At 67.2% G+C, this 56,801-nt stretch carries 49 protein-coding genes, 2 pseudogenes and 1 riboswitch (1 of these 52 running past the window's edge); of the genes and pseudogenes, 25 read left to right on the top strand and 26 right to left on the bottom strand.

The genetic code is table 11. The annotated features are described in order from the left end of the window. Both ASD21_RS09705 and ASD21_RS09700 read right to left on the bottom strand, forming a co-directional pair. Positions 1-1,027 carry the 5' portion of an RsmB/NOP family class I SAM-dependent RNA methyltransferase gene (locus ASD21_RS09705; RefSeq protein WP_056440091.1) on the bottom strand. It extends 254 nt beyond the left edge of the window, so 1,027 of the gene's 1,281 nt are visible here — the first part of the coding sequence; the start codon lies at positions 1,025-1,027; the stop codon falls past the left edge of the window. Positions 1,028-1,069: 42 nt separating this feature from the next. After that, positions 1,070-1,480, bottom strand: coding sequence for a hypothetical protein (locus ASD21_RS09700; protein ID WP_156390685.1), 411 nt, complete (start codon positions 1,478-1,480; stop codon positions 1,070-1,072). Positions 1,481-1,603: 123 nt separating this feature from the next. On the opposite strand from ASD21_RS09700, the gene ASD21_RS09695 reads away from it, so the two are divergent. Continuing rightward, entirely contained in the window at positions 1,604-1,807 is a 204-nt protein-coding gene (locus ASD21_RS09695) for a DUF1674 domain-containing protein (RefSeq protein WP_156398337.1), read from the top strand. Between the two features lie 183 nt (positions 1,808-1,990). On the opposite strand, the gene pyrF is transcribed toward ASD21_RS09695, so the two are convergent. Further along, a complete protein-coding gene (gene pyrF / locus ASD21_RS09690; protein ID WP_056440088.1) occupies positions 1,991-2,680 on the bottom strand; it encodes an orotidine-5'-phosphate decarboxylase in 690 nt (229 codons plus the stop codon). 86 nt (positions 2,681-2,766) lie between these two features. Between pyrF and ASD21_RS09685 the strand changes: the two genes are divergently transcribed. Further along, positions 2,767-3,462 (top strand): MarC family protein, encoded by a 696-nt coding sequence (locus tag ASD21_RS09685; RefSeq protein WP_056440087.1) that lies wholly within the window; start codon positions 2,767-2,769, stop codon positions 3,460-3,462. A 144-nt stretch (positions 3,463-3,606) separates the two neighbouring features. Here ASD21_RS09685 and ASD21_RS09680 read toward each other — a convergent pair whose 3' ends face one another. After that, entirely contained in the window at positions 3,607-4,407 is an 801-nt protein-coding gene (locus ASD21_RS09680) for an SDR family NAD(P)-dependent oxidoreductase (protein WP_056440085.1), read from the bottom strand. A 70-nt stretch (positions 4,408-4,477) separates the two neighbouring features. Between ASD21_RS09680 and ASD21_RS25230 the strand changes: the two are divergent. Beyond that, positions 4,478-4,615, top strand: a pseudogene (locus ASD21_RS25230) (hypothetical protein); the annotation flags it as partial. Between the two features lie 125 nt (positions 4,616-4,740). On the opposite strand, the gene ASD21_RS09675 reads toward ASD21_RS25230, so the two are convergent. Then, complete coding sequence (locus ASD21_RS09675) at positions 4,741-5,346, bottom strand: flavodoxin family protein (protein ID WP_056440083.1); 606 nt, start codon at positions 5,344-5,346, stop codon at positions 4,741-4,743. A gap of 247 nt (positions 5,347-5,593) precedes the next feature. Here ASD21_RS09675 and ASD21_RS09670 point away from each other — a divergent pair, with 247 nt between their 5' ends. Further along, positions 5,594-5,902, top strand: coding sequence for a hypothetical protein (locus ASD21_RS09670; RefSeq protein ID WP_056440081.1), 309 nt, complete (start codon positions 5,594-5,596; stop codon positions 5,900-5,902). On the opposite strand, the gene ASD21_RS09665 is transcribed toward ASD21_RS09670, so the two are convergent. Continuing rightward, on the bottom strand, positions 5,899-6,336 hold the full coding sequence (locus ASD21_RS09665; RefSeq protein WP_056440079.1) for an Rrf2 family transcriptional regulator: 438 nt from the start codon (positions 6,334-6,336) through the stop codon (positions 5,899-5,901). The genes ASD21_RS09670 and ASD21_RS09665 overlap by 4 nt on opposite strands. 169 nt (positions 6,337-6,505) lie before the next feature. Here ASD21_RS09665 and ASD21_RS09660 point away from each other — a divergent pair, with 169 nt between their 5' ends. From ASD21_RS09660 to ASD21_RS09620, 9 genes are all read left to right on the top strand, one after another. Beyond that, on the top strand, positions 6,506-8,464 hold the full coding sequence (locus ASD21_RS09660) for a potassium transporter Kup (RefSeq protein WP_056440077.1): 1,959 nt from the start codon (positions 6,506-6,508) through the stop codon (positions 8,462-8,464). A 1-nt stretch (position 8,465) separates the two neighbouring features. Beyond that, positions 8,466-8,789 (top strand): hypothetical protein, encoded by a 324-nt coding sequence (locus ASD21_RS09655; protein ID WP_056440075.1) that lies wholly within the window; start codon positions 8,466-8,468, stop codon positions 8,787-8,789. Further along, positions 8,789-9,148 (top strand): hypothetical protein, encoded by a 360-nt coding sequence (locus tag ASD21_RS09650; protein WP_056440073.1) that lies wholly within the window; start codon positions 8,789-8,791, stop codon positions 9,146-9,148. Before ASD21_RS09655 ends, ASD21_RS09650 begins: the two co-directional genes overlap by 1 nt. 110 nt (positions 9,149-9,258) lie before the next feature. Further along, the gene (locus ASD21_RS09645; RefSeq protein WP_056440071.1) at positions 9,259-10,488 is read left to right on the top strand and encodes an argininosuccinate synthase; all 1,230 of its coding nucleotides are present in this window, start codon (positions 9,259-9,261) and stop codon (positions 10,486-10,488) included. A 174-nt stretch (positions 10,489-10,662) separates the two neighbouring features. After that, positions 10,663-10,743: riboswitch (ZMP/ZTP riboswitch) on the top strand. A gap of 32 nt (positions 10,744-10,775) precedes the next feature. Then, positions 10,776-12,365 carry a bifunctional phosphoribosylaminoimidazolecarboxamide formyltransferase/IMP cyclohydrolase gene (purH, locus tag ASD21_RS09640; protein ID WP_056440069.1) on the top strand — a complete coding sequence of 530 codons (1,590 nt, stop codon included), beginning with the start codon at positions 10,776-10,778 and terminating at the stop codon, positions 12,363-12,365. 158 nt (positions 12,366-12,523) lie between these two features. After that, entirely contained in the window at positions 12,524-14,020 is a 1,497-nt protein-coding gene (locus ASD21_RS09635; protein WP_056440067.1) for a phosphomannomutase/phosphoglucomutase, read from the top strand. A 103-nt stretch (positions 14,021-14,123) separates the two neighbouring features. Next, on the top strand, positions 14,124-14,897 hold the full coding sequence (locus ASD21_RS09630) for a dienelactone hydrolase family protein (protein ID WP_056440065.1): 774 nt from the start codon (positions 14,124-14,126) through the stop codon (positions 14,895-14,897). An 87-nt stretch (positions 14,898-14,984) separates the two neighbouring features. Beyond that, positions 14,985-15,458, top strand: a complete 474-nt coding sequence (locus ASD21_RS09625) for a hypothetical protein (protein ID WP_056440063.1) — start codon at positions 14,985-14,987, stop codon at positions 15,456-15,458. Beyond that, on the top strand, positions 15,455-15,799 hold the full coding sequence (locus ASD21_RS09620) for a hypothetical protein (protein ID WP_056440061.1): 345 nt from the start codon (positions 15,455-15,457) through the stop codon (positions 15,797-15,799). The genes ASD21_RS09625 and ASD21_RS09620 overlap by 4 nt, the downstream gene beginning before the upstream one ends. On the opposite strand, the gene ASD21_RS09615 is transcribed toward ASD21_RS09620, so the two are convergent. From ASD21_RS09615 to ASD21_RS09565, 12 genes are all read right to left on the bottom strand, one after another. Beyond that, positions 15,800-17,020 carry a DUF418 domain-containing protein gene (locus ASD21_RS09615; protein WP_056440059.1) on the bottom strand — a complete coding sequence of 407 codons (1,221 nt, stop codon included), beginning with the start codon at positions 17,018-17,020 and terminating at the stop codon, positions 15,800-15,802. A gap of 63 nt (positions 17,021-17,083) precedes the next feature. Next, positions 17,084-18,412, bottom strand: a complete 1,329-nt coding sequence (locus tag ASD21_RS09610) for an MFS transporter (RefSeq protein WP_056440057.1) — start codon at positions 18,410-18,412, stop codon at positions 17,084-17,086. An 82-nt stretch (positions 18,413-18,494) separates the two neighbouring features. Next, entirely contained in the window at positions 18,495-23,333 is a 4,839-nt protein-coding gene (locus tag ASD21_RS09605; RefSeq protein WP_056440055.1) for an NAD-glutamate dehydrogenase, read from the bottom strand. A 270-nt stretch (positions 23,334-23,603) separates the two neighbouring features. After that, positions 23,604-24,749 (bottom strand): AI-2E family transporter, encoded by a 1,146-nt coding sequence (locus ASD21_RS09600; protein ID WP_056440053.1) that lies wholly within the window; start codon positions 24,747-24,749, stop codon positions 23,604-23,606. A gap of 211 nt (positions 24,750-24,960) precedes the next feature. Next, positions 24,961-27,324 carry a sensor domain-containing diguanylate cyclase gene (locus tag ASD21_RS09595; RefSeq protein WP_235524878.1) on the bottom strand — a complete coding sequence of 788 codons (2,364 nt, stop codon included), beginning with the start codon at positions 27,322-27,324 and terminating at the stop codon, positions 24,961-24,963. A 134-nt stretch (positions 27,325-27,458) separates the two neighbouring features. After that, positions 27,459-28,082: a hypothetical protein gene (locus ASD21_RS23900; protein WP_156398336.1), complete on the bottom strand. Its 624-nt coding sequence runs from the start codon at positions 28,080-28,082 to the stop codon at positions 27,459-27,461. Next, on the bottom strand, positions 28,075-29,475 hold the full coding sequence (locus ASD21_RS09590) for an O-antigen ligase family protein (protein ID WP_082554706.1): 1,401 nt from the start codon (positions 29,473-29,475) through the stop codon (positions 28,075-28,077). The genes ASD21_RS23900 and ASD21_RS09590 overlap by 8 nt, the downstream gene beginning before the upstream one ends. Continuing rightward, positions 29,465-31,687 carry a GumC family protein gene (locus ASD21_RS09585; protein WP_056440049.1) on the bottom strand — a complete coding sequence of 741 codons (2,223 nt, stop codon included), beginning with the start codon at positions 31,685-31,687 and terminating at the stop codon, positions 29,465-29,467. The genes ASD21_RS09590 and ASD21_RS09585 overlap by 11 nt, the downstream gene beginning before the upstream one ends. 72 nt (positions 31,688-31,759) lie before the next feature. Then, complete coding sequence (locus tag ASD21_RS09580; protein ID WP_156390688.1) at positions 31,760-33,031, bottom strand: outer membrane beta-barrel protein; 1,272 nt, start codon at positions 33,029-33,031, stop codon at positions 31,760-31,762. A 56-nt stretch (positions 33,032-33,087) separates the two neighbouring features. Further along, positions 33,088-33,567, bottom strand: a complete 480-nt coding sequence (locus ASD21_RS09575) for a hypothetical protein (RefSeq protein ID WP_056440046.1) — start codon at positions 33,565-33,567, stop codon at positions 33,088-33,090. A 203-nt stretch (positions 33,568-33,770) separates the two neighbouring features. Beyond that, positions 33,771-34,364: a polysaccharide biosynthesis/export family protein gene (locus ASD21_RS09570; protein ID WP_056441095.1), complete on the bottom strand. Its 594-nt coding sequence runs from the start codon at positions 34,362-34,364 to the stop codon at positions 33,771-33,773. A gap of 5 nt (positions 34,365-34,369) precedes the next feature. After that, entirely contained in the window at positions 34,370-35,149 is a 780-nt protein-coding gene (locus ASD21_RS09565) for a metallophosphoesterase family protein (RefSeq protein WP_056440044.1), read from the bottom strand. A gap of 300 nt (positions 35,150-35,449) precedes the next feature. On the opposite strand from ASD21_RS09565, the gene ASD21_RS09560 reads away from it, so the two are divergent. The 9 genes from ASD21_RS09560 to ASD21_RS09520 all read left to right on the top strand — a co-directional run bounded on the left by ASD21_RS09560 (position 35,450) and on the right by ASD21_RS09520 (position 45,354). Then, complete coding sequence (locus tag ASD21_RS09560; protein WP_056440042.1) at positions 35,450-36,403, top strand: transglutaminase-like cysteine peptidase; 954 nt, start codon at positions 35,450-35,452, stop codon at positions 36,401-36,403. 311 nt (positions 36,404-36,714) lie between these two features. Next, on the top strand, positions 36,715-37,791 hold the full coding sequence (gene gmd, locus ASD21_RS09555; protein WP_056440040.1) for a GDP-mannose 4,6-dehydratase: 1,077 nt from the start codon (positions 36,715-36,717) through the stop codon (positions 37,789-37,791). Next, positions 37,781-38,740, top strand: a complete 960-nt coding sequence (gene fcl / locus ASD21_RS09550; protein WP_056440038.1) for a GDP-L-fucose synthase — start codon at positions 37,781-37,783, stop codon at positions 38,738-38,740. The genes gmd and fcl overlap by 11 nt, the downstream gene beginning before the upstream one ends. Continuing rightward, positions 38,730-39,503: a WecB/TagA/CpsF family glycosyltransferase gene (locus tag ASD21_RS09545; RefSeq protein WP_056440036.1), complete on the top strand. Its 774-nt coding sequence runs from the start codon at positions 38,730-38,732 to the stop codon at positions 39,501-39,503. Before fcl ends, ASD21_RS09545 begins: the two co-directional genes overlap by 11 nt. 49 nt (positions 39,504-39,552) lie before the next feature. Further along, positions 39,553-40,494: a glycosyltransferase family 2 protein gene (locus ASD21_RS09540; RefSeq protein WP_082554704.1), complete on the top strand. Its 942-nt coding sequence runs from the start codon at positions 39,553-39,555 to the stop codon at positions 40,492-40,494. Beyond that, the gene (locus tag ASD21_RS09535; RefSeq protein WP_056440033.1) at positions 40,494-41,606 is read left to right on the top strand and encodes a glycosyltransferase family 4 protein; all 1,113 of its coding nucleotides are present in this window, start codon (positions 40,494-40,496) and stop codon (positions 41,604-41,606) included. The genes ASD21_RS09540 and ASD21_RS09535 overlap by 1 nt, the downstream gene beginning before the upstream one ends. Next, positions 41,581-43,059 carry an O-antigen ligase family protein gene (locus ASD21_RS09530; protein ID WP_162250229.1) on the top strand — a complete coding sequence of 493 codons (1,479 nt, stop codon included), beginning with the start codon at positions 41,581-41,583 and terminating at the stop codon, positions 43,057-43,059. Before ASD21_RS09535 ends, ASD21_RS09530 begins: the two co-directional genes overlap by 26 nt. Beyond that, positions 43,046-43,903 (top strand): glycosyltransferase family 2 protein, encoded by an 858-nt coding sequence (locus tag ASD21_RS09525; RefSeq protein WP_156390691.1) that lies wholly within the window; start codon positions 43,046-43,048, stop codon positions 43,901-43,903. Before ASD21_RS09530 ends, ASD21_RS09525 begins: the two co-directional genes overlap by 14 nt. After that, positions 43,900-45,354, top strand: coding sequence for an MOP flippase family protein (locus ASD21_RS09520; RefSeq protein WP_056440027.1), 1,455 nt, complete (start codon positions 43,900-43,902; stop codon positions 45,352-45,354). The genes ASD21_RS09525 and ASD21_RS09520 overlap by 4 nt, the downstream gene beginning before the upstream one ends. Here ASD21_RS09520 and ASD21_RS09515 read toward each other — a convergent pair. The 3 genes from ASD21_RS09515 to ASD21_RS09505 all read right to left on the bottom strand — a co-directional run bounded on the left by ASD21_RS09515 (position 45,351) and on the right by ASD21_RS09505 (position 48,373). Next, positions 45,351-47,252 (bottom strand): hypothetical protein, encoded by a 1,902-nt coding sequence (locus ASD21_RS09515; protein ID WP_156390692.1) that lies wholly within the window; start codon positions 47,250-47,252, stop codon positions 45,351-45,353. The genes ASD21_RS09520 and ASD21_RS09515 overlap by 4 nt on opposite strands. A 97-nt stretch (positions 47,253-47,349) precedes the next feature. Then, a complete protein-coding gene (locus ASD21_RS09510) occupies positions 47,350-47,694 on the bottom strand; it encodes a hypothetical protein (protein WP_056440023.1) in 345 nt (114 codons plus the stop codon). A gap of 109 nt (positions 47,695-47,803) precedes the next feature. Then, a complete protein-coding gene (locus ASD21_RS09505; protein ID WP_442856969.1) occupies positions 47,804-48,373 on the bottom strand; it encodes an exopolysaccharide biosynthesis polyprenyl glycosylphosphotransferase in 570 nt (189 codons plus the stop codon). Between the two features lie 557 nt (positions 48,374-48,930). Between ASD21_RS09505 and ASD21_RS09500 the strand changes: the two are divergent. Beyond that, positions 48,931-50,144, top strand: a pseudogene (locus ASD21_RS09500) (UDP-glucose dehydrogenase family protein). After that, a complete protein-coding gene (locus ASD21_RS09495) occupies positions 50,141-51,118 on the top strand; it encodes an NAD-dependent epimerase/dehydratase family protein (protein ID WP_056440021.1) in 978 nt (325 codons plus the stop codon). Before ASD21_RS09500 ends, ASD21_RS09495 begins: the two are co-directional and overlap by 4 nt. On the opposite strand, the gene ASD21_RS09490 is transcribed toward ASD21_RS09495, so the two are convergent. The 5 genes from ASD21_RS09490 to ASD21_RS09470 form a co-directional block, all read right to left on the bottom strand. Further along, positions 51,115-52,011, bottom strand: a complete 897-nt coding sequence (locus ASD21_RS09490) for a DMT family transporter (protein ID WP_268761000.1) — start codon at positions 52,009-52,011, stop codon at positions 51,115-51,117. The genes ASD21_RS09495 and ASD21_RS09490 overlap by 4 nt on opposite strands. A gap of 49 nt (positions 52,012-52,060) precedes the next feature. Then, on the bottom strand, positions 52,061-52,948 hold the full coding sequence (locus ASD21_RS09485) for an SDR family NAD(P)-dependent oxidoreductase (protein ID WP_056440019.1): 888 nt from the start codon (positions 52,946-52,948) through the stop codon (positions 52,061-52,063). A 111-nt stretch (positions 52,949-53,059) separates the two neighbouring features. Beyond that, complete coding sequence (locus ASD21_RS09480; protein WP_056440017.1) at positions 53,060-53,257, bottom strand: hypothetical protein; 198 nt, start codon at positions 53,255-53,257, stop codon at positions 53,060-53,062. Next, positions 53,254-54,171, bottom strand: coding sequence for a WecB/TagA/CpsF family glycosyltransferase (locus tag ASD21_RS09475; protein WP_056440015.1), 918 nt, complete (start codon positions 54,169-54,171; stop codon positions 53,254-53,256). The genes ASD21_RS09480 and ASD21_RS09475 overlap by 4 nt, the downstream gene beginning before the upstream one ends. A gap of 207 nt (positions 54,172-54,378) precedes the next feature. Next, a complete protein-coding gene (locus ASD21_RS09470; RefSeq protein ID WP_056440013.1) occupies positions 54,379-55,377 on the bottom strand; it encodes an NADPH:quinone oxidoreductase family protein in 999 nt (332 codons plus the stop codon). Positions 55,378-55,446: 69 nt separating this feature from the next. Between ASD21_RS09470 and ASD21_RS09465 the strand changes: the two genes are divergently transcribed. Further along, positions 55,447-56,325, top strand: coding sequence for an isoaspartyl peptidase/L-asparaginase family protein (locus ASD21_RS09465; RefSeq protein WP_056440011.1), 879 nt, complete (start codon positions 55,447-55,449; stop codon positions 56,323-56,325). Positions 56,326-56,801: the final 476 nt, after the last annotated feature.

Here is a 56,801-nt window from a genome sequence, read left to right as displayed (position 1 = left end):
CGAGCAGCTTGCCCTGCACGCCGGCCAGGCTGGCCACGTCGCCGGGGCGGGCGGCCCACAGCACGTCGGGATGGCGGCGGAAGGTGCCGGTGGCCGAACAGGGGGCGTCCAGCAGCACCGCGTCGAAGGTGCGGGCGTCGTCCCACGCGCCGGCGTCGGCGGCGATCACCTCGGCCTGCATGTTCATGCGGGCCAGGTTCTCGGTGACGCGGCCCAGGCGGGCGGGCGAGCGGTCGACGGCGACCACCTGGGCCCCGGCCGCGACCATCTGCATGGTCTTGCCGCCGGGCGCGGCGCAGAGGTCCAGGGCGGTTTCGCCGGGCTTTAGGTTCAACAGGCGGGCGGGGATGGCGGCGGCGGCGTCCTGGATCCACCAGACGCCGTCCTCGAACGCCGGCCAGGCCGAGACGTCGCCGCGCCGTTCGGTGCGCAGGGTTCCGCCGGGCAGGATCTCGCCCTCCAGCTCGGCCGCCAGGGCGGTCGCATCGAAGTCGGGCTTCAGCGACAGGTCGGTGGCCGGCTCGAAGCCGATCTGGGCGGCGACCGCGTCGGCGGTGTCCTTGCCATAAGCGCTGACCCAGCGGGCGTAGAGCCACGGCGGGGCCAGATGTTCGGCGGCGTCCGACAGCCCGCCCTCGCGCAGCAGGCCGCGCAGCACGGCGTTGACCAGGCCCTTGAACGGGCGGCTGGCCTTGTTGGCGCCGGCCAGTTCGACGCTGGTGGCCACGGCGGCGAAGGCCGGAACCTCCAGGAAGAAGGCCTGGGTCGCGCCCAGGCGCAGCAGGTTGCGCACCCGCGGCGGCGGCTCCTTGGCCAGCTTGCCGGCCAGGGCGCGGTCGATGGGGCCGAGGTGGCGCAGGGCGGCCATGGCCAGGGCGCGCGCGAAGGCGCGCTCCCGCGGTTCGAGAAAGCGGAAAGCGTTGGCCGAAGCGGCCTCGTCGAGGCCCCCGCGACGCGACAGGGCCGCGTCGATGAGGGCAAGGGCGCCTTCCCGCGCGGGGAGGCCGTCGTTGAGTTCCTGAGTCACCCGCTCGCCGTGCCCCGAGGCGACGGCGAGCGCAAGCGGAAATCAGGCGGCGACGGAGCCCGAAGTCGCTTGGGGACCGGTCCGGGCGGTGCGCAGCACCGCGATCCCGAACACCACCATGCCGGTCACCAGCATGACTTCGCCGAGCGCCATGAACGGCACGACGCGCATGTCGCCCTTCACCAGCAGCACGGCCAGCAGCGGGCCGACCAGCAGGATGCCGATGTTCGACAGGGCGAAGTTCACCCAGGCCAGGCGCGGCGGACGGCGGTCGCCGGCCAGCGCGTAAAAGCCGCCCATGATCGCCAGGCTGACCCAGCCCAGCAGATTCACGTGAGCGTGCACGGGCATCAGGGTATGGTCCTGAGAGATGCCCATGACCATGCCCAGCACCATGCCGCAGATCCCATAGACGATGGCGCTGAGAAAAAACGCGTACGACACTCGAGGCATGACGTCCCCCCTTGAATGTGGTTCTCCTCGCGGGCGAGCCGCGAAGGCGGGACGTCTTATAGACAAAACCACGTTCGACAATCGTCGTTTTATGAAATCTTGTTAACCTTGGCAGGTGAGCGAATGAGCCAGGACCCAGCCCTTCCGCCCGGCGCGGCCCCCGACAAACCGCTGAGCCCGGCCGCCCGCCGCGCGCTGGAGGAGGCCGCCGCCCGCCGCGCGGCCGAACAGGCCGCCGCGCTTCCGACCGAGGAAGGCGGCCGCGACGGCCCCGAACCGACCCGCTTCGGCGACTGGGAGCGCAAGGGCGTGGCGGTGGATTTTTAGCCCACCCAAGGCTGAACATTTCCAAGGACCGTCATCCTCGGACTTGTTCCGAGGACCCCCCGGTCCGCCGCGCTGTGAGTCGAGGTCCGCCGCTGGCTCACCGCCTCACCGTCGACCTTCTTCTTGGCTGAAGCAGGGGTCCTCGGAACAAGTCCGAGGATGACGGTTGTTAAATGGCGAGCGCTAGTGCCCCGCCATCTCCGCCGCCACCTTCAGCGCCGCTTCGCGCGGGTCGTTGGCCGCCGTGATCGGGCGGCCGCAGACCAGGTGGCTGGCGCCGGCTTTCAGGGCGTCGGCCGGGGTGGCGGCGCGGGCCTGGTCGTTCTTGGCCGACCAAAAGGGACGCACGCCCGGCGTCACCACCAGGAAATCGGGCCCGGCGATCTCGCGGGCGAGCGACGCCTCCTGCGGCGAGGAGACGATGCCGTCGACCCCGCACTCCACCGCCTGGCGGATCCGCCGGGCGACCAGGTCACGGGCTGAAAAAGCATAGCCAAGTTCGATCAGGTCGGCGTCGGTCAGGCTGGTCAGCACGGTGACGGCCAGGATCTTCAGGTCCGAGCCGGCCTTGGCCTTGACGGCGGCCCGCATCACCTGCGGCTCGGCGTGGACGGTCAGCAGGTCGCAGCCGGCCCCGGCCAACACCCGGGCCGAGCGCTCCACGGTCGCGCCGATGTCGTGCAGCTTCCAGTCCAGGAAGATCTGTTTGCCCTCGCCCTTCAACTCGCGGGCCAGGGCCATGCCGTCGGTGGCCAGCAGCTCCAGCCCGATCTTGTAGAACGACACCGCGTCGCCCAGCGTCTCGACCATCTGACGGGCTTCGCCGACGCTGGGCAGGTCGAGCGGCAGGATCAGGCGCGGATCGGCGGTCATGGGAACGTCCCCGGGGGTTGGCGCGCACGGTCGCATCACCCTAAGAAGGATGCGGACCCGCGCGAATTGAAGGCTAAGCACGTCGAATGAGCCAGGCAGAACTCGCCGTCAACTTCTTCGTCGCCCTGTTCGCCCTGATCGACCCGATCGGCAACGTGCCGCTGTTCGCCGCCGCCACCCTGGGCGCGGCCGCCGCCGGCCGGAGGATGGTGGCGGTCTATATCGGCCTGTTCGTCGCGGCGTTCCTGATCTTCTTCTATTTCACCGGCGTTTCCCTGCTGGAGTTCTTCGGCATCTCGATGCCGGCCTTCCGCATCGCCGGCGGCATCATCCTGTTCATCCTGGGCCTGGACATGGTGCGCGACGACTTCACCACCATGTTCGCCGACGCGGCCGAGGGTATCGAGGGCCAGTCGGCGCGGGTCTACGCCAAGCAGCGGTTCGAGCGGCTGATCGTGCCGTTCGCCATGCCGCTGCTAATCGGTCCCGGCGCGATCTCGACGGTGATCATCTACGCCAGCGAGGCCAAGAGCTTCGGCCTGGCCGGCATGGCCCTGGGCTGCGGGGTGATCGCGGCCGTGGCGGTGGTGCTGGTGGCGACCTTCTGGGCCTCGCCGATCATCAGCAAGGTGCTGGGCCGGATCGGCATGAGCATCGTGGTGCGGGTGCTGGGCCTGATCCTCTGCGCCCTGGCGGTGCAATTCGTGCTGATCGGCGTGGGCGACGCCACGCGCGGCCTGATCCGGGCCGACGCCAAGGCGCCGTACGCCGAGCATCGGTAGCTAGACATCCTTCCCTCCCCCTTGCGGGGAGGGTGGCCCCGAAGGGGTCGGGTGGGGTTTGATGAGTCAAAGCGGCGGTGAAGCCCCACCCACCAGCTTCGCTGGTCCCCCCTTCCCCATGAAGGGGAGGGAAAAGCGCCAACCCTAGACCTTCCTGAACCGCGCCCCCTGGCTGGCCATCAGGGCCAAGGCCCAGTCGTCGGGGACCAGCTTGGCCAGCACCGCGATGGCCTTGTTGGGCGAGCCCGGCACGCAGACGGCGCGGTTGGCCTCGGCGGCCTCGTAGCCGGCGGCGGCCACCTCGTCGGCCCCCAGCCACAGCCAGGTCGGCAGGCTCTGGCTGACCTGGGCGCGGGTGCCGTTGACGTCGTGGAATTCCGAATAGGTGAAGCCGGGGCACAGGGCCGAGACGTGGACACCGGCGCCCTGGGTCTCCAGGTGCAGGCTCTGGGAGAATTTCACCAGGAAGCTCTTGGTCGCCGCGTAGAGCGTGTGGCCCGCCGCGCCGGGGGCCAGGCCGGCCAGGGAGGCGACGTTGACGATGCGGCCGAAGCCGCGCTCGATCATGCCCGGCAGCACCTTGTGGGTCAGGCCGCAGACCGAGACCAGCAGCACCTGCAGGAAGGCGCTCTGGTCGGCCCAGGTCGTCTGGGCGTAGGCGCCGGGCAGACCGTAGCCGGCGTTGTTGACCAGAGCGTCGACCACCCGGCCCTCGGCCTCGATGGCGGCCAGCAGGTTGTCGACGGCCTCGGGCTGGGCCAGGTCGGCGGCGATCGGATAGGCCTCGACCCCGAACCGCAGGCGGATCTCGGCGGCCAGGGCCTCCAGACGGTCCAGCCGGCGCGCGGTCAGGGCCACGTCATAGCCGTGGCTGGCGTAGATGCGGGCGAAGGCGGCCCCGATGCCGGCGGAGGCGCCGGTGATCAGGGCGAGACGGCGAGCCATGCGGCGTGTGTCCAGGAACTGCGTAACGTCACCAAGACGAAGCATGACCGGCGATTTGGTTCAAGCGCATGCGCAGAACGCCCCCTCCGTCACGATGCGCATTCGCATCGCGCCACCTCCCCCGCGATGCGGGTGAGGTGGATCTGCGCCCTTCTCCTCCCCCGTGCAACGGGGGAGGTGGCGCGTCGCGAAGCGGCGTGACGGAGGGGACGTCACGCTTGCCCGAAAAAAAGGAGGAGGGGGCGCTCGGGCTCAAGCGCCCCCTCGGCGGCGCCGGAGCGCCGCGAGCCCGTCCTTCGGGCTGGGGGATCAGGAAGGACGGGCGGGACCTCGTTAGGCCGCCTGGCTCAGCGCCGGCTGGGCGCCGCGCGTCCAGCGGACGGCGGCCTGCGCGATGCGGACGCCGAACAGGCGGGCGGTCTCGCGGTCGCCGGCCGGCGGGGTGATCTCGGGCGAGGCGTTGTCCGACTGGGCGGCCAGGCCGATGAACGAGCCGACCCGGTTGATCGTGTCGGGCCCGCGTTCGGCGGCGGTCACGTTCGGCGGGGCCAGACCCAGGTTCACCCAGTTCATGCCGTGCTGGGCGGCCAGGATGGTCAGGCTCTCGAGCGCGTGGCCCTTGTCGCCCGAAAAGCTGTGCGAATTGGTGAAGCCCGCGGCCAGCTTGTCCTTCCAGGCGCCGGTGAAGAAGGCGCCGGCGGTGGCGTCGGCGAACACTTTGAACACGCCCGAGACGTCGCCCATGTAGGTCGGGGCGCCGAACACCACGGCGTCGGCGTCGGAGATCTGCTCGATCAGCGGCGCGAAGTCCTGGGCGGCGTTGTCGATCTTCAGCAGCACCGGGGTCTGGCCGGCGTCGCGGACGCCTTCCGCGATCTTGTCGGCCAGGACGGCGGTGTGGCCGTAGCCCGAGTGATAAACGATGGCGACCTTGGTCATTGTGGTGAGCCCTGAAACTGGTTGTCGGTTTCGCAACTGAAACCGTGTCGATTACGTATGCACGGTTCGGCAGGTTTCCAGGGGATCGGCAACACTTGGTGGTGCAGTTATTCTGCAAACCGATTCAGCGGCGATGGGATCGGTTTCGGGCAAACGGCGGGTTCTACGGTCCAACCGGGCACGTAAGGGCAGGCTCGACAAGCGCGATCGGCATGGTCAAGCTCGCCCCAGTTATCTGGGAGTTCGCATGCAATTTCTGAGATCCGCCTCGTTTGGCGGTCTGTTCACGGTGACCTTCACGGTCGCCGCGACGAGTCAGGTCGCCTTCTCGCTGCTGGGCCTGCTGATGGTCGGGACTTCGCCCGCGATGTTCAAGATGAACGGGGCGCCGGCGACCAATCCGGCCCAGGCCCTGGGCGTGCTGGTCTTCCTGCTTGCCATGCTGCTGATCATGAACGCCGGCATGTCGGCGATCGGCGCCGGAATCTGGGTGCTGGTGCGCCGGGCGCTGCCGGGCATGAAGCCGGTCCCCGCCGCGGACACGGACGTCTTCTAAGCCGCGACCTCGACCGATGCGCCGTTCAGCAGGTCGGCCACCGAGATCTGCGACAGCCGGTCGGCCACGGCGGTGTCGGCGGCGATCATCGCCCCGCGCACGGCGTCGGGGATCTTCTCGCCGACCGGGCATCCCTTGACGCCCTTGGGGGCCACGCCCAGGTGGGCGCAGCCGTTCACCGCCCGGAGCACGACGTCCAGGGTGATGGTTTCGGGGGACTGAAGCAGCCAGGCGCCGCCGTTGGCGCCGGCGCGCGCGCCGATCAGCCCCGCCTTGCCCAGCATGGCGGTCACGCGACGCACCACCACCGGGTTGGTCGGGACCGACGCGGCGAGCTCGGCGCTGGCCACGGCGCGGTCGGCCGAAAAGGCGTTCTTGTGCGCCAGATAGGCCAGGGCGTGCGCGGCGACGGGGAATTTCTGACTGTCGGACATTTCTGTGGCAGGACCCTAAGGACGTCGCTCGTGCGTTCAACCAAAAACTATCGTTGTTATCCCGCTTCAGGTCGCGATTGAACCGGAGCAGGATTGGGTGTATCGCGCCCCGCTTGATCGATATGGGGCTCCGCACCGCGTTTTGCGAGGGCGACCCCGGAGGGATTGAATGGCTTCCGAAGCCTCTGGCGCTCCCGCTTCCGACAGCGCCGCCCCGTGTGACGTCCCTCCGCAAGCCGGCCATGACCTGAAGGGGCATAGCTTCCTCGCGCTCGCCGTCGGCGCCATCGGTGTCGTGTTCGGCGATATCGGGACCAGTCCGCTCTACGCCATGCGCGAGGCCCTGGCCCATTCGCGCAGCACCACCGCCACCGAGCACGCCGTGCTGGGGGTGGTGTCGCTGGTGCTGTGGACCCTGACCCTGTTCGTCACGATCAAGTACGTGATCTTCTTCATGCGGGCCGACAACAAGGGCGAGGGCGGCACCCTGGCCCTGATGGCGCTCGCGCAAAAAGCGCTCGGCAAGGCCGGCAGCAAGCGCTCGACGGCGGTGTTTTTCCTGGGCGTGATCGGGGCGGCGCTGTTCTATGGCGACGGCATCATCACCCCGGCCATCTCGGTGCTGTCGGCGGTCGAGGGCATGAAGGACGCGCCGCACGTCGGCCACGCCCTGACGCCCTACATCCTGCCGATCTCGGCCGGGATCCTGGTGGCGCTGTTCCTGGTCCAGGCCAAGGGCACGCACCGGATGGCCGCCCTGTTCGGGCCGGTGATGAGCGCCTGGTTCCTGATCCTGGGCGCGCTGGGCCTGTTCCACCTGGTCGACGACCTGTCGATCCTGCGGGCCTTCAATCCCTGGTACGGCGTGCGCTTCCTGCTGGAGAACGGCTTCCTGGGCTTCGTGATCCTGGGCAGCGTGTTCCTGGCGGTGACCGGCGCCGAGGCGCTGTACGCCGACATGGGCCATTTCGGCAAAGCCCCGATCCGCGCCGCCTGGCTGTGGCTGGCCTTCCCGTGCCTGGCCCTGAACTATCTGGGCCAGGGCTCGCTGGTGCTGGACAACCCGGCCGCGCGGCACAATCCGTTCTGGGACATGGTGCCGACCTTCGCCTACTGGCCGGTGCTGCTGATGGCCACGGTGGCCACGGTCATCGCCAGCCAGGCGGTGATCACCGGCGCGTTCTCGATGACCCAGCAGGCGGTGCAGCTGGGCCTGCTGCCGCGCCTGGACATCAAGCGCACGTCCGAGACCCAGGCCGGCCAGATCTATGTGCCGGCGGTCAACACCTTCCTGCTGGTCGGCGTGCTGATCCTGCTGGTGATGTTCCAGAGCTCGCACAAGCTGGCCAGCGCCTACGGCATCGCCGTGACCGGCGCGATGTTCGTCGACACCCTGCTGGCCTATGTGGTGCTGCGCCTGGTGTGGAAGTGGAACCTCTGGCAGACGGCCGCCCTGCTGATCCCGCTGTCGATGATCGACCTGGTGTTCATCGCCTCCAACGCCCTGAAGATCCCGGACGGCGCCTGGCTGCCCCTGGTGTTCGGCGCGGTGCTGGTGCTGATCATGTGGACCTGGACGCGCGGCGCCCAGATCCTGACCGACAAGACCCGCCGCGACAGCGTGCCCCTGGTCGACCTGATGGAGATCCTGCGGGCCCGCGCCCCGCACCGCGCCCCCGGCACGGCGATCTTCCTGACCTCCGACCCGGACATGACTCCGGTCGCCCTGATGCACAACCTCAAGCACAACAAGGTGCTGCACGAGCGCAACGTGGTGCTGACCGTCCGCACGGCCGAGACCCCCCGCGTGGCCGACGAGGACCGCATCCGCACCCAGGCGGTCAACGCCGACTTCAAGAAGGTCGAGATCTTCTACGGCTTCATGGAAAGCCCCAACGTGCCCAAGGCCCTGGCCTTGCTGCGCAAGCAGCAGGGGCTGAAGTTCGACATCATGGCCACCAGCTTCTTCCTGGGCCGCCGCTCGATCGTGCCGTCGGCCAACAGCGGCATGCCGCTGTGGCAGGACCGGATCTTCATCTTCCTGATGAAGAACGCCACCAACCCGACCGACTTCTTCAAGATCCCGCCCGGCCGCGTGGTCGAGCTGGGCGCGCAGGTGACGGTCTAGGATGAACGGGGAACTCGCCGTCCTTGCCTGGATCGTCACGGTGATGGTCTGCCTGGGAACGGGCGCCCTGGTCTGGCGACGCACGCGGCCCCTCGGTCATAGTCTGGTCCTGGGAGGGCGGGAGCGACGGGCCTTGTCGCAATGGCTCGTTTGGGCGCCGTCGAGCGTGCTGCTCGTCACGGGCGGCGTTGTCGCCTTTCGCATCTTCGGCGCCCACCAGATGGCGCTCAAGGACCTGAGCCTCGACGCCGTGATGCTCTGGCTCGGCATCTGCGTCTTCATGCAGGTCCAGACGCTGTTCGCGATGCGCAAGGAACGCGACTGATGAACTTCCTCGCGGTCATCGGCGACGTGCTGTGGCTGCTGGCCCTGTCGATCATGGGCGGCGCCTCGCGCATGGCCTGGGGCAAGGTCAAGGACGTGCTGGTGCCGGTCCTGTGGTCGCCGTCGGGCAGGACCGTGTGGCGGGCGCCGCGGGCCGTGGCCCTGGCCTCGCTGCCGACCTTCGCCTTCCTGCTCAGCCTGTGGCTGCTGGTCGAGAGCCGTCGGCCGCTGGAGCTGAACGTCGGGATCATCCTGCTGTGCGTGCGCGCCATCCTGGCGGCGATCTTCGCGGTGGTGCATCTGAGCCAGGTCCGCCGCGCCCTCAACCAGCTGGCCGCCGAAGGTCAGATCAAGCTTTAGGCGCGCGGCGCGTTTCAATCGTCGCGAAACCGCGCTAAACGCCCCGCGACCCGGTGTTTCTCCGAAGGAGAGACACCTGCGACTTTGTGTTTCCTCGGAAGGACCCCCTCATGGCTGGCAAGCCCGTGAAGAAGGTCGTGCTCGCCTATTCGGGCGGCCTCGACACCTCGATCATCCTCAAGTGGCTGCAGACCGAATACGGGGCGGAGGTCGTGACCTTCACCGCCGACCTGGGCCAGGGCGAGGAAATCGAGCCGGCGCGGGCCAAGGCCCTGGCCGCCGGCGTCAAGCCGGAGAACATCTTCATCGAGGACGTGCGCGAGGAGTTCGTGCGCGACTTCGTGTTCCCGATGTTCCGGGCCAACACCGTCTATGAAGGCCAGTACCTGCTGGGCACCTCGATCGCCCGCCCGCTGATCGCCAAGAAGCAGATCGAGATCGCCCGCAAGACCGGCGCCGACGCCGTCAGCCACGGCGCGACCGGCAAGGGCAACGACCAGGTCCGCTTCGAGCTGGGCTATTACGGCCTCGAGCCCGACATCACCGTGATCGCCCCGTGGCGCGAATGGGACTTCAAGTCCCGCGAGGCCCTGCTGGACTTCGCCGAGAAGCACCAGATCCAGATCACCAAGGACAAGCGCGGCGAGGCGCCGTTCAGCGTCGACGCCAACCTGCTGCACTCGAGCTCGGAAGGCAAAGTCCTCGAGGATCCGGCCGTCGAGGCCCCCGAGTTCGTCCACATGCGCACGATCGCGCCGGAAGATGCGCCGGACAAGGCGACCGTGATCACCATCGACTTCGAGAAGGGCGACCCGGTCGCCATCGACGGCGTCAAGCTGTCGCCGGCCGCCCTGCTGACCAAGCTGAACGAACTGGGCCGCGACAACGGCGTCGGGCGCCTGGACCTGGTCGAGAACCGCTTCGTCGGCATGAAGTCGCGCGGCGTCTACGAGACCCCGGGCGGCACGATCCTGCTGGCCGCCCACCGCGGCATCGAGTCGATCACGCTGGATCGCGGCGCCATGCACCTGAAGGACGAGCTGATGCCGAAATATGCGTCGCTCGTTTACAACGGCTTCTGGTTCTCGCCCGAGCGCGAGATGCTGCAGGCCGCCATCGACTACAGCCAGGCCAAGGTGGCCGGCCAGGTGCGGGTCAAGCTCTACAAGGGCAACGTTTCGGTCATCGGCCGCACCAGCCCCTACAGCCTCTACGACCAGGACCTGGTCACCTTCGAGGAAGGCAAGGTCGCCTACGACCACCGCGACGCCGGCGGCTTCATCAAGCTCAACGCCCTGCGCCTGCGCGTCCTGGCCAAGCGCGACAAACGCGACGCCTAGGGCTCACGCCCCTCCGACAAGACAAGGCCCCGCCGTCGCCGGCGGGGCTTTTTTGTTGGGTCCGCCGTCGCCCTTCCAAGATCTTGAGGACGCCCGCGGGTGGGAGCCTCCATCCGCCCGGACGCGGGGAGGGCCTGACCGCATTGACTCCCCGGCCTGCCCCCGTATTTTCCGCCTCGTTCGCGTGACTGGCGCTAGTGATGGGCAACCATCGGGGAGCGCGGACCTCATATGCCGCGCGCCTGGGCTCCGTTTTCTTGTCCAATCAGACGCCAAGGAGTCCGCCCGTGCCCGCCGCCCCCGACTATCCGTCCGCCCCCGATCTCGTCGCCCCCAAGCGGGCCCTGCTATCGGTCTCCGACAAAGCCGGCCTGGTCGAGGCGGCCCAGGTCCTGCACGCGGCCGGCGTCGAGCTGGTCTCGACCGGCGGCACCAAGGCGGCGATCGCGGCGGCCGGGATTCCGGTCAAGGACGTCTCGGACCTGACCCAGTTCCCCGAGATGATGGACGGCCGGGTCAAGACCCTGCACCCGATCGTGCACGGCGGCCTGCTGGGCGTTCGCGACGCGCCGGAACACGCCAAGGCCATGGCCGACCACGGCATCGGCGGCATCGATATCCTGTATGTGAACCTCTATCCGTTCGAGGCCACGGTCGCGAAGGGCGGGTCCTACGCCGAGTGCGTCGAGAACATCGACATCGGCGGCCCGGCCATGATCCGCTCGGCGGCCAAGAACCATGGCTATGTCGCCGTCTGCACCGACCCGTCGGACCTGGCCGAAGTGCTGGAGGCCCTAAAGGCCGGCGGGACGACCCTGCCCCTGCGCCAGACCCTGGCGGCCCGCGCCTATGCCCGCACGGCGGCCTATGACGCGGCGATCTCCACCTGGTTCGCCGCCCAGCTGGGCCAGGACTTCCCGGCCCGCAAGGCCATCGCCGGCGAGCTGCGCCAGGTGATGCGCTACGGCGAGAACCCGCACCAGAAGGCGGCCTTCTACACCTTCCCGAGCCCCCGTCCGGGCGTGGCCACCGCCAAGCAGTTGCAGGGCAAGGAGCTCAGCTACAACAACATCAACGACACCGACGCGGCCTTCGAGCTGATCGCCGAGTTCGATCCGGCGGCCGGCCCGGCGGTGGCGATCATCAAGCACGCCAACCCCTGCGGCGTGGCGGTCGGGGCCAGCCAGCGCGAAGCCTATGAACGGGCCCTGGCCTGCGATCCCACCTCGGCCTTCGGCGGCATCGTGGCGGTCAACACCCGCCTGACCCGCGAGGCCGCGTTGCAGATGGTCGAGATCTTCACCGAGGTGGTGATCGCCCCGGACGCCGACGACGACGCGGTCGCGGTGTTCGCCGCCAAGAAGAACCTGCGCCTGCTGGTGACCGGCGGCCTGCCCGACCCGCTCTCGACGGGCGACACCTTCAAATCGGTGGCCGGCGGCTTCCTGGTTCAGTCCCGCGACAACGCGCGCATCAGGGCCTCGGACCTGAAGATCGTCACCCGGCGTCAGCCCACGGACGAGGAAGTGCGCGACATGCTGTTCGCCTTCACCGTCGGCAAGCACGTCAAGTCCAACGCCATCGTCTACGCCCGCGCCGGCCAGACCCTGGGCGTCGGGGCCGGCCAGATGAACCGCAAGGACAGCGCCCGCATCGCGGCCCTTCGGGCCGCCGATTTTGGCTTGGACCTCCGGGGATGCGCCTGCGCCTCGGAAGCCTTCTTCCCGTTCGCCGACGGCCTGATCCAGGCCGCCGAGGCCGGGGCGACGGCGATCATCCAGCCGGGCGGCTCGATGCGCGATCCGGAGGTGATCGAGGCCGCCGACAAGCTGGGCCTGACGATGGCCTTCACCGGCGTGCGCGTGTTCCGGCACTAGTCTCGAACGACGTGGCCTGTCGCGGCGAGGACGCGACAGGCGCCGGCTGCTCAATTCCTGTCGATCCGCCAATTCGCGGAGCGATGTCATACGAATGCGCTAGTCGGCGAGCGATCTCGTAGCTAGAGCTTGCGCGCAAGTCCTTGAAGTGAGCCCAGATGTTCTCCAAACCTCGCGCCGATCTCGTTCCCAATACCGCCGCCTATGAAAACGAACCCTTGGTCAAGGCCACGGGATTTCGGGAATACGACGCGCGCTGGCTGTTCGGGCCGGAGATCAACCTGCTGGGCGTGCAGGCCCTGGGCCTGGGCCTGGGCACCTACATCCACGAACTGGGCCAGTCGAGGATCGTGGTCGGCCACGATTTCCGCTCCTATTCCAGCTCGATCAAGAACGCCCTGATCCTGGGCCTGATCAGCGCCGGCTGCGAGGTTCACGACATCGGCCTGGCCCTGTCGCCCACGGCCTATTTCGCTCAGTTCGACCTGGACATCCCCTGCGTGGCCATGGTCACCGCCAGCCACAACGAGAACGGCTGGACCGGCGTGAAGATGGGCGCCCAGAGGCCGCTGACCTTCGGTCCCGACGAGATGGGCCGCCTGAAGACGATCGTGCTGGACGGCGCGTTCGTCGAGCGTGACGGCGGCAAGCTGATCCGGGTCGCGGGCGAGGCCGAGCGCTACATCGCCGACGTCGCCAAGCGCGCCCAGATCACCCGGCCGCTGAAGGTGATCGCCGCCTGCGGCAACGGCACGGCCGGCGCCTTCGCGGTCGAGGGCCTGCGGCGCATGGGCGTCTCCGAGGTCATCGGCATGGACACCGATCTCGACTACACCTTCCCGAAATACAATCCGAACCCGGAAGACGCCGAAATGCTGCACGCGATGGCCCACGCCGTCCGCGAGCACGGGGCCGACCTGGCGTTCGGCTTCGACGGCGACGGCGACCGCTGCGGCGTGGTCGACGACGAGGGGGAGGAGATCTTCGCCGACAAGATCGGCCTGATGCTGGCCCGCGACCTGGCCCCGCTGAACCCGGGCGCGACCTTCGTGGTCGACGTCAAGTCGACCGGTCTCTACGCCACCGATCCGATCCTGGCCGCCCATGGCTGCAAGGTGATCTACTGGAAGACCGGTCACAGCTACATCAAGCGCAAGAGCGCCGAGCTGGGCGCCCTGGCGGGCTTCGAGAAGAGCGGCCACTTCTTCATGAACGGCGACCTGGGCTACGGCTACGACTGCGGCCTGACCGCCGCCGCCGCCGTCCTGGCCATGTTGGACCGCAATCCAGGGATGAAGCTGTCGGACATGCGCAAGGCCCTGCCCGTGGCCTTCACGTCGCTGACCATGAGCCCGCATTGCGGCGACGAGGTGAAGTACGGCGTCGTCGCCGACGTGGTGAAGGAATACCAGGACCTGTTCGCCGCCGGCGGTTCGATCCTGGGCCGCAGGATCACCGAGGTGATCACCGTCAACGGCGTGCGGGTGCATCTGGAGGACGGCTCCTGGGTGCTGGTCCGCGCCTCGTCCAACAAGCCCGAGATCGTGGTCGTCGTCGAAAGCACCCAGTCGGCCGACGACATGCGCGCGCTGTTCCGCCAGGAAGTGAAGCCGCGCCTGGGCGATCGGGTCGGCAAGTACAACCAGGAAATCTGAAGCTTCGGATCGAGCGCACCGGACGGCGATCGAATTGAGTTTCCCCCGCCGATCGACCATGGTGGCCGTCCTGGGATTTCGCGCGGGGGCGCTGTAGGACCACATGCTTAGCGCCGGCGTGAAGGCAGCGGATTGGGGAGCCAAGGTCGCCAACGCCTCGAAGGTCTTCAAGCCTTCGGGACCCGGCCCCTTTCCCGTGGCGCTGATCCTGCACGGTTGCGGCGGCAAGACGCCGTTCCTGGAAACCTACGCCCAGGTGGCGGTCGAGGCCGGCTGGGCGGCGGTGGTGGTCGACAGCTTCAAGCCGCGCGGCATGTCGACGCTGGACGGCAAGCTGTTCGTCTGCACCGGCACGACGCTGCAGGGCCTCAAGCGCTCGGGCGACGTGTTCGCCATGTTGGCCTGGCTGGAGAGCCAGCCCTGGGCCGATTCCGAGCGCGTGTTCCTGGCCGGCTGGAGCCATGGCGGCTGGTCGATCATGGACGGCTACGCGATCGGCGTGAACGCCGCCCGCGCCACCGGGATCGCCGACGCCGATCCGCTGAAGCTGCGCGCGCGCGTCAAGGGCGTCCTGCTGGTCTATCCGTACGCGGCCTATCCGTCGCTGACCTCCAGCCGGGGCTGGGGTTCATACGGGCCCAAGGTGTTCTCGGTGGTCGGCGGGAAGGACCAGGTGGTCGGCTGGAAATATCCGAAGACCGCGCTGGACCGTCTGCAGCGCGACGGTCTGGCGGTGGACACCCTCTTCCACGCGGACGCCACCCACGCGTTCGACGACGAACGCGCCAACGACCCGCGCGCCAAGTATCGCCCCGACCTTTTCAGCCAGACCCAGGGCTATTTCGCCAAGGCCCTCGGGGTCGCGCGGACGCTCTAACCTCGTCCATCGGCGCGCCGTTCCGGCCGAGATTGTGCGCCCGGCGATTGTATGCCAGGCTTCCGCTACCTAATGGGGAGGCCTTCCATGAAGCTGGCGCCGATAGCGCGAACCGCGCTCGTCCTGACGTTCTTGCTGCCGGCCCTGGCCCCCGTCGCCTGCGCGCCCGTGGCCCCGCCGCCCAACCCCGCCGCCCAGGTCAACGCCGCCGGCCTGAAAGCCCAGACCCTGTCCCTGCTGGACGTGTCCGGCGATCCCTACGCCAGTCACGCCGCCGAGGTCGCGGCCCTGACGGCCCGGATCGACGCGGCGGCCAGCGCGGCGGCCGCCGACCCGCTCAACACCTTCTCGGCCCGGCAATGGGCCGTGCTGCGCGACCCGAACCGCGCCCTCTACGGCGGGACGATCGCCCTATGGCAAAGTCAGGGTTCTCTGGGCCCGGCGTTCCGCGACCAGAAGAAGATCCAGATCGGGCGGGCCTTCGACTACATCCTCTGCCTGGAGGCCAACAAGGGCCAGGCCACATCCTGCGGCCAAGTCGAGGAAGGCGGCGCGTCATGAGCCAGTTCGACGACTTTCTGGCGGCCGCCAAGGCCAACCTCTCCGTGCTCGGCAAGGACAGCTTCGAAGGCTATTCCGCCGACGTGAAGGCCATGGCCCAGGCCGCCCTCGACAAGGCCAAGGCCAACCTGCAGCTCTGGACGGGCCAGCTGGCGGCCGGCCAGCTGAGCGAGGCCGAGTTCAAGAACCTGGTGCAGGGCGAGACCGACCTGACCGAGATCGCCGGCTACACGGCCGCCGGCATCAGCCAGGCGGACGCTCAGCGCCTGCGCGACGCCGTGACCGTGACGGTGATCAACACCGCGCTCGACACCTTCCTCAAATCCAGGCCGCCCACCTGATCAGGTGGCGGCCGCCGCCGTCTCGGGCGCGCGGCGCAGCGGCATGGGCCCCCGATAGGCCAGCCGCCAAAGCCACTCCAGCGGACCCATGGTGAAGCGCGCCATCCACCAGCGCGACCACAGGATCTGCAGCAGCCAGATCACCGCCGTCGCCGCGGCCAGGAACGGCCGGTCGACCTTGCCATAAAGGCCTGGCCCACGGCCGCCGTACAGCAGCGCGGTCATCAGGATCGACTGGGTCAGATAGTTGGTGAAAGCCATCTGACCGACCGGGGCCAGGACGGCCGGGATCGCCTTCCAGACCCTGGCCCGCGTCGCCATCACCATCAGGCCGACATAGCCCAGGCTGACGACGGGCGCGGTGGCGCTCTGCAGCCAGCGGGCCAGGGCGCGCGGCGCCCAGGGATGGCTGGGCAGCACCATGTAGGCCGTCTCGGCCAGGCAGACGATCGCCAGGGCGCCGAGGCCCGCCCCGATCAGGCCCTGATAGACCCCGGTCGAGGCTCTGCCGCTCAGGACGCCCAGCTTGTAGAGACCCATGCCCATCAGCATCAGCGACAGCACCAGCAGCGGCCAGGTCTGGGGCCACTGGGTGAAGGCGCTGAATACGAAATCCCAGAAGTCCCTGGCGTTCTGGCTCAGCGACTGGGCGAAGGTCCCGGCGTACTGGGCGCTGTCGGCCTGGACCCCGGCCAGGAACTTGGCCATCTGCGCCGGCGGCGGATCGCCCCCGCCCTGGGCGGCGTGCTGGAGCAGGTTCCAGGCGGCCCAGGCGGACAGCCCCAGATGCAGGCCGATCCCCGTCTGCAGCAGGCGCTTGGCCGGCCATGAGCGGGCCCACATCGCCAGCAGGCCGACCACCGCATAGGTGTTCATGACATCGCCCTGCCAGATCGCCAGGCCGTGGAGCAGGCCGATGGGCAGCAGGCTGGCCAAGCGCAGGATCAGGGTCCTCTGGCGGCCCTTGTCACCACCCTCGCCGCCGACCATCAGGATCGAGGCGCCGAACAGCATGGCGAACATCGAATAGAACTTCTGCTGGAAGAACACCTGGGTGACCCACCAGACGGCCACCGAGGCCGGCGCCATGCCCAGCGGCCACAGGGTCAGGCTGGTGGCCACCGAATGCGGCTCGGCCGCGATCGGAATGTTGCACAGCAGGATGCCCAGCACCGCCAGACCCCGCAGCGAGTCCAGCAGAACGATACGATCCTTGACCATGCACGCCCCCGACACCAATCGGCGGCGATCCTGTACCGTCTTGGCGCGACCGACAACCCTGGGTTAGGCGGCGGCTTCGGGTTCCGGTCCCTGGCGCGGCACGCGGGCCAGGATGACGGCGCCGGTGGCCAGGAACAGGGCCGAGACGGCGACGGCGATGCGCTGGTCGCCGACCCACCGTGTGCCCACCGCGATAACCAGCGGGGCCATGAAGGCCGTGGCCTTGCCCGACAGGGCGTAGAGCCCGAACCACCGTCCGCTCTCGCCGGCCGGGGCCAGTTGCGCCATCCAGGCGCGCAGGGACGCCTGGGCCGGCCCGAAGGTCAGGCCGACGAACAGCGAAAAGCCCAGGAACACCCGCTCGGGCAGGCTGGTGAACAGGCCGCCGCCGGCCACCGGCGGGGCGACCTTGAGCACGAAGGCCAGGCTGTCGCGGCCGACCAGCCCGACCCCGAACGCCCCGAACAGCACCACGCCGGCGGCGATCAGCACCGTGGTTTTCGAGCCCAGCTTCTGATCGACCCGGCCGCCGATGAACGTGCCGATCCCGGCGGCGATCGACAGGGCGATGGCGTAGAGGCCCAGCTGGGTGGTGGTCCAGCCGAACATCCCGGCCGCCAGCACGCCGCCGAACGCGATGAAGCTGGAGATGCCGTCGCCGAGCAGCATCCGGCCGATCAGGAAACGCAGCATCCACGGCCTGCGCCGCAGCGAACGGATCGTGGTCCACAGCTCGGCCAGCGGCTTCTGGCCGGCGATCTTGGGCGGCTGGGGCGCCATCATCATCAGCGGCCAGGAGAACGCCAGGAACCACACGGCCACCAGCGGCCCGACGATGCGGTCAGGCTCGTGCAGCGCCTTGGACAGCCCCAGCATCGGAACCGTGGGCAGGGAGAAGCACAGCAGCACGACGAACAGGCTGATCAGCGCCCCGACATAGGCCAGGGCCCAGGCCGAGCCCGACAGCCGTCCGACCTGGCCCGGCTTGGCCACCAGGGGCAGCAGGGCGTTCATCACCGAACCGCTGAGCTCGGCCGAAACCCCGGCCACCACCAGGCAGATCAGGATCGGCAGGATGCGGCTGGCGTCGCCTGGCGTCGCGAACCACAGGGCGCCGCTGGCCAGGACGAACGGGATCGCCAAGCCCACCAGCCAGATGCGGGGGTTCCGGCGCGCATCGACGCTGGCTCCGACCAGCGGGCTGAACACCGCGATCAGCAGGCCCGAGACCGCGCCGGCGTAGCCCAGCAGGCTCTGCCCGCGCGCCGGGTCGCCGACGAAGCCGGCCGCGAAATAGGGGGTGAAGATGAAGGTGGCGATCAACGCCCAATAGGGCTGCTGGGCCCACTCGTAGAGCGCCCACGCGGCCCGCTGCCGGTCACCCTTGTTCATCTGTCGTCCCCCAACTGGAGCCGCTTATACGCGAAGCTTCTCCGGCGGGGGACACGCACATGTGCGTGCCCCCGATCGGGGTCTAGGACGCGCTCGCCAGACCCCGCAGGGCCGCGTTGGCGATGGTCAGCTTGGCGAAGGTCCAGCCGCCGCCGGCCTGCTCGATGGTCTCGACCGTGCGCTTGGCGGCGCGGACGGCCTCGTGGCGCAGAGCGCCCCAGGAGCTGACCGCCGCCTTGGCCGAGGCCTCGTCGTCGCCGGCCTGGGCGTTGGCGGCGAACTTCAGCACCACCTGGGTGATCGCGGTCTGCTCGCTGAGCATGTCCTCGATCAGGCGTCGCACGGCCAGGCGCTCGAAGGCGTCGCCGCCGACGAACGAACCGGCCGCCGAGCGCAGGCGGTCGAAGCCGAAGGCCGCGCCCACCTGGTGGTAGAGGCGGGCCACGTTCTCGACCGACCAGCTGGAGGCGTTGCCCAGATCGACCAGGTCGGCCGCCGTGGTCACCGGCTGCAGGGCCGCCACCGCCAGGGCCAGGGCCTCGGGCGCGCCGTCGGCGACATAGGCCTTGGCTCGCTTGGCCGCGGCCTTCTGCTCGAACGGCGAGAGGATCGCGGTCCCCAGGGCCGACAGCGCCTTGACCGAAGGCCCGTAGGTCTCGACCAGCTGCTTGACGGTCGACTTGTCCCTGAACGCCCGGCGGGCCAGCCAGAAGGTCAGGCTGCGCTGGGCGTAGGCCAGGGCCTTGTACAGCGCCAGCTGGCCGCTGGCGGAGGCCTTGCCGTCCAGGGCCGAGACCTGGTCCCACAGGGCGTCGACGCCGAGGATCTCGCGGGCGGCGGCGAAGGCGATGACCAGGGCCGTGGTGTCGCAACCGGCGGCCGCCCGCAGACGGCTGGGGAAGGTCGGGCCGCACATGTTGATCATCTGGTTGTCGAGAACCGTGGCGATGATCTCGCGCTTCAGCCGGTGCTGCTGCATGGCGTCGCCATACTGGCCCAGGGCAGGCGGGAAGTAGCCCTTCAGCGTCGCCTCGAACCACGGATCGTCGGGCGCCTGGGAGGCGACGATGTCCTCGGACAGGTCGAGCTTGCCATAGGCCAGCAGCACGGCCAGTTCCGGCCGGGTCAGGCCCTTGCCGGCCTGGGCGCGGTCGGCCAGAGCCGCGGCCTCGGGGAGGCCCTCGACCTTGCGGTCCAGGCGTCCCTTGGCCTCCAGGGCGGCCATGAACTGGGCGTGGGATTCGACCTCGGACACCGCGTCGCTTTCCATCAGCGACAGGGCCAGGGTCTGGTCGTAGTTGTCGGCCAGCACGTGGCTGGCCACGTCGTCGGTCATGGTCGGCAGCAGCCGGTTTCGGGCCTCGCGATCCAGCTTGCCGCCGCGCTCCAGGATCCCGGTCAGGATCTTGATGTTGACCTCGTGGTCGGAGCTGTCGACCCCGGCCGAGTTGTCGATCGCGTCGGTGTTGATGTGGCCGCCTGCTTGCGCGAACTCGATGCGACCCGCCTGGGTCAGGCCCAGGTTCGCGCCCTCGCCCACGACCTTGACCCGCAGGTCGGCGCCGTTGACGCGGATGGCGTCGTTGGCCTTGTCGCCGGCGTCGGCGTGGCTTTCGGTCCTGGCCTTCACATAGCCGCCGATGCCGCCGAAATAGAGCAGCTCGGCCCGCGCCTTGAGGATGGCGGTCAAGAGCTCGCTGGGGGCGACGCTCTCGGCCTTGAGGTCCAGCATCGCCCGCACCTCCGGCGACAGCGGGATCTGCTTCAGCGTCCGCGGGAAGACGCCGCCGCCCTTGGAGATCAGGCTCTTGTCGTAGTCGTCCCAGGACGAGCGCGGCAGCTTGAACATCCGGTCGCGCTCGGCCCACGAGGTCGCCGGATCGGGATCGGGGTCTAGGAAGATATGGCGATGGTCGAACGCGGCCAGCAGCCTGGTCTGCTTGGACAGCAGCATGCCGTTGCCGAACACGTCGCCGCTCATGTCGCCGACGCCGACCACGGTGAAGGGCTCGGTCTGGATATCCTTGCCCAGTTCGCGGAAGTGGCGCTTGACCGCTTCCCACGCCCCGCGGGCGGTGATGCCCATGACCTTGTGGTCGTAGCCGACCGAACCGCCGGACGCGAAGGCGTCGCCCAGCCAGAAGCCGTAGTCCTCGGCCACGCCGTTGGCGATGTCGGAGAAGGTGGCCGTGCCCTTGTCGGCGGCGACGACCAGATAAGGATCCTCGCCATCATGTATGACCAGACCGGCCGGCGGCACGATCTTGTTGTCGGCGTCGATGTTGTCGGTGATGTCCAGCAGGCCCGACAGGAAGGTCTTGTAGGCGCGGATCGCCTCGGCCTGGATGGCGTCGCGGTCGCCGCCGCGCGGCAGGTTCTTCGGGTAGAAGCCGCCCTTGGAGCCGACGGGCACGATGACCGCGTTCTTGACCTGCTGGGCCTTCACCAAGCCCAGCACCTCGGTGCGGAAGTCGTCGCGGCGGTCGCTCCAGCGCAGGCCGCCACGGGCGACCGGGCCAAAGCGCAGGTGAACCCCCTCGATGTGCGGGGCCGAGACATAGATCTCGCGATAGGGCTTGGGGGCCGGCAGGTCCTCCAGCTCGCGCGAGGCGATCTTGTAGCTGATATAGGGCTTGGGCTCGCCGTCGGGCCCGACCTGGAAGAAGTTGGTCCGCTGGATGGCGCCGATCAGGGCGGCGATGCGGCGCAGGACGCGGTCGGCGTCCAGGCTCTCGACCGCCTGCAGCGCCTCGACGATGTCGGCCTCGACGGCCTTGGCCCGCTCCTCGCGGGCGGACAGGTCGGCGTGCACGGCCGGGTCGAACTTGATGCGGAACAGGTCGAGGATCAGCCGGGTGACGCCGGGATTGTCCGACAAGGCCTGTTCCTGCACGCCCTGGCTGGGATCCAGGCCCGTCTGCTGGCGGTAGCGGGCCAGGGCGCGGACCAGGGCCGCCTCGCGCCAGCCGACGCCGAGTTCGAGCACCAGGCGGTTGAAGCCGTCGCTCTCGGCGCGGCCGGTCCAGATGGCGACGAAGGCGGCCTCGAAGGCGGTCTTGACGTCGCCGAACGACAGATGCTCGCCGCGCTCGTCGCGCAGGGTGAACTCGTGAACCCAGACCTTGCCGTGGGTTCCAGCCGCCGGCGTCAGCTTGAAGCCGTCCTCGATCAGGGCCTTCAGGCCCATGTGCTCCAGGATCGGCAGCACGTCGGCCAGGGGCGCGGCGGCGCCGGGGCGATAGAGCTTGAACCGGAACGTCAGCTTGTCGTCGTCGGCGTGGCGGAAGGCGCGGACCCGCACCGGCTCGTCGGCGGCCAGGTCGTCGACCACGGCGAGGTCGGCCAGGGCCTCGGCGGCGTCGTACTGGTCGCGATAGCCGGGCGGGAAGGCGCCCTGCCAGCGGGCCAGGGTCTCGGCGACCCGGCCGGGCGCCCCGCCGTCACGGACGGCGGCCTCGAAGCGGTCTTCCCAGGTCCGGGCGGTCTCGGCGACGGCGGCTTCCAGCGCGGTCAGGTCCGGATCGCCGTGGTGGCCGGGCGTCACGCCCAGCACGTAGTGCACACGGGCCAGGGGGGCGTCGGAGAAGCTGGGATAGTAGGCGCTGACCCGGCCTTGATAGGCGTCGGCCAGGATCTTGCCGGCCCGCTCGCGCACGCCGCTGTCATAGCGCTCGCGCGGCACGAACATCAGCACCGAAATGAAGCGGTCGAAAGGGTCGCGGCGGGCGAACAGCCGCACGCGCGGCCGGTCGTAGAGGTGCAGAACCCCCATGGCCATCGTCCGCAGTTCATCCTCGGAAACCTGGAACAGCTCGTCACGCGGCCAGGTCTCGAGGATGTTCCTCAGCCGTTTGCCGTTGTGGCTGTCGGGATCCTTGCCAGTCTCCTTGAGGATGTGCTCGACCTTGCGCCGGATCACCGGCATCTCGTGAGCGGGCGTCTCGTAGGCCTCGGCGGTGAACAGGCCGACAAACCGCACCTCGCCGGAGGGCTTGCCGTCGGCGCCGTACCGCCGCACCCCGACATAGTCCATGTAGCCGCGGCGATGGACCTTGGACCGCAGGTTCGACTTGGCCACCACCAGCGGCGCGCCCAACAGCAGGTGGTCGCGGACCTGGCGCGACAGGATCGCCGGCTCGCTGCCCCGGCGCAGGACCGTCAGGGTCTGGTCGCGCAGCACGCCCAGGCTGCCCTCGGGCTGGTACAGCGGCTCCTCGGCCGCGTAGCCGCCGTCCGGCGTGCGGGGATATTCGTAGACCCGGGCCCCCAGGAACACGAAGCGGTCGCCCTCCAGCCAGTCGAGGAAGGCCAGACCTTCCTCGCGCTCGCCTTCCGGGATCGGGGCCTTCGAGGCGCGTAGCTCCTCGATGGTGCGGCGGATCAAGGCCTTCATGGCGTGGAAGTCGTCGACGGCCAGCTGAACGTCGGCCAGAGCGTCGCGGACGGCGTCGACCAGGGCCGTCTCGCGGTCTTCGCCCACGGGGGCCAGGTAGACCTGGATCATCGAGCGCCGGCCCGCCGGGGTGTCGATCACCGGGTGGAACATGGCGCGGACCGAGAAGCCCGCCTCGGCGATGGCGCCCATGATGCTGTCGACCAGGAACGGACGGTCGGGCTGGACGATCTCCAGCAGGTCGCTCTTCAGGTCGGTCCCGTCGGCGCGGACGGCCGGCCGGACACGGATCGAGAGCGGCTCGCCGGAAGCGCCTTCGCCGAAGCGCCAGAAGTCGACCAGGGCGTGGGCGATGTCGCCGGGAGCAAAGCCCGGCAGTTCCTCGGCCGACCAGTCTTCCTGGACCTGGGCGGCGAACTGGGCCTGCGGCGCGCTCAGCGCCCCCTGCCCCAGGGCCGCGCCGAAGGCCGAAATCAAACCGTCCGGTTGAGCGGCGGTCGCCTTGGGGTCAAGTTTTGCACCGACCATGGGATTTCCTCGCGAATTTTTGGCGACAACCTAGCCCTTTCAGGCTCAGTTTCAACCGTAGTCGGGGAAAAGCGCAGAATATCTTACCAAGACAATCGTCCCGGACGCCGGACACGGAAGCGCCGCCGGTTGGGGGGAACCGGCGGCGCGGGCCCGCCGGGGGGCGACGGGCGATTCCGCATCGGACGCTCCAGAAAATCGGTCTGCGTCGCGCGGGGGTCGGCATGGGGGGCTGCCGACAGGATTTAGATAGGAAGGCCATTTGGGATTTTAAGTCCCCTTGACCGACTTCTGTTGCGAAGGCGGCGAAGATCCGGCCTTTTTGTCCGGCGGGGCCTCGTCGGAGGCCCCCGGCGCCTTGCGATCCAGGCCCGCGCCGCTGGGATCGCCGTCTTCCGACAGCAGGATGGCGATCCAGCGCGTGCCGTCGAACTGAGCCAGGACCAGCATCGCCGCCACGGTCAGCGGCGTGGACAGGAACATGCCGGTGACGCCCCACAGGGCGCCCCAGACAGCCAGGGACAGCAGGACGACGGTCGGGTCCATGTTCAGGCTGTCGCTCTGCATGCGCGGCAACACCACGTTGCCGACCACGAAGAAGATCAGCTCCAGGGCGCCGAACAGGATCAGGGCCGGCCAGAAGCTGTCGGGGAACTGCACCAGGGCGAACAGCGGCGGCAGGATGCAGCCGACCGCCCCGCCCAGGATCGGGATATAGGCGGCGACGAAGATCAGGAAGGCCCAGAACAGGGCGTTGTCCAGGCGCAGCAGCATCATCACCACCCAGGCGGCGGCGGCGATCATCAGACCGGTGACGGTCTGGATCCACAGGTACTGCTCCACGCCGTTGCGGATGCGCTGGAACAGCTGCACCGCGCCCTCGCGCTCGGCATGATGCGGATAGAGCGCGACGATCTTGCGGCCGAACCCCCGTCGCGAAGCGATGATGAAGCCGAGATAGATCAACACCAGTATGGCGTTGGAGGCGAAGTTCTGCAGGCTTTGGGCGGCCGCCCCGGCGTATTTGGCGGGATCGAGCTGGTCGATCAGCTCGCCGATCGTCGGCGCCACCTTGATCCCGACCAGCGAGGCGATCTTGGCGATCACCTCGTTCAGGCGGGGGGCATAGTCGCGCATCTGTCCGACGAAGCTGGCGCCGTTCGCGGTCACCACCCAGACCGAGGCCGCGAACAGGGCGATGGACAGGACGATGGCGGCCGGCAACGCCAGGCCCCTGGGGAATTTCGGCAGCCGCTGGACCAGGACGCGGGCGAAGCTGTCGATCATCACGGCCAGGAAGACCGCCATGGCCAGGGGCGTGAGGATGCCGCGCATCCAGTACAGGGCGGCGGCGCCGGCGACCACCGCCAGGAACACCAGGGCGTTGCGGCCGGTGATCGACGGGGAGATGGTCATCGGCGGAATTCCTTTCTCGAGCGCCCATACAACGGCAGGCGCCACATTGCGCGAGCCGATCGGCGAGGCGCAAGGCCGGGGCTAGGCTTAAGTCCTCAATCTGAAGGACGTTGCGTATGAGCCTGGCGATTGGCCAAGGCGCACGATCGTCAACCGGGCCGGACGCCCGATCATGCGCGTCCAGACGGGCGGCCGTCGCGGCGACGGGCCTCTAGGCGGCCTTGCGGCGGCGCGGCTTCTTGACGGCCGGCTTGTAGGCCGAGGTCGCGCTGGCCAGGGTCCAGGCCGACAGGGCGTCGACGGGCGACGGGCGGCCGATCGCATAGCCCTGCAGTTCGGCGCAGTTCTCGCCGCGCAGGAAATCGATCTGCTCCTGGGTCTCGACGCCCTCGGCCACGCACGGGATCTCGAGGCTGCGGCCCAGGCCCAGCACGGCGCGGACGATCACCGTCGCGCGGTCGTGGCGGTGGATGTTCTCGACGAAGCTCTTGTCGATCTTGATCTTGTCGAACGGGAACGACTGCAGGGTCGACAGCGACGAGAAGCCGGTGCCGAAGTCGTCCATGGCGATCCGCACGCCCAGGGCCTTCAGCCGGCGCAGGTTGTCGAGCGCCCGCTGATAGTCCTTGAACAGCGCGCTCTCGGTGATCTCCAGCTCCAGCCGCTTGGGCGACAGGCCGGTGGCGACCAGCACCTCGTGCACCAGGGTCGGAAGATTGGGCTGGTTCAGCTGCAGCGGCGACAGGTTGACCGCGATGCGCAGCGGACGCTCCCAGGTGACCGCGTCGGCGCACGCGCGGCGCAGGACCCATTCGCCCAACTGGGCGATCAGGCCATTCTCCTCGGCGACCGGGATGAACTCCAGCGGCGGGATCATGCCGCGCACCGGATGGTTCCAGCGCACCAGGGCCTCGAACCCGCAGACCTCGCCGTCGGACGCCTTGGCCAGCGGCTGGTAGTAGACGATCAGCTCCTCGTCGGCGATCGCCTGGCGCAGTTCGCGGGCCATGGTCCGGCGTTCGCGGATCGACTCGTCCATCTCGCGCTTGAAGAAGCGATAGGCGCCGCGGCCGCTTTCCTTGGCGCGGTAGAGCGCCATGTCGGCGTTGGCCAGCAGGGCCTCGGCCGTGCGGCCGTCGTCGGGGTACAGCGACACGCCCAGGCTGGCGCCCATGGCCAGGTCCTGGCCCTCGTGCACCGCCGACGCCGCCAGGGTTTCCAGCAGCCGACCGGCCAGCTCGGCCGCGGCGGCCGGCTGGTCGCCGGCCGCGACCTGGACGACAATGAACTCGTCGCCGCCGAGACGCGCGGCGAAGGACGGCGCGGTCAGGCAGTCCTGCAATCGGCGCGCGGTCTCGACCAGCAGGGCGTCGCCCACCAGGTGGCCGTGCAGATCGTTGGCTTCCTTGAAATGGTCCAGGTCGATGCAGATCAGGGACAGGCTCTCGCCCGAGGCTTCGACGCGGTCCAGGGCCGCGGCCAGGCGGACCTGCAGCGAGTTGCGGTTGGGCAGGCCGGTCAGGCCGTCGTGCTCGGCGAGGTAGCGGATCTTCTCCTCGGCCGAGCGGCGCTCGCGCAGGTCGCGGACGGCCAGGACGGTGAGGCCCGAGGTCTCCTGCCGCGCGCCGTCGTCCATCAGGCGCGAGAACACCTCGACGGGAATCGTCCGGCCGCCGTCGGCGGGTTGCAGAACGCCTTCGCGCCGCACGCCCTCGCGGGTCGGGGCGTCGGTGTCGAAGGTCAGCAGATTGGACAGCGGCGTGCGCAGCAGGCCGTCCAGTTCGACGCCGGCCAGTTCGCAGAACGCGGCGTTGGCGTCGTTGATCAGCCCGTCCTGGACCACGACGATGCCCTCGTAGGCGGCGTTGGCCAGGCGGCGGATGCGGTCGAGGGCCGAGCGGCTGGTCGAGGACTCGATGGCCACCGCGCCCAGGCCGCCCAGGATGATCATGCCGGTGATCGAGGTCACGGCCAGGGTCAGGATCGCGCCCGACAGCATCTGGTCGGGGACGTTGATCGCGGGATCGGGAACGATGGTGATCGCGGCCATGCCGATGAAATGCAGGGCGCAGACCCCCAGCGTGAGGACGACGCCGCCGCCCAGCTGCTTGAGCAGGCTGCGCGCGCGTCCGGCCAGTTGCAGGGCGCTCGCCGCGCCGATGACGCCGGCCAGCACGGAGGCGGCGATCGTCGCCTGCTCCCACTGCACGAAGCCCTGGGTCACGAAGGCGGACATGCCCGTGTAGTGCATGGCGGCCACGCCCATGCCGAGGATCAGGCCGCCGGCGAAGTCGTTGGTGCGCGAGCGCTGGGCCGAGGCCACGGCGAAGCCGCCGGCCATGAACAGCACCGAGATCATCAGCGACAGCAGGGTGCCCGACGGGCTGTAGCCGGTCTTGAGGCCGGGGCTGTAGGCGACCATGGCGATGAAGTGGGTGGCCCACACGCCCGATCCGGAGACCAGGCCGGTCAGCAGCAGCCACGCGGCCCGAACCACGCCCCTGGCCCCGCGCATGCGGGAATAGAGCCGGAACGCCGTGAAGCACGCGGCGAAGCAGATCAGGCCGGCGACCATGACCAAACGCAGGTCATGTTCCGTCGTCAGGCAGGTCAAAACCTTCAGCACGCGCAGATCCCCCAGGGAATTCGTCCTATGAATACCGGGGAAGATGCAAAAAAAGCGTTTCGCTGATCCGGAGCGTCTAGGGCCTAGTTCACCCGCTTCAGAAGCTGCCGTTGCCGATAGCGCTCGGCTTCCTCGCGGCGGAGGTCGACGATCTTCGCCTGCAGCACCGCCAGTCCAGCGGGATTCCTGACCTTCGACGGCAAGGAACTGTAACTTAGTCGCCGACGCCCGGTCAGCCAATTGACCCGCAGGTCGTCAAGCACCGCGTCTTGAAGGTCTTTAGGCAGGCTTGGCCAGGTTTCGAAGGCCATGCCCATTCGCCAGGCCAGGGAATCGTAAGGCGCGACGTCGTAGGAACGCTGAAGGTAGCGAACGCCGTCAGACCCCAGGGAACCCTTTTGCGCCACCTCGATGAAGGCCAGCCTGAGCCAGGCATAGTGGTTGGCGGGCGACAGCTTCAACTGCCGCCAGCTCAAGGCCTTGGCCGGTTCCAGATCGGCGGTGGGATCGGTCTCGAGCGCCTTGACCACCGCGTGCGCCTTGCCGCCATAGACGCTGCCCAGCGGTATCCAGTCCGGCGCTTCGCGCCCGAACCGTTCCGCGAACTGAAGCTCCCAGAGCGTGACGCCGGCGACCCCCACGGTGGCGAGGGCCAGGGCCGAGGTCAGTCCGCGCATAATCCCGCCCATGCGGCGCGCCTTAGACATTTTCGCCTCGCGGCGCATTGGCCAGTCCGAAACCCAGGCCGAGCAGACAAGCCCAGGTCGCGGCGATGGACGGCACCTGAAGCGCGTAGTCGGTCGCGCCATGAACCAGGATGACGGCGCTCGCAGCGACCAGGGCACGCATCCACATGGTCATCCGCCGGCGCCTAAGGGTGCCCAGAGCCGTGGAAAACAGAATCCAGCCGATGCAGGCGAACATCGGAAGGGCCGCGGTGAGGCCGCCCTCCTCGAGCCATTGGATGTACACGTTGTGCAGAGCGCGCACGTAGGAAAGGTCCTCGTAGTTCGCCGAGGTCGCGATGAGTCGATTGACCGCATAGAAGTTACCCAGGCCGTAGCCCGACCACGGCGAGGCGCGGAACGCCGTCCAGTGGCTTTCGAAGAGCTCGCGGCGAACCTGCGCGTCGTGGCTCAGGTCGGACAACCTGCTGACCAGCAGATTGGCGGAAAAGCCCAGCGCGACGATCACGATCAGCGATCCGCCCGCGATCAGCAGAAACCGCATCGACGGCCTGCGCCACGGCTGGGAGAACACCTCCCAGACCGCGAAGATGATCAGCCCGGCGGCGGTAGCGGCGAGGCCGGCTCTCGAGGCCGTCAGCACGACGCCGACCAAGATCACGGCCAGAGCGATAATCGTCGGTCCCGCGGCGCTGGCGATCCGGTCCAGGCGCCAGCCCTGCTTCGCCGAATCCCGGATGCGCTCGACCAGGAGGGCCGCCATCAACACGCCAACGTATCCCAGGAGCGTGGCCGCGCTATTCGCGCTCAAGAACGACGCGGTCAAGCGGTCGCGGTGGAAGATCTTGGCGACGCCCATCACCGTGCGGGGATCGGCGAGATGGGCGACGAACGCCCAACAGGCGTAGGCCGCGGCGGCGACCAGGAAGAAATGCAGAAAGCGACGGCCGCGCTCGGGCTGCTGGCCGATGAGGGCGCCGAGGCAGAAGATGCATGCCAGACCGCCCAGCTTGATCAGCTCGATGATCACCGCGGATTTGTCCAGCACCGCCGCGGGAGCGGCCGACGGCACGAAGTCCCAGATCGGATTTCGACCGCCGATCGCAAACGGCGTCATCGCCAGGATCGCCGCCGCCAGGACGGCGCCGAACAGCACGGCGGGCGTGATGAGACCCCTCCACCTCTCGGCGGCAGCCCGGCCCCAAGAGGTCAGGTGCCTGGCGACGAGAAAACCGACGCCATAGAGCAGGGTGAACTCCAACGCCGTGTCGGTCCGGTTCGCCCCGAAGGCGAAATGACCGGCCAGCAGCGTCAGGACCAGGACGGCAAGACTGATGTCCGGTTGCTCGCGCCGCGTATCCGGCACACCAGCTTTGCGCGGCGAAAGAGTCCGCGCTTCCGCGTCAGCCGCCATAATACTTCTGGTAGGAGCGATAATAGTAGCCGGGATCGCCGTAGCCGTAGCGCGACTGGGCCTTCATATCGACCTGGGTCAGGGCCACGCCGCTGACATAGGCCGAAGGCGACAGCAGGCGCAGCGTCGACTCGATGGCCTTCAGCGGCGTCTTGCGCCAGCGAGCCAGGACGACGACGACGTCGGCGAGCGACGCCAGGACCCGCGTGTCGGCGATCGGCAGAACCGGCGCCGAGTCGATCAGCACGATGTCGAATTCCGCGCGCAGAGTCTTGATCAGGTTCTGCATGGCGGCCGAGCCGAACACGTCCTTGGGCGTGTAGGCGCCCTTGGCCAGCGGCAGCACCACCGCCCCCGACAGCTTATCGTGAACCAGGGCCTGGGCCAGGGTCGCCGTGCCGTTCAGGACCTCCAGGAGGCCGACGTCGGCCTCGAAGCCCAGCATGCGGTTGACCGAGCGCTGGCGAAGGTCGCAGTCGAGCAGGACGACCCTGGATCCCATGCTGGCCATCGTTCGCGCCAGGCAGATGGACGAGGTCGTCTTGCCTTCGCCCGGCAAGGACGAGGTGATCAAAATGACCCGAACGGCCTGGCCGACCTTGGAGAACAGGACCGAAGCCCGCAGGTTTCGGAAAGCCTCGGTGAAACTCGAAAGCGGCTTTTCGATCACATAGTCGACAGCCTTGATCTTCGAGTTCTGGTCGCGCTCGATCATCGTGTGCAGCGAAGGGATGGATCCCAGCGCCGGCAGACCCAGACGATCCTGAATTTCTTCCGCCGTACCAAGCCCGCTGGAGAGAAGCTCGGCCACGACGGCGGCGGCAATGCCGGCGCCCATGGCCAGAATGAGGCCCGCGGCGAAATTAATCAGCACCTTCGGCGAGCTTTGCTTGGTCGGAATGCGGGCGCGGGACGTCACGCGGGCGTCGGTCTGTTCCAAACCTTGCTGAGCGCTGGTTTCCTTGAAGCGATTGAGCAGAGATTCATAGAGCAGGCGAACGGAGTCAGCGTTCCGCTGCAGTTCGTTCAGCTTGACCGAGTCTCGATTATTGCTGGCTAAATTGCCACGCGACTGGCCGACGCTGGCGGCGACCGATGCGGTTCGTTGACGCGCCACCTCGGCCTGGGCCGACAGGTTGGAGATGATCCGGCTGATCTCCTGTTTGATCTGGGCGTCGATATCCGCAAGCTGGCGCTGCGCCTTCAGCATTTCGGGGTGACGATCGCCGTAGCGGCCCTGCAGGTCGGCCACTTTCTGGGTGACGTCGGCGCGTTGGCGGCGCAGTTGCTGCACGACCGGGGAGGTCAGCGCTTCGCCGACGTCCTCACCGGTGCTGCCTTGTGCCAGCTGACGCCGGGCGGTGTTCAAACGGGCGTCTGCCTCCGCCTGCTCGGCGCGCGTAGTCGCCAACTGCTGATCGAGATTGGAGATCTCCTGTTCAACCAGGGTCGCCCCTTGGGAGCTCATCAGATTGTTGGCGATCTTGTACTGGCCGACGGCCGTTTCGGCCTGTTCGACCTGCACACGCAAATCGGCTAGGCGACCATTGAGCCACTCATTGGCCTGCTGGGTCGCGTCGAACTTCGCGTCCAGCTGCGACAGCAGATACTGATCAGCGAACGCATTGGCGATCTGCGCGGACTTGGCTGAATCCTTGGACGTGAACGAGACGTCGATGAGGTAGGTCAAGCCGACGCGCTTGACAGTCAGACCCTTGATTACCGAGTCTACGACCTTCTCGTGCTTTCGCTGGGCGATTTCGCTGTTGTTGGCGTCGATGCTGGCCTTCGGCGCCAGAGACTTCGCGAAGGCCTTAAGACCATCGAGCAAGCCCGGCTTGGTGTCGGCGTCCGGATTGAATTCGGGGTCTTGATCAAGCTTGAGCTTGGCGACCACCTTCTCGGCGACGGATCGCGACTGGATGACCTGGGCTTCCGTGTCGACGGCTTGAGTGCTGGCCGGAAGCTGCGACACCACCGACTGCATCTCGGCGACGGCTTCCTTGCGAGGATCCAGCAGGACCTCCGCTGTAGCCGTGTACTTCGGAGTCATTTGCGCGGTGACTAACACCACCAGGAGGAAGACGGCCGCCGCGACGCCAATCATCAGGCGAAGCCGACGCTTGAAGGCCGCGATCAGGCGGTTCACATCCAGGGATGCGGAGCCTCCCACATCCTGTTGACCAAACGTGTCGTCGACCTGAGCGTCCATAAGCGACCTTAATTTATACGAAGTTCGCGCGCCACCCCGAGGCGGGGCGGCGCGCGTCAGCGGCGCTAAAGCTTAGCGTTGGAAGACTAAGGACAGGTTGAAGCGGTTGACCGAATAGTCGGGGCCGGCGACGATGAGGGGGCCCGAGCTGTTCTGCTTCAGATAGGTGTAGCCGGCGCGAACACCGACCGTGCGGTTCATGAAGTAGGTGGCTCCGAAACCGGCGCTGGTCCGGCCGTCCTCGCGGTCGATCGACTTGTACTTGTCCTTCTGGTAGCCGAGCTGCCCGTAGAGCAGCACGTTGCGCAGAAGTTCGTGATCGACCCGGACGCCGACGGTGTTGGAGAAGTAGCCGGGCGAACCGTTCGCCGTGCCTTCTTCAGGCGTGCGAGAGGCGGTGCCGGTGACCGTGGTCAGCTGGGTCGGAAACCATTCGACCTGAGCGTGAAGAGCCAGGCCGGATTGATCTTCGAACGCCTTATAGTCCTGCGAGGTATAACCGACGCGCAGTTCGCCACGGGCGGTGTTGCTGATGTCGAAGTTGGCGCCGACCAGCAACTCATAACCCTCGGAGTCGCGCTGCAGCGGCGAGGCCGGCGGCGCGAGGCGGTAGTTGCGCTTGTTGAACACGGCTTCGGCCAGAACGGCCGCCGACGGGCTGACGGCGTAGTCGGCGCGGACGTTGCCGATCGTCGTCTTGCGATCCCGGTTGTCTTGGTCGACGACGATGCCGGTCCTGGTCACCCCGTCATCGTAGTCCAACTTGGTGACGCCGACGCCGCCGCCCAGCTTCAGTCGATTGAACTCCTTGGATCCGGCGATCTTGGCCGCGGCCGAGGTATAGGCGATCGGCTTGCTCACGGTGCCGGGGGTGTCCGGCGACGTACGCGCCTCGTTCAGGTCGCCATAGTCGGCGGCGAAGCTGAGGTTGCCCGTCCGATCGACGTCCAAGCGGCCGGCGGCCCCGGCGGTCCAGGTCTCGGTGTCTTCGCTCTTCAGGTCGTTGTAGCGGGCGATCGCGCCGTTGACATAGCCGCCCAGCGCGTGACGCGACCAGTTCGAGCGCAACCGAACTTCGGGCGTGATCGTGTAGAAGATGTCGTCCTGCTCGGCGGCCTTGACGCGAGCATAGACGTTGTCGTTCGACTCGAGCGTCGCCGTCAGCTTGGGATAGGCCGTGAAGCCGCCAAGATGCACGCCGAGGGCGTCGAAGTCGGGACGCGAACGTTCACGCACGGCGATGTTGCGGTCGCGGACGAAGTTGCTTTCCTGAGCCTGGGACTCAGAGGGCGCGATAACACACACCGCAGCGGCCGCCGCCGCGAGCAGGAAGAGTTTAGACATGTTGATCCCCACGTGATGCGGCGGCGCCGACCGGCGCCGCCAGCTCGCTTAGTGCGTTAACCCTGGTATTCGGGGCCGTAATAATCCGAGCTGTCGCCATTGCCAACGGTGCCGGCCGTGGTGTCGGGCGGCACGCCGATATTGCTCCACACCGAGGCGTTGGCGTCGGCGTTCGGGTTGGCCTGAGCGGCGGCGGCAGGCGCCAGCGCGGCGCTGACGTCGGCGCTGACCTGAGCGAGCGCCGCCGAGCCGTCCGCGCCGAGGGCGGCCAGCAGAGCGGTGTCCTTCAGGGCCAGAGCGATGGCGGCCTGAGCCACTTTCGGGTCCGGGTTCGTCGCCACGATCAGGCGCTTGACGGCGTCGGCCGTGAACTTCTTCACGAACGCGGCCTTCTGCGCCGGGTTCATGTTCTGGGCGGTCGCCCGACGCTCGGCCTCGGCCTGGGCGTCCTTGGCGACGGTCGCGATCCTGACCGCCAGCTCGGCGGCCGTGATCGTGGAATACTGAGCCTTGGCCGCGGCGACAGCCGGGATCATGACTACGGAGGTCGCCAGCGCACCGAAAAGCAACGCGCCAGAAACCGCCAACATCGTTGATTTAACACGCATGTTCTTACCCCTCCAGACGGGCTAGACGCCAGTCGATGGTCAATTGCCACTGATGAGGGCAAGAATCCAGCGACGTTTTCTTAAAAGCTAACGAATCTTTGAAATAAGAGACGAGAGAGCAAAAATTGCTCCTAGAAAAGACGCTCGGTGATGCGGATCGTATCACCCGGGGCGACCTCGACGCCTCCCGTCAACGGGAACTGCCGCTCGGTCTGATCATTCATCCGCTTGATGAATACCCGCTTCTGGTTCGCGCGATAGGTGAAACCACCCGCGGTGGCCACCGCATTGAGAACAGTCAGGCCGCTGGTGTAGGGATACTGTCCAGGCTTTTCCACTTCGCCCATTATATAGAATGGGCGGTAATTGAGAACCTCGACACTCACACGTGGATCTTTGAGGTAGCCGTTGCGCAGCGACTGCTCAACGCCGCCCTGAAAGTCTTTCAGCGTCAGACCCGCCGCCTGGACCTCGCCCACCAGAGGGATCGAGACCAATCCGGTGCCCGCGACCACGAACTGTCCTGACAGCGCGTCCTCGCCGAATACGGTCACCCGCACCTTGTCGCCCGAGCCGAGCACGTAGTCCGAAGGCTGGAACGGCGGAGGCGCCGCGGCTTCGATCGCCTGCCTTGCGTGGACAGGTCCCATCGAAAGGACCAGCACCGACAGCGCCGCCACCAGGCAGCCCACCGCGAGTTTTCCTATCCTCATCACGCCGATCATCTCCATCACCCCCTGTTACGCTCAAGTCTGTACTGCATGATCGTTCGCTCAACGCCAAGCAGGCGCACGCCCGTCAGGACGCCCGTAGCATAGGCTCCAGTGTCTAGTCCTATACGTGTAGGGCCGTCATAAGGCATTTCTTCGGGCGTATGCCCATGAACTACAACTTTTTCGAACGGTTTCTTCTCGGAAAGAAATTCCTGCCGAATCCAGAGCAGATCGCGGGCCGATTGAGCATCGAGCGGCACGCCCGGCCGCAGGCCCGCGTGAACAAAGACGTAGTCGCCAAGGACGACCGCCAGCTCCAGCGACTTCAGGAAATGCAGATGCGTGGCCGGAAGCGCTGAAGACAGCGCGCGCCCCAGGGCGGCGAGATCCTCGGGGCCCACCCGGCCTATGGGCGGCGCGACACCGTAAGAGGCCAGGGTGGCGCCCCCGCCGAACTCCAGCCAACCCGCGTTGGCCACCGGATCCTCGATGAAGGCCAGCATGGCCTCCTCGTGATTGCCCATCAGGGTCCGCACTTCGAATCCGGGCGTGGAAAGCAGGGCCGTCAGGCGATCCAGCACGCCCTTGGACTCCGAGCCGCGGTCGACGTAATCGCCCAGGAAGACCAGAAGCGGGCGCTCGCCGCGCGACAAGGCCGGAGCGGCGTCGGCCACGATCCGCGTCAGCAGGCCGTCCAGAAGGTCCGCCCGTCCATGGATGTCGCCCACGGCATAGACCAAGCGCTCGCCGGTCGAAGCCGGGGCGGCTTTCTGGGCGGGACGGAACAGGCGAAACACGACGAGTCTCCAAGCGGGACGGATGTGTCCCACAGAATGAGGACCGACCCTAGCGCTTGCAAGATGAACGCCAGCCTGCAGCCCCGCGCTCCGGCCCGCGACCGCGAACCGCCCAAAATCCCACCTAACAAGGTTATTTACACAACATTCACCAATAAACACATCGTTTACCAACAACAGAAATTAAATAGGCTTAATAACGTATCGGTAATGTGGGTGTAATTTAAATTCACCCTAGTAATTACCCTTATTTTTATTGCGCAAAACTATTCATGTCCTCGTCTCCAAGCGAGGTAGGACATGCGAAAGTATTCGCTCACCGTATCGAACCGCCTGCCGCAAGCGATCGCCTCGGCCGTGGGCCTGCTGCTCCTGAGCGCCGGCGTCTCCGCGGCGGCGCCGCGGTCGGTCGACATGACCTGGAGCACGCCCTCGATCACGCCGCGAGGCTATGCCGACTATTGCGCCCGCTACGCCGGCGAGTGCCTGGCCACGCCGGCCGAACAGGCCAGCTATGTCGCCGTCGCCCAAGCCAATGTCGGCGGCAACTTCTGGAGCGCCAACTTCGCCGAAAGCGAACCGGCGGCCGACACGCCCTCGCCCCAGATGATCGCTGACAGCGCCCCCGCCGAAAATTTCTGGAGCGTCGCCTTCCAGATCCAGCCGGCCTCTCTGGCCGAGCCCGTCGGCGCGGCGCGCGACCAGGTCGATTGGGCGTCCCGTTTCGCGGCGATCGACGCCAAGCGGGGCGAAGAGAGCGCGTTCAACCAGGAGACCGCTCCGGCCGCCGCTCCGACCCTGGTCGCGTCTTCAGGACCGGTCCAACGCGTCGCCCTGACCGACAAGACCTGGGCCCTGCTGTCGAAGACCAACCGGTCGATCAACAACGCGATCGCCCGCGCCGACGATTTCGACCACGACGGCGTTCCGGACCGTTGGGACCTGCCGCTGCTCGACGGCAGCAAGAAAGGCGACTGCGAGGACTACGCTCTGGAGAAGCGGCGCCGGCTGATCCAGCAGGGCCTGCCCGCCGAAGCGCTGTCCCTGGCCATCGTTCGCACCAGCTGGGGCGAGGTCCACGCCGTGCTGGTGGTCGACACCGACCGCGGCGCCTATGTTCTCGACAGCCTGACCGCGTGGGTCACGCCTTGGACCCAGGCCCATTTCCAGTGGATCACCCGCCAGGCCGCCGGCGGCGCCTTGTGGGTGCGTCCCGGCCCCGCCGCCTTCCAGACGGCGTCCTTGACGCAATGACCTGAGCGCGCCGCCGTCCGCTCCCGCGGCGGCGCGCTCAGGGAGACCCAGCCGGTGTGATCGGTGCGGCGTCGCAGAAGCTTGTCCGGCGCCCTTTGTTCCGGCGGCGCCCAGACCGGTCACAAAACAGCAATACAAATGACCGGCGACAGCGCTTCAACAATGACCAAAATTTAGCCGACCGGCTGTTGGCGATTGCGCGAATTGGTCCTAATACGCGTGCACCGCAACAAAGGCTCGCTTAGCCGAGCTTACTCGGCTATTCGGCGCGAGCCGATGGATCCGGCTGCGACTGTGTTTACGGGGGCGATATGAGTAAGAGTGATAGCGGCAAGGTCGCGCTCATCACGGGCGTGACGGGCCAGGACGGCGCTTATCTGTCAGAACTCCTGCTGTCGAAGGGGTATACGGTTCACGGTGTGAAGCGTCGCTCGTCGTCGTTCAACACCGGCCGTATTGAGAACCTGTACCAGGATCCGCACGAGAAGGATCAACGGTTCATTCTCCACTACGGCGACATGACCGACAGCACCAACCTGATCCGGATCGTGCAGCAGACCCAGCCGGACGAAATCTACAATCTGGCCGCCCAGAGCCACGTGGCGGTCAGCTTCGAGACCCCCGAATACACCAGCAACGCCGACGGCACCGGCACCCTGCGCTTGCTTGAGGCGATCCGCATCCTGGGCCTGGAAAAGAAAACCAAGTTCTACCAGGCCTCGACCTCGGAGCTCTATGGCCTGGTGCAGGAAGTGCCCCAGAGCGAGAAGACGCCGTTCTATCCGCGCAGCCCCTACGCCGCGGCCAAACTTTATAGCTATTGGATCGTGGTGAACTACCGCGAGGCCTACGGCATCCACGCCAGCAATGGCATTCTGTTCAATCACGAGAGTCCGCTGCGCGGCGAGACCTTCGTCACCCGCAAGATCACCCGCGCCGTCGCGGCCATCAAGCAAGGCTTCCAGGACAAGCTCTATCTGGGCAACCTCGAGGCCAAGCGCGACTGGGGCCACGCCCGGGAATATGTCCGCGGCATGTGGTTGATGTTGCAGCAGGAAACAGGCGACGACTATGTGCTGGCCACCGGTGAAACCACCATGGTGCGCGATTTCGTGACCAAGGCCTTCTCCGAAGTCGGCGTGACCTTGGCCTGGTCGGGCAAAGGCGTCGACGAGAAGGGAACCTGCACGCAGACCGGCAAGGTTCTGGTCGAGGTCGATCCGCGCTATTTCCGCCCCACCGAGGTCGAACTGCTGATCGGCGATCCGACCAAGGCCAAGGAAAAGCTGGGCTGGGTCCACGAAACCAAGTGGGAGCAGCTGTGCGCCGAGATGGTGGCGGCCGACATGATCGCCGTGGCCAAGGAGCAGCGCCGCAATGCCGAGTGAGGGGCCGAATGACGTGATCTTTCCCCTCGGGGGCAAGCGCGTCTGGGTGGCCGGCCATCGGGGGATGGTCGGCTCGGCCATCGTCCGCCGGCTGGCCTCCGAAGGCTGCGAGGTGATCACGGCCGGACGCGAGGTCGTCGATCTCAAGCGCCAAGACCAGGTCCAGGCCTGGATGGCCAGGGAAAAACCCGACGCCATCTTCCTGGCGGCGGCCAAGGTCGGCGGGATCCTGGCCAACGACAGCTTTCCGGCTGATTTCCTCTACGACAACCTGATGATCGAGGCCAACATCATCGAGGCCGCCCACGCCCAAGGCGTGGCCAAGTTGGTGTTCCTGGGCTCATCCTGCATCTATCCCAAGTTCGCCGAGCAACCGATCCGCGAGGACAGCCTGCTGACCGGCGCGCTGGAGCCGACCAACGAGTGGTACGCGATCGCCAAGATCGCCGGCATCAAGCTGGCCCAGGCCTATCGCAAGCAGCACGGCGACGACTTCATCAGCGCCATGCCCACCAACCTCTACGGCCAGGGCGACAACTTCGACCTCAATTCAAGCCATGTGATGCCGGCCCTGATGCGCAAGGCGCACGAGGCCAAGCTGGCTGGCGCCGACAGCATCACCATCTGGGGCACCGGAACCCCGCGCCGCGAGTTCCTCAACGCCGACGACTGCGCGGACGCCTGCGTCTTCCTGATGAAGACCTATTCGGACTTCGAGCACGTCAATGTCGGCTCGGGCGAGGACGTGACGATCCTGGAACTGGCCCAGCTGGTTTGCGAGGTCGTCGGTTTCAAGGGCGACATCGTCACCGATCCCTCCAAGCCCGACGGCACGCCCCGAAAGCTGATGAGCGCCGACAAGCTGCGCGCCATGGGATGGTCGCCGAGCATCGCGCTGCGCGATGGGATCGCCGAGACTTATCAGTGGTTCCTGGCCCATGACCGCTGAACCCACGCTGCAGTCCTATGACGTTCTGGGCGTTCAGGTCAGCGTCACCACCCTGACCACCGCCTCCACCGCCATCCACGCATGGGCGAAGGACAAGACCAGCCGCTTCGTCTGCATTCGCGATGTCCACGGCATTATGCAGGCCTATGACGATCCGGAGCTGTCGGAACTGCACAAGAGTGCGGCGATGGTCACGCCGGACGGCATGCCGCTGGTGTGGATCGGCCGCCGGGCGGGCCTCCCTGTCGAGCGCACCTGCGGCCCCGACCTCATGGACCGCGTCTTGTCGGACTCGGCGACCTCGGGGCTGCGGCACTACTTCTTCGGCGGCAAGCCGGGCGTGGCCGAACGCCTCAAGGCCGTTTTCGAAGATCGGTATCCCGGCCTACGGGTCGTCGGAGCCTCGACCCCCCCGTTTCGCGAACTGACCGACGAGGAGCTTCAAGCGGTCGCGGCGGAGATCAGCGCCAGCGGCGCGGATGTCGTGTGGATCGGACTGTCGACACCGAAGCAGGAATTCCTGATGCGCCGGCTCGTCGCGCACACCTCCACCACCTTGATCGGGGTGGGCGCGGCCTTCGACTTTCACACCGGCGCGGTGAAACGCGCGCCGCGCTGGATCCAGAAGGCAGGGATCGAGTCCCTGTTTCGACTGGCCAGCGAACCTCGCCGTCTTTGGCGGCGCTATCTGATCATGGCCCCGCGCTTCGTCTTTCTCATCGCCCGGCAGAGCGCCGGCAGGCTTCTTCACTCACGACGATAGCGCCGGACGATCAGGACTTCGCTCACCTAACCTTTTTTGGATCCAAGACATGGCTTCCGGCGCACCAACAGTCAGCGTGATCATTCCCACGCGGAATCGCGCCGATCTTGTCTGCCGCGCCGTCAGAAGCGTGCTGGTTCAGTCGGTTTCGAGCATCGAGATCATCGTATCGATCGACGGGCCCGACCCTGTGACCGAGGCTGCCCTGGCGCAGATCCACGACCCACGCCTTCGCGTGATCGTCGCGCCGGAATCGAAAGGCGCTCCAGCGGCGCGCAACCGCGGCTTCGAAGCCGCGACCGGCGAGTGGATCGCGCTTCTCGACGACGACGACGAATGGATGCCCACGAAACTCGAACGCCAACTCGAAATCGCGGCCCGCTCGTCCTTTGCGCTTCCCATCATCGCCAGCAGCCTTATCGCGCGGAGCCCGTCCGCCGACTACACATGGCCGCGGGAGGTTCCGTCGCCAGCGGTGCCGATCTCGGAATACATGATGGTCCGCACCGGCCTGTTTTCCGGCGATCGCGTCATCCAGACATCGACGGTCATGGCGCGTCGGGCGCACTTCACCCAAGTCCCTTATCTGGTCGGCCTCAAGAAGCACCAGGACTGGGACTGGCTGCTGAAAGCCCTGGCGATCGAGGGCGCCGGCCTGGAGTTCGTGCCCGAGGCGCTGACTGTCTGGTACATTGAGGAAAACCGTCCGGGCATCACCGCCTCGAACGACTGGCGCGCCTCGCGAGAATGGGCTCTCTCTGTCCGGGACCTGATCACCGACCGCGCCTACGCCGCCTTCCTGCTGCTCTATGTGGGCTCGATGGCCGCCCGCACCGGCCAGCGCGACAGCCTGCGGCCGATCTTGTCCGAGGCCCTGGCGACCAAGGCCTTCGCCTGGCGGCACATCGCCATCTACCTGTCGCTCTGGATCATCCCGCCCTCGACCCGCCAGCGGCTGCGACGTCTCGTTCATGGACGCGCGGTGACTTGATGCGCATTCTGATCTACGCGTTGCAGCGCTCGACCGCGCCTACCGGCCTTTGCCGTTACACCGCCAACCTGGTCCACGCGCTCAAGCAAAGCCCGCTCCACCCCGAAATCGACCTGATCATCGGCAGCTGGCAGCGGGACTATTATCGCGAGATCTTCAACGTAGACGCCAGTCTCGCCACGATCATCGAGCCGCCAATCAAGAACGACCTGGTCGGTCGATATGTTTGGCCCGTCCTCAACCTCGGCAAGCTCGCGCGGCGGCGGGGAGCGGATATCGTCCATTTCGCGGCCCCCTCCGCGTTCGCGCGATCCCTGATCGGCGTTCCGGTCGTTACCACCGTGCACGACCTGTACGCCTACAGCCATCCGGAAGTCTTCAAGCTTCCCAACCGCATCCTCAACCGCGCGGTGCTGGCCAACGCGATCACCAACAGCGACGCCACGCAGGTCATCTCGGCCTGCACCAAGGAGGAAATGGCGCGACTCTTCCCCGACGAGATGACTCGCGACCACCGCATCATCTATCAGCCGGTCACGGTGCTTTCTCCCGATCCCGGCGCGGCTCCGCGCCGCCCCTACGTCCTGTGCGTCGCCGGCCACCGCAAGCACAAGAACATGCCGCTGGTGATCGACGCGATGCGTGTCCTGATGGACCGCGGCTCGCTGTCCGCCGACACCGCCCTGGTCATTGTCGGCGAGCGCGCGACGGAAACGGCGGCGATCGAAGACGCCGCGACCCGGCAGGGCGTCACCCTTGAATTGCTGTCCTCTGTCTCGGACCAGACGCTGGCCAATCTCTACGGCGGATGCCTGGCGTTCGTGGTGCCTTCCGAGGCCGAGGGCTTCTGCCTGCCGCTCGTCGAGGCCCTGATGCACGGCCGGCGCGTGGTCTGCTCCGACATCCCCATCTTCCACGAAGTCGGCCGGGACGCCTGCGCCTTCTTCAGCCTGGCCGGCGACAGGACAACGCACCTCGCGGACGCCCTGCAGAACGTGTTGACCCAGCCCGAACCGCCTCGCGAGGAGCGTCGCTTCAGTTCCGCCCTGTTTGCCGAGGAGTGCGCCGCCAGCTATGCGAGCGTCCTTGAGGCCGCGAAGCCTGGCCCATGAACCGAAACTCTTAAACCAGACAACGCTAGCCTACACGCCTGAAGCCGCAGCACTGGATTTGTCCGCCCGAATGTCCTTTCCGTCTCAGCCATCCCCCTCGCGCGCGCCAACACACGCAGCCCCAGGCGGAACAGCGTTCAATAGGGTCGAGAAGGGTCTCGGCTCGGGCTACACGCGCGCTTCGATCGTCGCCATCGTCCTGGCCCTCCTGGCGGCCAAGGCGTTCCTCTATTTCGCTGTGTCGACGGCGCAGGACCCCGTTCCCTACAACAATCCGCTGGCCGGCCAGATCATCGGCAACCTGACCCGCCTGTTCCTGTTGTTTGGGCTCCTGATGTTCGTCCGCTTTGGAAGCCTCCAGCTCCTTCTGCGGGAACGTCTGCTCAGCGCGCTGTTCGCGTGGTGCGTCCTGTCGGTCGCGTGGTCGGTCTATCCGAAAGGATCGGCCGTTTCGGTCTACCGCCTCGTTCCATTCATACTGGTGGGCCTCTGGGTCATCTCGGATAGCAAGTCCTCGACCATCTTCGAGAAGATGCACCGGCTGTGCCGGGCCATTCTCTACATCAACATCGCCTCGATGTTCCTGTTCCCGCCGTTCGCCTTCATGCAGGGCATCCACGAAGGGGCGTTGCGGGGGGTGTTCCAAACCAAGAACGTCCTTGGCTTGAACCTGGCGCTCTGCCTGTCCCTCTTCGTACCCGCGCTCCTGCAGCGCAGGACCTCGCTGCGCATATTCGACATCGTCGCGACCCTGGTGCTGCTGATCTTGGCCCGATCCGTGACGTCGGTCATGTGCGCCGCGGTCATCTTCGGGATCACGGCCGGCACCATGGCCATCCGTGGGCTCACCCCTCGACGCCACATGCGCATCGCCTTCACCATGGTGCTGGTGGTGATCCTGCCGGCGCTGTTCGCGATCCTGCTGCCCCTGGTGGAGAACTTGCTCGTCTTCTTCGGACGCGACCTGACCTTCACCGGCCGCAGCACGATCTGGAGCTTCGCGATTGACGCCATCCACCATCGTCCATGGTTCGGCCACGGCTTCCGGGCGTTCTGGCAGGACCCCCAGAGCACGATCGTCGGGCGCGGAGTGATCTTCTTCGCTCACTCCCACAACGGCTACATCGACGCCTGGCTGGACGGCGGCGTCTTTGAATTCCTGCTGTTGATCGCGGTCTTCGCATCGCTGGCCTACCGAGCCGTGATCACCGCTCTGAACGAAAAGGCCAAGCTCAGCACGAACGCCTTTCCCATGCTGGTGATCATGACCGTGATCACTCACAATCTGGCCGAAACCAGCTTCCCGTTCGACGTCTACATCATCCCGGTCTTCGTCATCGCCGCCAGCGTATTCTGTCGCCTGGAGGCCCAGGCTTCAGCGAAGGCCAAGCCCATTGCTCGATCCAAAACCAAGGCGGTCTTTGCAGGGAGACAGGCTCATGCCAGGTCTTGATCTTCGCGAGGTGCTTCAGCGGGCCAAGGCCGCCGCCATCGCACAAGTCCACGAAATACGGCTCAGTCTCTTTCCCTCGGCGGTCAAGGCCTCGCCCCACGGCCTGCCAGGCCGCCTAGTCGTCTCTCTCACCTCGTTTCACGCGCGTTTCCATACGCTGCACCTCACGCTTCGTTCGCTGCTGCAACAAAGCTTGAAGCCCGATGAGGTGGTTCTCTGGGTCGGCCACGCGGACTTCGAGCGACTGCCGAAGAAGGTGCTGGATCTGCGCCGGCTGGGCCTGACCATCAGCAGTTGCGAGGACATCCGCTCGTACACCAAGATCATCCCGTCCCTGCGGACCTATCCCGACGCCTTCATCGTCACGGCCGACGACGACGTCTACTATTGGGACGACTGGCTGAAGGAATTGGTCGAGAGCTACGATCCCGCCAGCCGCCTCATTCCCTGTCACCGATGCCATCTGATCCGCACAGACGCCCAGGGCCTTCCCCTGCCCTACCTGCAATGGGAACTGCAGCTGGATCGACCACTGGCCTCGCCGCTGGTGTTCGTGACCGGCGTGGGGGGCGTGCTCTATCCGCCCGGCAGCCTGCATCCTCAGGTGCTCGACGAAGCCCAGTTCCGTTCGCTTTGCCCGACGACTGACGACGTCTGGCTGTATTGGATGGCGCGCAAGGCGGGCTGGGAGTTCCGGCAGATCGGTCGTCGCCGACGCGTGCTCAATTGGAATGGCTCACAGAAGATGTCGCTCATGGCAACGAACGTTCCCGAGGGCGGCGGCAATGACCAGCAGCTCGGAAACTTGATCCGCACCTACACCTGGCCTCCGGTGACGACGTGAACGCGCGCGCGCAGGCGTTCGCCGCGGTCCGCTGGGCTTCGATCGGCTCCATCGGTCGGGCCCTGATCGGCTTCGCCCAGCTCGCCGTGCTGGCGCGCCTGATCCCGACGGCGGAGTTCGGCCTCATCGCCTTGGCCCTGGCGGTCGTGAACACCGCGCTCATCCTGGCTGACGTCGGACTGAGCAGCGCCATCATCCATTTCCAAGAGGTCACGGAGAAGGAGCTTTCCAGCCTGTTCTGGCTCAACATCGCCGTCGGCGTGGTCCTGACCCTCGTGCTGGCGGGAACGAGCGTGGCGATCGCCCAGGTCTACGGGCAACCTCGGTTGATCGGCGTCTTCGTCGCGATCAGTCCGCTGTTCGCCTTGACGGCCCTGGGGCAGCAGCAGCGGGCCCTCGCCGAGAAAGCCCTGCGCTTCAATCAGTTGGCCATGATCGAAATCAGCGCCACCGGCTGCGGGTTTCTCGTCGCGATCGCCGGCGCCCTTTCCGGCCTTGGGGTGTACGCGATCGTGCTCAGCCTTCTGACCATCGCCGCCGTCAACTCGGCCCTGGCCTGGGTGGTGCTGAGCCGCACTTGGCGACCCAGCTTCCACTTCAGGCTGGCCGAGACACGGCGTTTCCTGTCCTACGGCGGCTATCTGATCGCCGGCAATCTGGCCAACACCCTGACCATGCAGGGTGATGTCGTGCTGGCGGGCAAGCTCTTTCCCGGCAGCGTGCTGGGTCTCTACAGCCAACCGCGCGAGCTGTGCATGCGCATCATGTTCGTGATCAATCCGATCGTGACCCGCATTGGCCTACCGCTCATCGCGCGCTCGCAGGGCGACCTGCAGAAGGTCAAGACGATCTATCTGAACACCCTGCGCATGACCGCTTCGATCAACTTCCCAATCTATGCGTTTCTGGCGCTGTTCTCGTCAGACGTCGTCCTGTTCATCTTTGGCCAGAAGTGGATCGACGCCGGACCGCTCCTGCGCGCGCTCGCCCTTTGGTGCCTGGTGCGTTCGATCGGCAACCCCGTCGGGAGCCTGCTCAATGCGATGGGGCGCACGAAGCGTGCGCTGATTTCGTCGGTTTGCGTCCTGGCGCTGCTGTATGCGACCGTCCTGTTCTCGTCGCGGGCGGGCATGGTTGGCGTGCCGTATGGCTTGCTGGCGCTTTATGCCGCGCTGATCAGCCCCTTCTGGTTCTTCCTCGTCCGACCCGTCTGTGGTGCGCGCTTCCTCGAGTATCATCGACAACTCGCCGTTCCCGCGCTGACCACGCTGGCGGCCTGCGGCGGGGCCTACTTGGCGACGCTCGAACTGCACGGCGCGTTCCTTCGTCTTTTGGTGGGCGGCATGGCTGGCGGCGCGTCCTATCTGGTCGCCAGCCTGATCATCAACCGCAGCTGGGTGCAGGCGATGATTGAACTGGCGCCCCTCAAGCGGCGGGCGGCGGCGGCCTAGACGCCCGGCGCCGGAGTCGCCGCGCCGATCGATCCGGTCGGGCGGAAATCGTTGCCGCGAAGTTCGTAGGCCGTCGGCGACTTTCCGACCGTCACCCATCGGGGACCCGAGACCCCCCAGATCCGATTGTCGACCACGCTCACGCGGTCGGCGCGAAGTGTGGTCGAAAGCCGAAGGCCGGCAAGCGGCGCGGCGGCGTCCACGCTGATATTGCGAACGACGATCGTTCCCCGGCAATCGATGTCGAGCGCGCTCGCATCGGGTGCCGTCGAGGCAGCCTGGATATCCAGGTCCACAATGGTGACGTTCGCGCAGGGCCGCGCATACTTGTCGGTCAGATAGAGTTTCGACCTGACCACGACCGCCGCGCGGCTGCCGCCGCTCATGGTGATGACGCCGCCGCGAACGGTGAGGTTGCGCGCGCCGGCGCGCGCGACGATCGCCTGCACGGCGCCCTCGAACCGCGGATTGAGCACGAGCAGTCCGTCCGAGCCGCAACTGAAATCCACCTGTATCGAGGCGCCGCCGCCCGAGGGATTTTCGATGATGGTGTCATCGTCGCCCGCGAAGGTGGCGTTGCCGATGTCCCAACCCTTGTCTCCGCCGTGGTTCTGATCGTCGAGAGAACGGAACCGTTTGGCCCCAAAACCATGGGTCTTGTACTGGCCGTTCAGCCCCTGGAAAGCGACATTCCGCGTTGAAAGCGTGTCCAAACTCTGGACGTCGTCGACCAGGTGTCTCAGCTTTCGGCCGACCAGGGTGCGCGCGACGCCGCCGCGACAGCGGTGAAACCTTACGCCATAGCCGTGACCGCCTAACGTAGGGCGAAAAGCGTCCGAAAACTCGCAACGTTCGACGATCGGCGCCTCACAGTGCTGAAAGTAGACCGCCGCCAACTGGTAGCCGCCGGCCCGCACGTTCTCCACGCGCGGGGCCACGGCCAGGGCCACCGCGATCAGGTGGGGCGCCGCGCCCAGCGTTTCGACATCGCCTTTGAACGCGTCACCGGGATCAACCTCCTCCAAGCCGCCGATATTGAGGATCCTGAAGCCCTCAAGAGGCCTTATGGCGAAGATCTTGGCGTCCGGTCCGTATCTGCGCTCCAGCTTGTTGGATAGGACGATGCGATCTCCGTGGACGGCCTTGATGCGATTGATCTCGCCGCGCCCCCGCGCTTTGTAGAAGGCTCCAGGTGCCAGCCCGCTGTTCCAGGCTAACAGACGCACGTCCTGATGAATCCGCACCAATTGACCCACGGCCAGGTTCACGCCCATGCCCGAGGCCACGGAAAGGGTGCCGCTCTCGTCGATGGCGCTTATCGAAATTGGGCCTTCCTCCCGGCCCCTGGCGTGAATTACGGGCGCACCCCTGACTTCGCCCTCGTCAACAAAGGCGGGTCGAGCGAGGATCCGCGCACCGCGAAAATCGAGAACGACCTTGTCGGAGATGACATTCAGGCTCTTTAGGCAATAGGTCGGGCGGCTGCCGTAAATGACCCCACCGCCTCGCGCGCCGATATAGTCGATGGCTGCCTGCCAACCCGCCGTGTCGGCCTCGTAGTCGTCGCCCAGAGCGCCGAACTGCTCCACCCGAGGCCGTGTTTCGGTCAACTCAAACCAGCGACCGTCGGCCGATTGCCGGCGAAAGGCGGTCTCCCCCGAAGCGCTCGTCTCGGCGTACCAGCCGCCCCCCTCGCCCGGGATTGAATGGCCCGTCGTGCGGACAATGTGGCGATCGGCGGGGACTTTCATCGCGCCAATGTCGGAAAACAGGGCGACGCTCATGAAGGCTTCGCCGGCCGCGTTCCGCTGGACTCCGTCGGCGCCAAACGCCCATCCGCCGAAGGCGGTCCAGGGTGCCGCCAGAAGCAAACTGCGGCGCGCAACTCTGTAAGCCAAGATCTTCTTCCCGTCTGAAAGGCGCACTGTTTTTGCGTCTAGAGGACGTTCCTCTTGAACTCAAAACTGGAAAACGGAAGATTTGGCGGATGAAACATCATTCGCCGCGAGCCTGGCATTCGGCCTTGGTCGTTCCCAGCAGCGCTGGGGCCCGTATGGTTCCGACGACGGTCTGATCCAGGCCCACGGCCGACCAGGACTGCGATCCCGATCCAAGCACCGCGCCTGTGACGTCCACGAAGGCGCAGCTGGCTTCGACGCTGGCGAAAACGCGGGGTGTCTTGTTCCTGACACGCACGGTAAAGATGATTTCCTCGCCCTGTGGAAAGCCGCGGCTGACCTCCACTGGCAGGCCGACGGCGGCGCGGACAGTCGTCGGCTTGATGATCTTCGGCGGCGGCTTGGCCAGCCATCCGAAAGGCGCGCCGATCACCAGCCCCAAAACCAGGCCGTGTCGGAAGAAGCGCGAACGCCGAATATCGCGAAGGAAGGATTGTAAACTCATGCGCTCTCGCGACCTCGCACCCGTCTAGGCCGCATCGCTTCGCCGTTCAGTACGCATTCGGGTCGCGCAGAACCAGAGGAACGGTGCGCAGCAGGATGACGATGTCCATCCCCAGCGACCAGCGCTCGATATAGGCGTTGTCGGAAGCGACCCGCTTTTCCATGCAGTCGAGGGTGTGGATCTCGCCGCGATGCCCTTCGACCTGGGCCAAGCCCGTCAAACCGGGGCGAGCGCGGAAACGGCGGCGATAACCGCTGACCAGGGCCTCGTAGCGTTGATCATGCGACAGGGCGTGCGGGCGCGGGCCGATCATCGACATGTCGCCCTTCAGGACATTGAGCAGCTGGGGCAGCTCGTCGACGCTGGTCTTGCGCAGCAGGGCGCCGACCCGGGTGATCCGATCGTCGTTCTTGGCGGCGTGCTTGATGTCGGCGCCGTCCTCCTGCACCCGCATCGTGCGCAGCTTGTAGATCCAGAACACCCGACCGTTCAGGCCGGTCCGGCGCTGGCGGAACAGGACGGGACCCGGGCTGTCGAGCTTGATCGCGATCGCGGCCATCAGCAGCACGGGCAGGAAGAACAGCAAGGCGAAGGCCGACAAGGCGACGTCGAACAGGCGCTTGGCGCCGCTCGATGCGACAACGGTCGCATCGGCGTCGTTCGCGCAATCCTCGATCCACGCCTCCTCCGCAACAACCGTGCTCGCGGAAGTCGTAGAGTTCGCAAGGTTAACAGCACTGAGTGACATGTTCCGGCCCCCTCGAAACCCTTGACCCCTACTCGTAGCCGCCATCCGTAACACTTCTTTAAGTATGATCAAGAAAACTCTGGCCATAGACGTTCGATTAACGCCGATCGTGCATCTTCTCTGAGCAAGAGAGGTGACGAATGACGGCTGTTCGCGCGACTTTGACGTCGGAATTGCAGGGATTGGGCGGGCGTTCGGCTCGACGTCTTCCTGTAGCCCTCGGTCTCGGCCTCGCCGGACTCGCCAGCGGCGGCCTGTGGGCCGTGATCGTCCTGGCTTGCTTCAAGGCTTTCTGAACACAGTCAGCCAACCCGCGCGGCGCCCTTGTGAATTTTGCATGGCTGGACACCTAAACAGTGTCCGTCGCCACTTCGGTCCGCTAGAACCCAGCCGGCCAAGTTTGAAATGGTCGACGGGAAATCTTCATGCGCGTAGCAATGATCGGCACCGGCTATGTGGGTCTGGTGTCGGGGGCGTGTTTCGCCGACTTCGGGCACGTGGTCACGTGCATCGACAAGGACCCCAGTAAGATCGAGCGGCTGGGCCGCGGCGAGATCCCCATCTTCGAACCCGGTCTCGACGATCTGGTGGCGCGCAACGTGCGCGAAGGCCGCCTGTTCTTCACCCTGGACGGCGCCCAGGCGATCAAGGACGCCGACGCGGTGTTCATCGCCGTCGGCACTCCGACCCGTCGCGGCGACGGCCACGCCGACCTGTCCTATGTCTACGCCGCCGCCGAGGAGATCGCCGGCCTGATCGAGGGCTTCACCGTCGTGGTCACCAAGTCGACCGTGCCGGTCGGCACCGGCGACGAGGTCGAGGCCATCATCAAGAAGACCAATCCGAAGGCCCAGTTCGCCGTGGTCTCCAATCCGGAGTTCCTGCGCGAAGGCGCGGCCATCGAGGATTTCAAACGTCCCGATCGCGTCGTGGTCGGCACCGAGGACGAACGGGCCCAGGCGGTGATGCGCGAACTCTACCGGCCGCTGTCAACGAGATGGCCGACCTGTGCGAAAAGGTCGGGGCCGACGTCCAGCAGGTGGCCCGGGGCATCGGCCTGGACAAGCGGATCGGCGGCAAGTTCCTCAATGCGGGCCCCGGCTACGGCGGCTCGTGCTTCCCCAAGGACACCATCGCGCTGGTGCGCACCGCCCAGCAGTACGGCGCGCCCGTCAAGCTGATCGAGACCACCGTGGCGGTCAATGACGCGCGCAAGAAGGCCATGGCCGAGAAGGTCGCCGCCGTGCTGGGCACGGACGATCTGACCGGCAAGACGATCGGGGTGCTGGGCGTGACCTTCAAGCCCAACACCGACGACATGCGCGACGCGCCCAGCCTCGACATCCTGCCGGCCCTGTTGGCCAAGGGCGCCCGCGTCCAGGCCTTCGATCCGGAAGGCGCCAAGGAGGCCGCCCACATGATGCCGGGCGTGTCGTTCGTCGCGGGTCCCTACGAGGCGGCCCAGGACGCCGACGCGCTGGTCATCATCACCGAATGGGACCAGTTCCGGGCCCTGGACCTGGAGCGACTCAAGACCCTGCTCAAGGCCCCGGTCGTCGTCGACCTGCGCAACGTCTACAAGCCGGCCGAAATGGTCCGCGCCGGCTTCACCTACGCCTCCATCGGACGCGGCGCATGAGGGACGGCCCCGTCATCGTCACCGGCGCGGCCGGTTTTATCGGCATGCACCTGGTCGAGCGCCTGCTCGATCGCGGCGAGACGGTGATCGGGGTCGACGCGTTCAACACCTACTACGATCCCGCGCTGAAGGCCGCCCGGGCGGACCGTCTCGACGGGCGGCCGGGCTTCACGATGATCCGCATGGACATCGCCGAGCACGAGGCCTTCGCCGAACTCGTCAGGGCCCACGGCACCAAGCGGATCGTTCACCTGGCCGCCCAGGCGGGCGTTCGCTACTCGATCGACAATCCCTTCGCCTATCAGCGCTCCAACCTGGCCGGCCATCTGTCGGTGCTGGAGGCGGCGCGCCACAACGGCGTGACCCACCTGGTCTACGCCTCCTCCAGCAGCGTCTATGGCGACCGACCGCTGGCGGGCGAGGGCTTTCGGGAAACCGACCCGGTCGATGCTCCGGTGTCGCTCTACGCGGCCACCAAGCGCGCCGACGAACTGATGAGCATCAGCTACGCCAAGCTCTACGGCTTCCCGATGTCGGCCCTGCGGTTCTTCACCGTCTACGGCCCCTGGGGTCGTCCCGACATGGCCTATTTCGGCTTCACCCAGAAGATCTTCGCCGGCCAGCCGATCGAGGTCTATGGCGAGGGCAAGATGGCCCGGGACTTCACCTATATCGACGATATCGTCGACGGAATCGTCGGCGTGCTCGACCATCCGCCGGCCAAGGGCAAGCATGAGATCTACAATATCGGCGACAACGATCCCGTCGGCCTGATGGAGATGATCACCACCCTGGAGACGGCCCTGGGTCGCGAAGCGGTGAAGATCATGCGACCGATGCAGCCGGGCGACGTCACGGCGACCTACGCCAATATCGACAAGCTCACGGCCCTGACCGGGTACAAGCCCAAGGTCAAGCTGGCCGAAGGCCTGACGCGGTTCGCCGACTGGTATCGGTCGTTCTACGCCGGCTAGTCGGCCAAGGCCCGCGCCAAGGCCCGGCGCCGCGACAGCTGGTGCTCCCGCCAGCTGATGAACAGGGTCGAGGCCACGACCACCGCCGCGCCGGTCAGCACCGCCAGGCTGGGCGTCTCGTGAAAGAGCGCCAGGCCGGCGATCACGGCGAACACCAGGCGGGTGTAGTCGATCGGCGCCATCACCGCCGCCTCGCCCGCCTCCATGCCCTTGATGTAGCAACCCTGGGTCAGGGTGCCGATCACGCCCATCAGGGCCAGCAGGCCCAGGTCCGGCGGGCTGGGCCAGCGCCAGACGAACAGGGCCGGCGGGATCGAGAAGATCAGCCCCAACCCCGCCGCGTAGACCAGCAGGGTGAAAGGCGAGTGGTCGCGGGTCATCACCTTCATGCCGGTGATGGTCAGGGCGAACAGCAGCGCCGAGGCCAGGGCGGCGGCCTGGGGCCAGCCCAGCCAGTGGGCCGCCCCGGCGCCGCCCGGCTTCAGCATGATCAGCACGCCGACGAAGCCGACCAGGGCCGCGCCGACGCGCAACGGGCCGACCGGCTCACGCAGCACCAGCGCCGCCAGCGGCACGAGCCACAGGGTGCGAGTGAACGACAGGGCGTTGGCGTCGGCCAGCGGCAGTTCCTGATAGGCGTAGAAGCCCAGGATCATCGCCAGAACGCCGGCGCTGGATCGGAAGATCAGGATGCCGGGCCGCGTGGTGCGCAGGGCGCCGCGCCAGTCCCGGGCCGCCAGAGGCAGCAGGATGAGCGCCCCGGCCAGTTGCCGGTAGAAGGTCTGCAGCGCGGCCGGATAGCCGGCGCCCAGATATTTGATCAGGGTGGTCATGGCGGTGAACAGCACCGCCGAGGCCAGCATCCACAACGCCCCGCGCAGGTTCGGCGTCAGCCGGGCGCCGAAGGCCCGGCCGGCGGCGATCAGGCTCACTGGGCCAGGCTCACTGAGTTTGGGCGGCGACCATGGCCGCTCGCATCTGCTCGGCCTGTTCCGGCGAGATGCCCATGGCCGACAGCAGCGGCGAGGGGGCGGCGCGATCCCAGGCGTGGCGGCCGCCGATCGTGACGCCGCCGTCGACCACCAGGTGTGTCCCGGTCACGAATTCGGAGTCGTCGCTGGCCAGATAGAGCGCCGCGCGGGCGATGTCCTCGGGCAGGCCGGCCTTGGGGATCGGCTGGATCCTCGGCCCGACCTCGGCGACCCGGGCCGCCATCTGGTCGGCGACCTCGCGCGGCAGGCCCATCGAGGCGCCGAAGATCGAGGTGGCGATCAGGCCGGGGCAGATGGCGTTGACCCGGATCTTCAGCGGCGACAGCTCGGCCGCCGCGCATTTGCTCATGTGGATCACCGCCGCCTTGGCGGTCGAATAGGCCAGAGGTCCGAAGCCCGCCTGCAGCCCGGCGATCGAGGCGGTGTTGATGATGCTGCCGCCGCCGCGCTCCAGCATCAGCGGCAGGGCGTGCTTCATGCCCAGCACCGGCCCGCGCAGCAGCAGGGCGAAGGTGGCGTCCCAACCCTCGGCGGTCATGTCGGCCACGCCGTTGGGCGCCCCGCCCATGCCGGCGTTGTTGAACAGGATGTCGAGGCCGCCGAAGGCGTCCTGGGCCAGCTCCACCGCGGCGGCGATCTGGCTTTCATGGGTGACGTCGCAGGGCGCGAAGCGAACCTTGTCGGGAAAGCGCTTCTCCAGCATCTGGCCCTTCTCGGCCTGCAGGTCTGCGGCGACGACCCGCGCGCCCTGGGCCACGAACAGCTCCACCGTTCCCAGCCCGATGCCCGAGCATCCGCCGGTGACCACCGCAACCTTGCCGTCCAGACGTCCCGTCATGCGCCGCTCCCTTTTTGGCCGCGCGCGACCTCTGGAGAACGGGCCGCTGCGTCAGGCGCGACTATCCTGGCGCGCCGACGCGCGCCTGGCCAGAAAATAAGTGAACAGCGTTCAGGCTTGCTGGCGGACCGGCGCCGACTGCAGCCGGTTGAACACCAGGCTGAACAGCAGCCAGACCGCGCAGGGCAGCAGCAGGACGGCCCACGCCAGGACGAGACCGGCCAGGCCGCAGACCGCCGCGACGCGTTGCGCGATGCGGGGCCGCTCGACCTTCTCGGCCGGCGGCGGCAGATAAATATTCAAGCTCATCGTCCCCCCAGAACGTCAGAGCGCGCCAATTCAGCCGCCCGTGCGTAGTCCGCGCGGAGGGCTTCGGAGCTTTCGCGGGAAGCGGCCTGTCCCGCAAGCGCATTCCCCAAATCGCGTATGGCCGGACCCAACAGAGCCCACGGCTCCACGCAGTAGCGGGTGAACAGGCGCTGGGGGTCGACCATCAGCCGGAACAGCCATTCCATGCCGACCTGCCCCAGCCAGCGAGGCGACGGGCGCTGGACGCCGGCCTCGTAATCGAACGCCCCGCCGACCGTGAAGGTCACGCAGGGACCGAGCTCGGCCCGGTTCTCCAGGACCCAGAGCTCCTGGCGCGGCATGCCCATGCCGACCAGCACCACGTCGGGCCGGTAGGCGTTGATCGCCTCAAGCACCGCTTGGTTCTCCACCGAGCCGGGCGTGACGTCGAAATAGCCGTGATGCGTGCGAAGCTGCGCGCCCGGCCAGTCGGTCCGAATGCGGGCGGTCGCCTTCTCGCCGACGCCCGGGGCGCCGCCGACGAAGAACACCTTCCAGTTCTCCTGGATGGCCCGTTCCCAGAAGGCGTCGCGCCAGTCCAGATAGGTGCAGCGATGGAACCGGCGACTGGCCCGGCCGACGATGCGCGCCCAGAAGATCAGCGGCACCGAGTCGACCTCGATCAGGTCGGACGTGCGGAAGAACTGGGCGACCCTTTCGTCCTTGCGGAGCAGATACAGGCTATGGAGGTTGTGGTTGGCGACCACGGCGCTTTCACGCGCGGCGATCTTGCCGGCCACGAAATGGAACACTTCCTCGGGACGGACCAGGTCCATCGAGCCGCCGAGAACCTGCACGCGCTCTTCCGGGCGGCGGTTCAAACGGAAGTTCCGACGCACCTCTGGAGAGAATGCGTCCCTCGCTGGAAGAAACATCTGGACCCGACTCCGACGACTTGGAGCACAGGTTTACAGGAACAGGCTTAGCCCTTTCCCAAGAAGGATGATTAGCGACGCTTAACCTTGAATTCGAGCGTTGCGGAACAGTTCACCATTTAAACGCCTGGCGACACACGCGGATCTCCACCGCGCCAAGACTTTCGCTTGGACGGCGATGATCCGCATGTGTCGAGGCGACGCGGACTATTCGTTGACGACCACGACCTTGCCCATGGCCTTGCGGCTGGCCAGGTGGGCGATGGCGTCGCCGGCCTTGGCCAGGGGGAAGCGTTCGGAGACGTACGGCTTGATCTTGCCGGCCTGGTAGAGGTCCATCAGCTCGCGGACGTTCTGGGCGTGACCCTTGGGATCGCGGGCCACCGACGCGCCCCAGAACACCCCCACGATGTCGCAGGATTTCAGCAGGGTCAGGTTCAGCGGGATCTTCGGAATGCCCGACGGGAAGCCGATCACCAGGAAGCGGCCGTTCCAGCCCGCCGCCCGGATCGTGGCTTCCGAATAGTCGCCGCCGACCGCGTCATAGGCCACGTCCCAGCCGTTCGGGCCGCAGGCGTCCTTGATCAGGGTCGCCAGGGCCTTCTGGCCGTCCTTGTCGAACGGGCCGCGCGGATAGACCACGCCGGCGTCGGCGCCGTGCTTGACGGCCAGGTCGACCTTCTCCTGGCTGGAGCAGGCGGCGATGACCCGCGCCCCGGCCGCCTTGCCCAGCTCGACGGCCGCCAGGCCCACGCCGCCGGCCGCGCCCAGCACCAGCAGGGTCTCGCCGGCCTTCAGACGGCCACGGTCCTTCAGGGCGTAATACGAGGTGCCGTAGGTCAGGATGAAGGCGGCGGCCTCGTCGAACGGCATGTTGTCGGGGATCGGCGTGCAGCGGGCCGCGTCCAGGGCCACCTGCTGGGCCATGCCGCCGTGGCCGGTCGAGGCCAGCACGCGCTGGCCGACCTTCAGGGCCGTCACGCCCTCGCCCACCGCGGTGACGACGCCGGACACCTCGCCGCCGGGCGCGAACGGCCGCTCGGGCTTGAACTGGTACTTGTCCTCGATGATCAGCACGTCGGGATAGTTGACGCCGCAGGCCTTGATCTCGAGCACCACCTGGCCCGGACCGGCGACGGGGTCGGGAAGCTCCTCCAGCACCAGGGTCTCGGGTCCGCCGACCGCCTTGCTGAGCACCGCCTTCATCTCGCCTCTCCCGTCTTTCTTCGTTAAGAGCGCGGACGCTAGCGCAGGCCGTCCGGCCAAGGAAGCAGAATGTCAAACAAGCGTTTTACTCTCGCCCTGCACGGCGGCGCCGGTCCCAAGCGCGGCCATGACTACGGCGTCGAGATCGCCCACATGCGCGGCCTGGTCGAGGCGGCGCGCGACCGGCTGGCGGCGGGGGCCGGGGCCCTGGACGTCGCGGTCGAGACTGTGGTCGCCCTGGAAGCCTCTGGCCTCTACATCGCCGGCAAGGGCGCCTCGCCCAACGCCGACGGCGAATATGAGCTGGACGCCAGCCTGATGGACGGCGCCACCCTGCGGGCCGGATCGGTGGCGGCTCTGCAGGGTTTCGAAAGCCCGATCCTGGCCGCCCGGGCGGTGATGGAACGCACCCCGCACGTGATGCTGGCCGGCGAAGGAGCCATGGCCTTCGCCCGCGAACAGGGACTGAAAGAGATCGCCGATCCGGCGACCTGGTTCACCCAGGCCGGGGCCTTCGAGGACAACCGGGCGGCGGACAGGCCGCCCACCGGCACCGTCGGCTGCGTGGTCCGCGACGCCGAGGGCCGGCTGGCGGCGGCGACCTCGACCGCCGGGGTGTTCGGCAAGCTGCCCGGCCGGGTCGGCGACAGCCCGATCATCGGGGCCGGGGCCTGGGCCGACGGCCACGCCGCCGTGTCCTGCACCGGCCAGGGCGAGTATTTCATCCGCACCGCCGTCGCCGCCCAGATCGCCCACCGGGTGCGGTTCGGCGGCGAGAGCCTGGAGGCCGCCGCCCGGGCCGCCATCCAGGGCGTGGCCGAGCTGGGCGGCCACGGCGGGCTGATCGCCGTCGACCGGGACGGCGAGATCGCCATGCCCTTCGCCTCCAGCGGCCTCAAGCGCGCGGCGCTGTTGCCCGACGGGACGATCGTGGCGGAGGCGTTTTAGCTCCAGACCCTCCCCCCGTGGGGGAGGCGGCCGAAGGCCGGTGGGGGGAGTTTTGGGATCATCGATCATGGATCTGGCCATCTTCCGAATACTCCCCCCTCCGTCGGCTCCGCCGACACCTCCCCCACCCGGGGGAGGACCTTCGTGCGGCCGCCGCTTGCCCCCTACGGACCGCTTCGCGGTCGTCTTCCCCCAGAGGGGGAAGAGGGCCCGCGCGCGCGTCCTCCGCCCCCTGTGGGGGCGGACAGGCGGCGAAGCCGCCAGGTGGGGGCAAGTGTTCACCGGCATGGCTCTTCAGGCTCACGCGGGAACCGCTGAGGTGATGGAAAGGGTCGCGGAGCGCCGGACGACGTCCGGAGTGTTTGAGTAGTAACCGTTTCGACGAAGCCCGATCGCTCCGCGCCACCGTTATCCGGAAGCCCGCGACGCTGAGCCCTGTTAGGGCCTCGCCGCCTTGAAGCCTCCGACGGGCGGGC

Origin of the sequence: Caulobacter sp. Root1455 (assembly GCF_001426905.1) — a bacterium.
Taxonomy (GTDB): domain Bacteria; phylum Pseudomonadota; class Alphaproteobacteria; order Caulobacterales; family Caulobacteraceae; genus Caulobacter.
This window is presented reverse-complemented; position numbering and strand designations above follow the sequence as displayed.

Coding starts and splice junctions, on each gene's coding strand:
- ASD21_RS09595 (WP_235524878.1), bottom strand. CDS start 27,324: ATGGTCGCCGGCCTGATCTGCTTCGCCGCGTGCTTCACGGCGTTCCGG.
- ASD21_RS09475 (WP_056440015.1), bottom strand. CDS start 54,171: ATGTTTCTTCCAGCGAGGGACGCATTCTCTCCAGAGGTGCGTCGGAAC.
- ASD21_RS09660 (WP_056440077.1), top strand. CDS start 6,506: ATGGCTTCCGAAGCCTCTGGCGCTCCCGCTTCCGACAGCGCCGCCCCG.
- ASD21_RS09540 (WP_082554704.1), top strand. CDS start 39,553: ATGGCTTCCGGCGCACCAACAGTCAGCGTGATCATTCCCACGCGGAAT.
- ASD21_RS09625 (WP_056440063.1), top strand. CDS start 14,985: ATGAAGCTGGCGCCGATAGCGCGAACCGCGCTCGTCCTGACGTTCTTG.
- ASD21_RS09545 (WP_056440036.1), top strand. CDS start 38,730: ATGACCGCTGAACCCACGCTGCAGTCCTATGACGTTCTGGGCGTTCAG.
- ASD21_RS23900 (WP_156398336.1), bottom strand. CDS start 28,082: ATGTCTAAGGCGCGCCGCATGGGCGGGATTATGCGCGGACTGACCTCG.
- ASD21_RS09610 (WP_056440057.1), bottom strand. CDS start 18,412: ATGAACAAGGGTGACCGGCAGCGGGCCGCGTGGGCGCTCTACGAGTGG.
- ASD21_RS09465 (WP_056440011.1), top strand. CDS start 55,447: ATGTCAAACAAGCGTTTTACTCTCGCCCTGCACGGCGGCGCCGGTCCC.
- gmd (WP_056440040.1), top strand. CDS start 36,715: ATGAGTAAGAGTGATAGCGGCAAGGTCGCGCTCATCACGGGCGTGACG.
- ASD21_RS09560 (WP_056440042.1), top strand. CDS start 35,450: ATGCGAAAGTATTCGCTCACCGTATCGAACCGCCTGCCGCAAGCGATC.
- ASD21_RS09680 (WP_056440085.1), bottom strand. CDS start 4,407: ATGGCTCGCCGTCTCGCCCTGATCACCGGCGCCTCCGCCGGCATCGGG.
- ASD21_RS09620 (WP_056440061.1), top strand. CDS start 15,455: ATGAGCCAGTTCGACGACTTTCTGGCGGCCGCCAAGGCCAACCTCTCC.
- ASD21_RS09645 (WP_056440071.1), top strand. CDS start 9,259: ATGGCTGGCAAGCCCGTGAAGAAGGTCGTGCTCGCCTATTCGGGCGGC.
- ASD21_RS09470 (WP_056440013.1), bottom strand. CDS start 55,377: ATGAAGGCGGTGCTCAGCAAGGCGGTCGGCGGACCCGAGACCCTGGTG.
- ASD21_RS09575 (WP_056440046.1), bottom strand. CDS start 33,567: ATGATCCCGGCTGTCGCCGCGGCCAAGGCTCAGTATTCCACGATCACG.
- ASD21_RS09655 (WP_056440075.1), top strand. CDS start 8,466: ATGAACGGGGAACTCGCCGTCCTTGCCTGGATCGTCACGGTGATGGTC.
- pyrF (WP_056440088.1), bottom strand. CDS start 2,680: ATGACCGCCGATCCGCGCCTGATCCTGCCGCTCGACCTGCCCAGCGTC.
- ASD21_RS09630 (WP_056440065.1), top strand. CDS start 14,124: ATGCTTAGCGCCGGCGTGAAGGCAGCGGATTGGGGAGCCAAGGTCGCC.
- ASD21_RS09685 (WP_056440087.1), top strand. CDS start 2,767: ATGAGCCAGGCAGAACTCGCCGTCAACTTCTTCGTCGCCCTGTTCGCC.
- ASD21_RS09635 (WP_056440067.1), top strand. CDS start 12,524: ATGTTCTCCAAACCTCGCGCCGATCTCGTTCCCAATACCGCCGCCTAT.
- ASD21_RS09485 (WP_056440019.1), bottom strand. CDS start 52,948: ATGACGGGACGTCTGGACGGCAAGGTTGCGGTGGTCACCGGCGGATGC.
- fcl (WP_056440038.1), top strand. CDS start 37,781: ATGCCGAGTGAGGGGCCGAATGACGTGATCTTTCCCCTCGGGGGCAAG.
- ASD21_RS09675 (WP_056440083.1), bottom strand. CDS start 5,346: ATGACCAAGGTCGCCATCGTTTATCACTCGGGCTACGGCCACACCGCC.
- ASD21_RS09535 (WP_056440033.1), top strand. CDS start 40,494: ATGCGCATTCTGATCTACGCGTTGCAGCGCTCGACCGCGCCTACCGGC.
- ASD21_RS09600 (WP_056440053.1), bottom strand. CDS start 24,749: ATGACCATCTCCCCGTCGATCACCGGCCGCAACGCCCTGGTGTTCCTG.
- ASD21_RS09695 (WP_156398337.1), top strand. CDS start 1,604: ATGAGCCAGGACCCAGCCCTTCCGCCCGGCGCGGCCCCCGACAAACCG.
- ASD21_RS09615 (WP_056440059.1), bottom strand. CDS start 17,020: ATGGTCAAGGATCGTATCGTTCTGCTGGACTCGCTGCGGGGTCTGGCG.
- ASD21_RS09480 (WP_056440017.1), bottom strand. CDS start 53,257: ATGAGCTTGAATATTTATCTGCCGCCGCCGGCCGAGAAGGTCGAGCGG.
- ASD21_RS09525 (WP_156390691.1), top strand. CDS start 43,046: ATGCCAGGTCTTGATCTTCGCGAGGTGCTTCAGCGGGCCAAGGCCGCC.
- ASD21_RS09570 (WP_056441095.1), bottom strand. CDS start 34,364: ATGATCGGCGTGATGAGGATAGGAAAACTCGCGGTGGGCTGCCTGGTG.
- ASD21_RS09590 (WP_082554706.1), bottom strand. CDS start 29,475: ATGGCGGCTGACGCGGAAGCGCGGACTCTTTCGCCGCGCAAAGCTGGT.
- ASD21_RS09605 (WP_056440055.1), bottom strand. CDS start 23,333: ATGGTCGGTGCAAAACTTGACCCCAAGGCGACCGCCGCTCAACCGGAC.
- ASD21_RS09580 (WP_156390688.1), bottom strand. CDS start 33,031: ATGTCTAAACTCTTCCTGCTCGCGGCGGCGGCCGCTGCGGTGTGTGTT.
- ASD21_RS09495 (WP_056440021.1), top strand. CDS start 50,141: ATGAGGGACGGCCCCGTCATCGTCACCGGCGCGGCCGGTTTTATCGGC.
- ASD21_RS09585 (WP_056440049.1), bottom strand. CDS start 31,687: ATGGACGCTCAGGTCGACGACACGTTTGGTCAACAGGATGTGGGAGGC.
- ASD21_RS09665 (WP_056440079.1), bottom strand. CDS start 6,336: ATGTCCGACAGTCAGAAATTCCCCGTCGCCGCGCACGCCCTGGCCTAT.
- ASD21_RS09670 (WP_056440081.1), top strand. CDS start 5,594: ATGCAATTTCTGAGATCCGCCTCGTTTGGCGGTCTGTTCACGGTGACC.
- ASD21_RS09700 (WP_156390685.1), bottom strand. CDS start 1,480: ATGCCTCGAGTGTCGTACGCGTTTTTTCTCAGCGCCATCGTCTATGGG.
- ASD21_RS09650 (WP_056440073.1), top strand. CDS start 8,789: ATGAACTTCCTCGCGGTCATCGGCGACGTGCTGTGGCTGCTGGCCCTG.